The organism is Pseudomonas sp. MF7453, from assembly GCF_016405455.1.
Lineage (GTDB): Bacteria > Pseudomonadota > Gammaproteobacteria > Pseudomonadales > Pseudomonadaceae > Aquipseudomonas > Aquipseudomonas paralactis.
Window position 1 is genome coordinate 170,619 of sequence record NZ_JAEKCN010000001.1, and the last position, 57,671, is coordinate 228,289.

Consider the following 57,671-nt stretch of genomic DNA (forward strand, 5'->3'; position numbering starts at 1 on the left):
AACTTGCCCGGCACGCGCGCCGACAGCTCCACCAGGCGGTAGTCGAGGAACGGCGTACGGGCTTCCAGGCCCCAGGCCATGGTCATGTTGTCGACGCGTTTGACCGGGTCATCCACCAGCATCACGGTGCTGTCCAAACGCAGGGCCTTGTCCACGGCGGCGTCTGCTCCCGGCATGGCAAAGTGTTCGCGTACGAAGTCGCCGGCGGCGTCGTTGGCGGTCAGCCATTTCGGCGCAACGGTGGCGGCATAGTCGTCGTAGCTGCGGTCGAAAAAAGCGTCGCGATACGCGGCATACGGGTCGCTGGCGCCGTCCACCTGCGGGTACCAGTGGTAGCCGGCGAACAATTCATCGGCGCCCTGGCCGCTCTGCACCACTTTGCAATGCTTGGCCACTTCTCGTGACAGCAAGTAGAAAGCGATGCAGTCGTGGCTGACCATCGGCTCGCTCATGGCGCGGAAGGCGGCCGGCAGTTGCTCGATGATCTCGCTTTCAGCGATGCGCAATTGGTGGTGGCGAGTGCCGTAGTGTTTGGCGATCAGATCCGAATACTGGAATTCGTCACCGCGCTCGCCACCGGCATCCTCGAAGCCGATGGAAAAGGTCGACAAATCCTCTACGCCCACTTCGCGCAGCAGGCCGACGAGCATGCTCGAATCGACCCCGCCGGAGAGCAGCACGCCGACATCCACCGCCGCACGTTGGCGAATGGCCACGGCTTCGCGGGTGCTGTCGAGTACGCGGTCGGTCCAGTCTTCCAGGCTTAGATTCTGTTCATCCTCGCGGGGGCCGTAGGGCAGGGTCCACCAGGTTTTCTGCTCGGTCTTGCCGCTGGCGTCGATGCGCATCCAACTGGCGGGCGGCAGCTTTTCAATACCCGCCAACAGCGTGCGCGGCGCAGGCACCACGGCGTGGAAATTCAGGTAGTGGTTGAGCGCAACCGGATCGAGGATCGGGTTGATATCGCCCCCCTTGAGCAAGGCCGGCAACGCCGAGGCGAAACGCAGGCGTTGGTCGGTGCGTGACAGGTACAAGGGCTTCACACCGAGACGGTCACGGGCGATGAACAGACGCTGGGCATCACGCTCCCAGATGGCGAACGCAAACATGCCGTTGAGCTTGGGCAGCAGCGCTTCACCCCAGGCGTGATAGCCCTTGAGCAGCACTTCGGTATCGCCGCCGGAATAGAAGGCGTAGCCCAGGGCTTCCAGCTCTTTTCGCAGTTCCGGGAAATTGTAAATCGCGCCATTGAACGCCAGGGACAACCCCAGTTGGGCGTCGACCATCGGTTGGGCGGAGCCGTCCGACAGGTCCATGATTTTCAGGCGGCGATGGCCCAGGGCAATCGGCCCTTGGGCGTGAAAGCCCCAGGCGTCTGGGCCGCGGGGGGCGAGGTGGTGCGTGATGCGTTCTACGGCTGCCAGGTCGGCAGGTTGATGATCAAAGCGTAACTCGCCAGCTAGTCCACACATAAGTTCCTTACCGGTTTTTCCGTTGGGGAGGGGTCAATACTCAATACGCCCAAAAGGGCGCGTACCCAGAAACTGACCCAGGTAAAACCAGGGAGTTTTAGAACGATAAGTTATAAGCCTTCCAGGCCTAATGGCTCGTTGCCCATTCGCCGGCTGGCTTGGCGTGCCGAGAAAGGGCGGTAAATACGGCAAGAATTGATGGGAATTGCAGGGCGTTAAGCCGCTCAATCCAGCGAGTATTCAAACCCTTCGGCGGCGGCGGTGGGCTTATCTTCGAGCGTTAACCATCAGAGCCATCAAGGACGGTCATCAATGAATGCAGATCAAGGACAGAAACGGTGTGGCGGGCTTTGGCCCAGGGAGGTCGCATGCCGCAGGTAAATGAAGTGGTTGGCCCCCGACTCAGCGCGCAGCTGCCGCGCAAATTGCTGGAAATGACTCAGGATCTGGATATAGCCCAGACGCTTCTCGACAACCTGCCTGGCTGGTTGGTGCAGACCGCTCCCGAAACACGGGCCGACATTTGGCAAGCGCACGAAATCAGCGGGCCGCTGCGAGACACTGTCCATACCCGGTTACAGGCGCTGGAGCCCCTCGATGAGTTTTGCATCGAGCGCCTTGAAGCCTATCTGTTATCCAAGGGGCATACGTTGGATGTGCAGCACGACGTGTTGGAAATGCCGCATCGCGAGATGACGAACCTCAACCCCGACTTGATGGGGCCGTTGACAGTGACGGTCACCGTTGAAAAGCACACCCTGTTGCAGGCTGCCATGCAGAACTTCAGTGCTGCGCGGGCCCAGTCCAGTGGACTGGCAACCGGTGCGCTGATCCGCAGCAAAGCTACCGGCCAGAAAGTCGACACCCTAAGTGCCCTTGAATTTGTGCGCTGTTGTCGTGAACTGGATTTGGGCGGCGCCTACCAACTGCACCTGCGAGAGGTGTTCGATCTGCCGCCCCCGAATGCCCCGCCGACTACGCATACGCATGACCCGGTGGCCCGGGACATTGCCAATCTCAAGATGAGCGATATGCTCCTGGACCTGCACATAGCGTCGGGCAAGGGGCACGTGAGCAAGGACACGGCTGCAACGTTGCTCAAGCAGCTCAAGAGCAATGGCGATACCCCGCCGAGCAAGGTTCTGCAGATGGATGGGGGGCCGTTGACCTGGCACGGATTAAATGTTGATCAGGCGTGCGCGTGGAGTGTGTTGGTGTTTTCCGGCGGTGCGTCGCAGAGCCTGCCCTCGGGGCATTGTGTGGTGTATATGCCCAACGAGCCGGAGCGGCCCTGGTTCGAATACGACACCCTCGCCGCATTCAATAGTTACCTGTCAGGGCAATTGCAGGTGCCTGCCTATCGCGAGTTTTTCAAAGGCTATCTGGACGAGTCCGAGCGCCCGGATTTTTTCCAACGGTTCGATACCCGCAATGCCGTAGAAAGCCTGGAGGCGGTTGCGGTTAACGTCAGCATTGCGCGGTTTTTCTTCGACGTTTACGTCGGCAAGGCGCAACTGGACGCCAGGGTACTGGCGGTGCCCGTGGCGGACGTGGACGAGGAGGCACGCACTGCATTGCTCGAACGCTATGTGGACCTGGGGTTGACCCTGGCCAATGTCGCCGGTTTTTTCGTGCCCGGCCTCGGCCAACTGATGCTGGGCGTGGGGGTAGGGCAGTTGCTGGGTGAAGTCTATGAAGGCGTTGAAGATTGGGAGCATCACCGCAAGACGCAGGCGCTGGAGCATTTGTTCAACGTGGCGGAAGGCATCGGTTCAATGATGGTGTTGGCGGCGGGGGGCAAGGTTGTGGGGTCGATGTTTACGCGTACGCAAAAGGAGGCCGCTGCATTTTTCGACCAGTTTGACGCGGTGCGATTGTCTGGCGGTGGCGCGCGGCTTTGGCGTCGTTCCCTTCGTCCGTATCAGCAAACCATCGGCGATGAGGTACTGGCCACGCCCAGTTACCGAGGGATTTACCAGTATCGGGGGCGCTCTTATGCTGCGATGGACGGCGCGCTTTACCGGGTTAACTTTGATTCCGCCCTTGGGCGCTGGCGAGCAGTGCATCCCGTGCGTGACACAGCTTACCGCCCGCCGTTGGAGCACAATGGCGTCGGTGGTTGGCGCCATCAGTCCGAACAAGTCGATCAGTGGCACACGCCGGCCTATGTGCTCAAGCGGCTGTCGCCGGACCTCAAGTCCCTGTCGCAGAGCCAGTTGGATGAAATTATCACCACGACCAACAGCCAATTACCCTGGTTACGGCAACTGGTGGAGCGCAACCAGGCATTGCCGCAACGCCTGCGCGACAGTGTGGTGCGCTGGCGGCAGGAACAAGTGTTTCATGACCTGATCTGGCAATTGCAATTCCAGAGCCAGACGCATCCGTCTACCGCTCGCCTGCAAATGTTTGCCTTGCCTTTGCTGGACGGCTGGCCCCAGGGGCGCTTTTTCGAGCTGTTGGATGAACACGGTGATTTACTCCAGCGGTTCCCGGACACCGCTCCATTCGATTACGAAGATTTAAGCATTCACGTCAGTGAACAGCAGATCAATAACGGACAGTTGATGCAAACCTTGCTCGACGCGCTCGATAACGAAGAGCGTGAGGCGTTGCTGGGGCCGAACGTCGAGCCTGAGGAGGCGCAGAAGGCATTGTCGGCCCGTCTGTTGTCAGTGGTTAAAGAACATTATGGCGAACTGTTCGAGCAGCTTTACCTGGACTCCGACCCGCTCCCCCAGGGCAATGCCGCCCTGCTCAAGAATCACTTCCCGCACCTGCCGACCGGAATGGCGCAGGAACTGCTGTTGCAGGCCACCTCGCAGGAGCGCCTGTACCTGCATAACACTCGCCGCGTGCCCCTGCGCCTGGCTCAGCGTGCCAGGCTGGCGTTGCACGAGCTACAGGAAGACCGTGCGGTGGCGGGATTTTATTTGCCGCAGTTGGCCAACGAATCGACCGAGCGCCTGGCGATTGCCCTGCTCGGCAAGTTGCGGGGCTGGCCCGCGCAACTGCGCGTGCAGCTGCATGAGCAGACCCTGGAAGGCGCCTTGCTTGGCAAGCAGGAAAACGCGTCGGCGAGTGTTCTGCGCAAAGTGGTCAAGACCGCACGGGGCTATCAGGCGTTCGATGAGCGGGACGTTGCCTTGCACGATCCTGTCCCTGGGTCCTCCGGTTTTTACCAGGCACTGCTCAATACGTTGTCGGCGGCACAGCGCACCCGCCTGGGCATCTACGACACAGGGGAGCCTGGGGCTATGCAGCTGCAACTGAAGTTGCGTTGGCAGGTTGGTGATGAGCGTGCCGATGTGGCGCGCTATCTGCGCGAACCGTCGGCCGAACCGCTGCCTGCCTGGCGCGAGGCATGCGTACAGGCGGCACCACCCGAGGTGCCGCAACAGCCGGCGACGCTGCTGCGCAAGGTCAGAAAGCTCTTCCCCTTGTTTGACGAGGCCCAGGCGTCGACGTTTGTCCAGGCGTTGGGAGCCGATCATCTGGCACGCGCCCGGGCGGTCAAGGCGTTGCAGCGCAACCTGCAAACGCTGTGTGCCGTACTGACGGCCTGGCGCAGCGATAAAGCGGCATTGGCAAAGATCCCCGGGCCGTTGGCGCAAGCACGGCTTAGCCGCAATAACATCGCACAGCGGCTTGAAGCGTGCTGGCGGCGTATGACTGGCCCTGGTGAGGTGCATCGGCTATCACTCGATGGCATGCTCGGTGGCCCGTTGCCTGTGTTGCCGCCCACAGTCGGTTTTGAGCATGTGCGCCAGCTATCGATGCGCAACATGGAGGTGAGTGACGAGCTGGCGTATTTCCTGAAGCATTTTACCGGGCTGAAATCCCTGGACGTGTCGGGGAACCGCTTGACGCGTCTGCCGGAGGTTGTCTCGACCATGCCGCAACTGGAGTCGTTGTACCTGGATAATAATCAACTGACGCTGACCGACTACACGCGCGCCAAGTTGGCAGGCATGCGCAGTCTCAAAAGCCTGAACCTGGCGGGCAACCCACTGATTGATCCGCCCAAACTGCATGGCATGATCGGTTTGCGCGAGCTGTTCCTCGGTAACTGTCGACTCAAAACGTTTCCCGAAGGTCTGGCGCCTTTGGCTTTGCTTGAACATGTCGACCTGCGGGACAACGACATTACCGAGCTGCCGAACTGGTTATTCAACGCCGGTCCGGCGCGCACCCGCCCCATCAATTTGAGCCGTAATCCGTTGACCCTGCCGACGCGGATGCGAGTTCTGGAATATCGTCGCCTGAGAGGGTTTGGCATGGGGGTCTATGAAGATGATATTCCGATCATCAGCGAACAGGCCGCGCGGCAACTCTGGTTGCCGGAGCCACTGGCGGCGGACTACCAGGCCAAGCTCACTACCTGGCAAATGCTCAAGGATGCCAGGGGCAGCGATGGCCTGTTCAAGCATCTGGCCGAGCTGGGCGGCTCGGCGGATCTGGAACGGGTGAAGCAGGACATGACGCGCAGGGTGTGGCGAGTGCTTGATGCGGTCAGAGCGCGCGCCGATCTGGCCGATGAGGTGTTTGAATGGGCGGGCACCCAACTCAATTGTGACGACGATGCCGCGGTGAGCTTCGGCGATCTGGAGATCCTGCTTGAAGTCAGTGAGATGCGCCGGCAGATCGAGGGTGGGAATCTGTCCGTCGGGCCACTGCTGAAGCTGGGGCGTGGCTTGTTTCGGCTGGATCGTCTGGAACAGATTGCCCGTGATTATCACCTCAAAAACCCGGCAACCGAGGGCCTGGAAGTGAGCCTGGCTTTTCGCACCGGCCTGGCGAATCGTTTTTATCTTCCAGGGCAGCCACAGCACATGCGTTTCGGCATTTTAGCCGGGGTGACGCCCCAAGCACTTGATGCTGCTGAACGCGAGGTCAGGGAGGCAGAGGCGACCGAGGCTTTCCCGACATTCATGCACGAGTTGCCCTACTGGCAAAAGTATCTCAAGCGCACACATGCTGACAGCTTTGAAGCCATTGGCACGCCGTTTCATACGCGTTTACAGGCGGTACTCGCCGACCCGGACCTCGATGAGGCGGCCCGAACGGCGAGTGTGGACCACATCAGTCGTGATAAAGCGGCATCCGAAAGTGCCGAGATCCAGCGGCTCACCCAAGAGGCTATTCGCGCCGAGGCACTCAATGTTTGCGCGATTCGTTAAGTGCCGCTGGTGCGTTATTGGCTCATGGTGTCTTGTGCGATTTGCCTCGAATCAACTCACGCAAGGCAAACCGGTTGGGGTGACAGGCCTGGGCCACGCTGATGGGCAAGGGGAGCGGTTCGTTGTCCAGCCATGCCGCCAGCAGTTGTGCGGATAACGGTGCGGTGATCAAACCGCGTGAGCCGTGGCCGCTATTGATATACACCCCCTCCAGCCAGGGGCAGGGCGTATCCGGCACTTGGCGCGCATCCCGCGCCAGTATGCCGAAGGCCTGTGCAAATGCGTCGGCATCGGCCAGCGGGCCGACGATGGGCAGATAGTCCGGGCTGGTGCAGCGGAAGGCGGCGCGGCCTTCCAGGGTGTCCATTGCCTGGTTGTCGGGGTGCAAAGCCTGCAGCAAGGTCGGGGAAATTTCCCGCAGCAGCTCCAGGTTGTCGGCGTGCTCGGCGAGGGTAGGGGTCAGATCATCGCTCTTGAAGTCGAAACTGGCGCCCAGGGTATGTTCGCCTAACCGTGCCGGGGCGACATAGCCCTGGGCGCATACCACGGTGCTCAGTTCCTGGCTTTGAGCGGTGTGCGGCAGGCGCGTAATTTGCCCGCGAATGCGTTTGAGCGGCAGCTCGGCGCTGAAGGGGAAGCGCTTTATCTCGGCGGCGCCGGCAAGTACCACCACGGGCGCATCGGCAATCGGCGTGTCGCCGTCCCGGGCCTGCCACTGGCCATCGACGCGCTGCAAGGTCAGGGCCTCCTGATGCAGCTTCACCTCGATATTCGGATGCCGGGCCTGCCACTCGCACAGCGCCGGCGGATGCACCCAGCCGCCGTCGGGGAAGAACAATCCGCCTTGCTCCAGCGGGATGCCGGCGTGGGCTTGTGCCTGGGTTGCATCCACCCTGTGCAGCAGGTCTGGCGCAAAGGCCTCGGCCAGTTGGGCCTGGCGTTCGGCTTCCTTGGCATTGAAGGCCAATTGCAACACGCCGCACGCGTCCCAATCGACGCCACGCTGCAAATGCTCAAGCAACCGGCGGGTGTAGCCAAAGCCGCTGACGATCAACTGCGACAGCGCGGTGCCGTGGGCCGACAGTTTCAGGTACAGCACACCTTGCGGGTTGCCTGACGCTTCCTGCGCCAGGGCCGCGTGACGTTCCAGCAGGCACACCTGCCAACCGCGTGCCGCGAGGCTGGCGGCGGTGCAGCAGCCGGCCATTCCGCCGCCGATCACCAGCGCTCGGCGCTCGCCAGTGTGAGGCGCAGGGCGTGCGAACCAGGGGGCGGTGACGGCGGGCCTGGGCGTTAGTTCGGGCCAGCCGAGAAACTCGCCGCGCAGGATCTCCCATTTGTGGCCGATACCCGGCGTGCGTTTCATCTTGAACCCGGCGGCGTTGATCAGCCGGCGGACCCAGCCGGTACTGGTAAAGGTGCTGATGGTCGAGCCCGGTGCCGCCAGGCGCGCCAGCTCGGCGAACAGTTCGGCGGTCCACATGTCCGGGTTTTTTGCCGGGGCAAAACCGTCGAGAAACCATGCATCTATTTGTGCATCCAGTTGCGGCAATTGCTCCAGAGCGTCGCCGATCAACAGGGTCAGGGTTACACGGCCATTGTCCAATACCAGGCGCTGGAAGCCTTGATGGATGGCGATGTACTGGGCCAGCAATTGTTCGGCGTAGGGTTGCAGTTCGGGCCAGAGGGCGAGGGCGCGTTGCAGGTCGGCATGGCTGAGCGGGTATTTTTCCACACTGACAAAATGCAGACGCGCACCGGCTACCGCGTGTTGATCGAACAACTGCCAGGCGCACAAAAAATTCAAACCGGTGCCGAAGCCGGTTTCGCCGATCACCAGCCGCCCGCCCATCGGCAAGGCGGCAAAGCGCTCCTGCAAGCGGTTCTGTTCGAGAAATACATAACGGGTTTCTTCAAGGCCCGACTGGTCGGAGAAGTACACGTCGTCGAACACTCGCGAATGCGGGCGACCTTGGTCATCCCAGTCGAGCTGGGCGTGGGTGATGGGGGTCATGGGCGGCTCATAAAAATAACGGCAGGCAAACACAAGGCGGCCATTCTAGCCGATCAAACGGCAGGGGATTGACCCACGGCAAGCCGCGGTGGAATTTCCTTCCACCTGTTGCGGCCCAATCCGCTAGTCTTGAGCCATCTTGAAACGGAGCTGCCCATGTTCGAATCCGCCGAAATCGGTCACGCCATCGATAAAGACACCTATGACGCCGAAGTGCCGGCCCTGCGTGAAGCCTTGTTGGAGGTGCAGTACGAGCTGCAACAGCAGAAGCGCTTCCCGGTGATCATTCTGATCAACGGCATCGAAGGCGCGGGCAAGGGCGAAACCGTCAAGCTGCTCAATGAGTGGATGGACCCGCGCCTGATCGAAGTGCGCACCTTCGACCAGCAGACCGACGAAGAACTGGCCCGCCCGCCCGCCTGGCGCTATTGGCGGCAACTGCCGGCCAAGGGGCGCATGGGGATCTTTTTCGGCAACTGGTACAGCCAGATGCTGCAGGGGCGGGTGCATGGGCAGATCAAGGACGCGCGGCTCGACCAGGCGATTGCCGGTGCCGAGCGCCTGGAAAAGATGCTCTGCGATGAAGGCGCGCTGATCTTCAAGTTCTGGTTCCACCTGTCGAAAAAACAGATGAAGGCGCGCCTCAAGGCCCTGGCCGATGACCCGCTGCACAGCTGGCGCATCAGCCCGCTGGATTGGCAACAGTCCAAGACCTACGACAAGTTCGTGCATTTCGGTGAGCGTGTGTTGCGCCGTACCAGCCGAGATTACGCGCCGTGGCATGTGATCGAAGGCGTCGATCCGCATTACCGTGGGCTGACCGTGGGCAAGATCCTGCTGGAGGGCCTGCAAAGCGCGTTGAAACAGGCCAAGGTCAAGGCCAGCGGCATGAACCCGGCGCCGTTGCTCGCCTCGGTAGACCGCAAGAGTCTGCTCGACAGCCTGGACATGACCCTGCGTCTGGACAAGGACGATTACGAAGAACAACTGATCACCGAGCAGGCGCGCTTCTCTGGGCTGATGCGCGATAAGCGTATGCGCAAGCACGCACTGGTGAGCGTATTCGAAGGCAACGACGCGGCCGGCAAGGGCGGGGCGATTCGGCGCGTGGCGGCGGCGCTGGACCCGCGTCAGTACCACATCGTGCCGATTGCCGCGCCCAGCGAAGACGAACGTGCCCAGCCCTACTTGTGGCGCTTCTGGCAGAAGATCCCGGCGCGCGGCATGTTCACTGTGTTCGACCGCTCGTGGTACGGCCGCGTGCTGGTCGAACGCATCGAAGGCTTCTGCACCCCGGCCGATTGGATGCGCGCCTATGGCGAGATCAATGACTTCGAAGAGCAATTGCGCGATGCCGGTGTGATCGTGGTCAAGTTCTGGCTGGCCATCGACAAGGACACCCAGCTGGAACGCTTCCAGGCCCGCGAGGAGATCCCGTTCAAGCGCTTCAAAATCACCGAAGACGACTGGCGCAACCGCGACAAATGGGACGACTACCGCGCGGCGGTGGGCGACATGGTTGACCGCACCAGCACCGAGGTGGCGCCTTGGACCCTGGTGGAGGCCAACGACAAGCGCTGGGCGCGGGTCAAGGTGCTGCGCACCATCAACCGGGCGCTGGAAGAGGCGTTTGATAAAAGCGATAAGCACGACAAAAAGAAAAAGAAATAGCCATCTAGGGTGGGAGGGTCTGTAGGAGCGAGCTTGCTCGCGAAAAATCTCAACGATAACGCGTGTTTCCTGAATAAACGCGGCGCCTGGGGTTTTTTCGCGAGCAAGCTCGCTCCTACCAAGGCCCCATGCTTTTGCATCCATGGGATGAATGATCATCGCGGTCGGCCAGGCCCGGCTCTATCCTCGATCCACAACCACAAGATCGAGGTAGCCCATGCGTGAAGTAGTGATCGTCGACAGCGTGCGAACCGGCCTGGCCAAGTCCTTTCGCGGCAAGTTCAACCAGACCCGTCCCGATGACATGGCAGCCCATTGTGTCAACGCGCTGCTGGCCCGCAACGGTATCGACCCGGCGACGGTGGAAGACTGCATCGTCGGTGCCGGCTCCAACGAAGGCGCCCAGGGCTATAACATCGGGCGCAACGTGGCGGTGCTCTCGCAACTGGGCACCGGTACGGCGGGCATGACCCTCAACCGTTTCTGTTCGTCGGGCTTGCAGGCGATTGCCATTGCCGCCAACCAGATTGCTTCGGGTTGCAGCGACATCATTGTCGCCGGCGGTGTCGAGTCCATCAGCCTGACCATGAAAAGCGTCAATACCGATAACCTGATCAACCCGCTGCTTAAAGAGCAGGTGCCCGGCCTCTACTTTCCCATGGGCCAGACCGCCGAAATCGTTGCCCGTCGCTATCACGTCAGCCGTGAAGACCAGGACCTTTACGCCCTGCAAAGCCAGCAGCGCACGGCCCAGGCCCAGGCCGATGGCTTGTTCAATGACGAGATCGTGCCAATGGCGGTCAAGTACAAGGTCGAAGACAAAAACACAGGTGAGGTGCAGATCCTCGATGGCGTGGTAGACAGAGACGACTGCAATCGCCCCGACACCACACTGGCCAGTCTTGCCGGTCTCAAGCCTGTGTTTGCCGAGGACGGTTCGGTGACGGCGGGCAATTCCTCGCAGCTCTCCGACGGCGCTTCGATGACCCTGGTGATGAGCCTGGAAAAAGCCCTCGCGTTAGGGCTCAAGCCCAAGGCGTTTTTCCGTGGTTTTACCGTGGCCGGGTGCGAGCCGGACGAGATGGGCATCGGCCCGGTGTTTTCGGTGCCCAGGCTGCTCAAGGCCAAAGGGTTGCAGATAGCGGATATTGACCTGTGGGAACTCAATGAAGCCTTTGCTTCCCAGTGTCTGTATGCGCGCAATCGGCTGGAGATCGACAACGCCAAATACAACGTCAACGGCGGCTCGATCTCCATCGGCCACCCGTTCGGCATGACCGGCTCGCGACAGGTGGGGCATCTGGTGCGCGAGCTGCAACGGCGCAACCTGCGCTACGGGATTGTCACCATGTGCGTGGGTGGCGGGATGGGTGCTACTGGACTCTTCGAAGCCGTACGCTGAGTCAGGTTGGAATACGGCCAATGTGGGAGCTGGCTTGCCTGCGATAGCGGTGGGTCAGCGACAGATTGGGCACAGATAAACCGCCATCGCAGGCAAGCCAGCTCCCACATTCAAGACTGTGACGTATCCGAACTCAGTGACTTGCCCCTAGAATGCCTGCTCCACTTCCTCTGGCATCTGGGGCACTCATGCACATCTCTTCCGGCCGCTGGGTCTACGGTTTTTTCCTGACCCTGCTGACCGCGTTTCTGTGGGGCATTCTGCCGATCAAGCTCAAGCAAGTGTTGCAGGTGATGGACCCGATCACCGTGACCTGGTTTCGCCTGATGGTAGCGGGCACGTGCCTGTTCGTTTACCTGGCAGCCACCAAGCGTCTGCCCAGCCGCAAAGTGCTTGGCCCCAAAGGCGGATGGCTGGTGGGCATGGCGGTGTGCGGCCTGGTCGGCAACTACGTGCTGTATCTGGTTGGGCTGAAAATGCTCAGCCCGGGCACCGCGCAGTTGGTGGTGCAGATGGGCCCGATCTTTCTGATGGTCGCCAGTGTGTTTGTGTTCAAGGAACGCTTCAGCCTGGGGCAGGGGGTGGGGCTGGTGGTGCTGATCGCAGGCTTTGGCTTGTTCTTCAACCAACGCCTGGTGGAGTTGCTGACGTCCCTGGGCACCTACACCGCCGGTGTGCTGACGATCCTGCTCGCCACCACCATCTGGGTGTTCTATGCGCTGGGGCAGAAGCAGTTGCTGACGGTGTGGAATTCGTTGCAGGTGATGATGGTGATCTACCTGTCGTGCGCGGTGTTGCTCACGCCCTGGGCGCACCCGCTGGAGGCGTTGCAGTTGAGCCCGCTGCAAGGCTGGCTGCTGCTGGCGTGCTGCATGAATACACTGGTGGCCTACGGCGCATTTGCCGAAGCCCTGGCGCATTGGGAAGCCTCGCGGGTCAGTGCGACCCTGGCGTTGACGCCGTTGGTGACCTTTGTGGCGGTTGCCTTGGCGGCGTGGCTGTGGCCCGAGTATGTGCAGGCCGAAGAGATCAATGCCTTGGGCTACTTCGGCGCGTTTGTGGTGGTGCTGGGTTCGGCAACCGTCGCACTGGCGCCGTCGCTGCTCGCCGGGCTCAGGGCCCGGCGGCTGCGGATGTCGGTTTAAGCGCCGAGCATGTTTTGTGGGCGCACCCACTGATCAAACTCGGCATCGGTCAGGTAGCCCAGCTCCAGCGCGGCCTCGCGCAGTGTCAGCCCTTCGGCGTAAGCCTTCTTGGCGATTTCGGCTGACTTGTCGTAGCCGATATGCGGGTTGAGCGCGGTGACCAGCATCAGCCCGCGCTCCAGGTGCTCGGCCATCTGCTTGGCGTCTGGCTCAAGACCGGCGATGCAATGCTCCTGGAAGTTGTTGCAGCCATCGGCCAACAGGCGGATCGATTCCAGCAGGTTGTGGATGATCACCGGTTTGTACACGTTCAACTGCAAGTGCCCCTGGCTGGCGGCCATGCCGATGGTCACGTCGTTGCCCAGTACCTGGCAGGCCAGCATCGACAGCGCTTCGCACTGGGTGGGGTTGACCTTGCCGGGCATGATCGAACTGCCCGGCTCGTTGGCCGGCAACTTCACTTCGGCCAGCCCGGTGCGCGGGCCGGAACCCAGCAGGCGCAGGTCGTTGGCGATTTTCATCAGCGCCACAGCCAGGGTTTTCAGCGCTCCGTGCAGGGTTACCAGCGGTTCATGGCCGGAGAGGGCGGCGAATTTGTTCGGCGCGGTCACAAAGGGCAAGCCCGACAACGCCGCCAGTTCGGAGGCAATCGCCTCGCCGAAGCCATGGGGCGCATTGAGCCCGGTGCCCACTGCGGTGCCGCCCTGGGCCAGCTCGCACACGGCGGGCAAGGCGCTGCGGATCGCACGCTCGGCATAGTCGAGCTGAGCGATAAACGCCGAGACTTCCTGGCCGAAGGTGATCGGCGTGGCGTCCATCATGTGGGTGCGGCCGGTCTTGACCAGTTTCATGTGCCGCGCGGCCAGTTCCGCCAGGCCACCGGACAGTGCCGCGATAGCCGGCAGCAGTTGCTGGTTCACCGCTTGCACCGCAGCGATGCTCATGGCGGTTGGGAAGCAGTCGTTGGAGCTTTGGGAGCGGTTCACATGGTCGTTGGGATGCACGGGGCTTTTGCCGCCCCGGTTGTTGCCGGCCAGTTCGTTGGCGCGGCCGGCGATCACTTCGTTGGCGTTCATGTTGCTCTGGGTGCCACTGCCGGTCTGCCAGACTACCAGCGGGAACTGGTCGTCATGCTGGCCGTCGAGGATTTCGTCGGCAGCCTGCTCGATCAGCCGGGCGATATCGGCGGGCAGGTCGCCGTTGCGGTCGTTGACCCGGGCGGCGGCCTTTTTGATCAGGGCCAGGGCGTGCAATACCGCCAGCGGCATACGCTGCTCCCCAATCGCAAAATTGACCAGCGAGCGCTGGGTTTGCGCGCCCCAATAGGCGTCATCAGGGACCTGTACTTCTCCCAGGCTGTCGGTTTCGATACGGCTCATCGGGCACCCTCCTTATCCAGTCGTGATTGGTCAGTTTAGGCCCTGGCGGCCGCTTGGGGTTCCCTAAACCTGTATTTGTACTCTCGCGCCGCGCAAAACCCGGGCCTGCGACAGGGTGGGGTTGAGCCGTGAGGTTTTTTAGGCGCAGAATGGGCGCCCTTGGGGTCTTACCTCGCCTGCTAGAAAAGGAAACTCGATGACTCGTCTTCGTGCCATCTGTACCGCGGTTGCTCTGGTTTGCGCCAGCGGCCAGGTTTTTGCCGATACCGCCAGCCACAACGCCAGTGCCGAAGCCTTCCTTACCCTGGCCCATGCCGACAAGCTGGGGACCCCGGTGTACATGCAAGTGCAGCAGATGTTCGCCCAGCGTTTCGAACAGACCAAGGCGCCTGCCGCCAAGCAGTCCGTACTGGACAGCTACCAGGCCAAGGCCAACGCCGCTCTGGACCAGGCCATCGGCTGGCCGAAGCTCAAGCCCGACATGGTCAAGCTCTACACCACCAACTTCAGCGAGTCCGAGCTCAAGGACCTGGTAGCGTTCTACCAGTCGCCACTGGGCAAGAAAGTCCTGGAAAAAATGCCGCAGCTGACCCAGCAATCGGCCCAGATGACCCAGGCCAAACTGGAAAGCGCCGTACCGGTGGTGAACAAGCTGTTGGAAGACATGACCAACGAGCTGGCACCAAAAGCCGCCGCCCCGGCCAAGAAGAAGTAAGCAGCAATGATCATGCAACAGCGTATCGAAACGGCGCTCGCCGCCCTGGGCCCGCAACACTTGAGTGTGCTGGATGAAAGCCACATGCACAGCCGTGGGTTGCAGACCCACTTCAAGGCCGTGCTGGTCAGCCCGCAGTTCGAGGGGCTCAACCGCGTCAAGCGCCACCAGAAGGTCTACGCCACCCTGGGTGACCTGATGAGCGAGTTCCATGCGCTGGCGCTGCATACCTATACGCCCGAAGAATGGGCGACAATCGACGCAGCCCCGGCCTCGCCGACCTGCGCCGGCGGACATTGACGGGGTAACCCTGATAGAATCCGCAACGCGCCGCTTAGCCGGCGCGTTTTTTTTGCATCCGGTTCACCCCTTACGAGGGTAGCCACCTGGAGAGAACACCCATGACCCACCCGATTGTCGTGGCGGCACTGTACAAGTTCGTCACCCTCGAAGATTACGTCGCCCTGCGTGAGCCCCTGTTGCAGGCGATGGTCGACAACGGCATCAAAGGCACCTTGCTGATCGCCGAAGAAGGCATCAACGGCACCGTTTCCGGCAGCCGCGAAGGTATCGATGGCCTGATGGCCTGGCTGAAAAAAGATCCGCGTATGGTCGACATCGACCACAAGGAATCCTACTGCGACGACCAGCCGTTCTATCGCACCAAGGTCAAACTCAAAAAAGAGATCGTAACCCTGGGCGTCGAAGGCGTTGATCCAAACAAAAAGGTCGGCACCTACGTCGACCCGCAAGACTGGAATGCCCTGATCAGCGACCCTGAAGTACTGCTGATCGACACCCGTAACGATTATGAGGTGTCTATTGGTACATTTGAGGGCGCAATCGACCCGAAAACCACCAGTTTTCGCGAATTTCCCGACTATATCAAAGCCAACTTCGACCCGGCCAAGCACAAGAAGGTCGCCATGTTCTGCACCGGCGGCATACGCTGCGAGAAGGCGTCGAGCTACATGCTCAGCGAAGGCTTTGATGAGGTGTATCACCTCAAGGGCGGCATCCTGAAGTACCTTGAAGAGGTGCCCCAGGAAGAAACCAAATGGCAGGGCGACTGCTTTGTGTTCGACAATCGCGTGACCGTGCGCCACGACTTGAGCGAAGGCGACTACGATCAATGTCATGCCTGCCGCACACCGGTAAGCGTAGAAGATCGCGCCTCCGAGCATTATGTGGCCGGCATCAGTTGCCCCCATTGCTGGGATAAGCTGCCGGAGAAGACCCGTCGCAGCGCGATCGATCGCCAGAAGCAGATCGAGCTGGCCAAGGCCCGTAACATGCCGCACCCGATTGGCTTCAACTATAAGCAAACTCCTTCCGAGGCCTGAGCCATGTCTGCGCGCCTGCTCTATGTAATGGACCCAATGTGTTCCTGGTGCTGGGGCTTTGCCCCGGTCGCGCAGGCGCTGGTAGAGCAGGCCCAGGCGGCCGGTGTGGACGTGCACCTGGTGGTGGGCGGCTTGCGCACCGGCAGCGGTGCAGCCTTGGAGCCGACCACCCGGCGTTACATCCTTGAACACTGGCAGGCGGTCACCGAGGCCACCGGCCAGACGTTCAAGCGTGACGGCGCATTGCCCGACGGCTTCGTCTATGACACCGAGCCTGCTTGCCGCGCCATCGTCACCGCACGCAGCCTGGCGCCGGATTGCGCCTGGACGCTGCTGGGGCTGATCCAGCGCGCGTTCTATGTCGAGGGACGGGACGTGACCCTCGCCCACGTGTTGGTGGAGCTGGCCGAGCAGGCCGGTATTCCGCGTATCGAGTTTGCAGGCGAGTTCGATCGTGCCGAGCAGCATGCCGCCACGGCAGCGGATTTCACCTGGGTGCAGGATCTGGGGATCGCCGGTTTCCCGACGTTGCTCGCAGAACGCAATGGCCAGTTGGCCTTGCTGACCAATGGTTATCAGCCGCTGTCCGAGCTGTCGCCGTTATTGGGTCGATGGCTGGAGCGAGCTGCCTGTGTATGAGCAACCTCAACGCACTGACCGCCTGACCTGGGCAGAGATTCGCCGCCTGGCGCTGCGTCACAAGAAATCCTTGTGGATCGCCAATGGTGTGGCCGTGCTGGCGACGTTGTGCAGTGTGCCTATCCCCTTGCTGTTGCCATTGCTGGTGGACGAAGTGCTGCTGGGCCACGGCGATGCCGCGCTCAAGGTGATGAACCACGCGTTGCCCCTGGGTTGGCAGAAAGCCGCCGGTTACATCGGCCTGATGCTCCTGGTGACCCTGGCCCTGCGCTGTGGTGCGCTGGTGTTCAACGTGGTGCAGGCGCGCCTGTTTGCGCGCCTGGCCAAGGACATCGTCTATCGCATTCGCGTGCGCCTGATCGAACGCCTCAAGCGCATCTCCCTGGGGGAGTACGAAAGCCTGGGCAGCGGCACGGTCACGACTCATCTGGTGACCGACCTGGACACCCTGGACAAATTCGTCGGCGAAACCCTCAGCCGTTTCCTGGTGGCCATGCTTACCCTGGTCGGCACCTCAGCGATCCTGGTATGGATGCATTGGCAGCTGGCGCTGTTGATCCTGTTGTTCAACCCGTTGGTGATCTACGCCACGGTGCAATTGGGCAAGCGCGTCAAACACCTGAAAAAGCTGGAAAACGACAGCACGTCGCGCTTTACCCAGGCGTTGACCGAAACCCTCGATGCCATTCAGGAAGTGCGCGCCGGCAATCGCCAGGGTTTCTTCCTTGGTCGCCTGGGCCAGCGTGCCCAGGAAGTGCGTGACTACGCGATTCATTCCCAATGGAAAACCGACGCTTCCAGCCGCGCCAGTGGTTTGCTGTTCCAGTTTGGTATCGATATTTTCCGCGCTGCAGCCATGCTGACGGTGCTGTTCTCTGACCTGTCCATCGGCCAGATGCTCGCCGTATTCAGCTACCTGTGGTTCATGATCGGCCCGGTTGAACAACTGCTGAACCTGCAATACGCCTACTACGCAGCGGGCGGCGCGCTCACGCGGATCAATGAGCTGTTGGCACGTGCTGATGAGCCGCAATATGCCGGTGGTGCAGACCCATTTGTCGGGCATGACACTGTCGGTATCGAGGTGCGTGGCCTGAACTTTGGCTACGGCGAGGACCTGGTGCTCGACCAATTGAACCTGGCAATCGCGCCGGGGGAGAAGGTGGCGATTGTGGGTGCCAGCGGCGGCGGTAAAAGTACCCTCGTGCAGTTGCTGCTGGGGCTCTACACACCACAGGCCGGCAGCATTCGTTTTGGGGGGGCCACCCAGCAGGAGATCGGCCTGGAAACCATTCGTGAAAACGTCGCCGTGGTGCTGCAACACCCGGCGCTGTTTAACGACACTGTGCGCGCCAACTTGACTATGGGTCGTACCCGCTCCGATCAAGCTTGCTGGCAGGCGCTGGAAATCGCCCAACTGGATGCTACCGTCAGAGCACTGCCTATGGGTCTGGACAGTGTGGTGGGGCGCTCTGGTGTGCGCTTCTCCGGCGGCCAACGGCAACGCCTGGCCATCGCCCGCATGGTACTCGCCGAGCCAAAAGTGGTGATTCTGGACGAAGCCACCTCGGCGCTGGACGCAGCGACCGAGTACAACCTGCACCAGGCATTGGCGCGGTTTCTCAGCGGGCGTACTACACTGATCATCGCCCACCGACTGTCTGCGGTGAAACAGGCTGACCGAGTACTGGTGTTCGATGGCGGGCATATCGCCGAAGATGGTGATCATCAGCAATTGATCGCCGATGGCGGGCTCTACGCCAAACTTTACGGACACCTGCAACAAGTGCGTTGATTTAGCTTAGGCTGTGCTATCGGGAGCGGATTTTCGCGTGCGTATCAAGCTGTGCATGTGTAAGGGACTTCATGAAGCAAAAGCGGACTCTCGGAACGCCACGGCTGTTGGGTATCGTCTGGCCCTTTATTGCCGTTGTCTTGTTCCAGGCATTGTTGGGCTGTGGCAGTCTCTACGTGCTTTCTGCAGTGCGTGGTTATGTGGCAGGCGAAAGCTTATGGTCCAAGGGCCAGAAGGATGCCATCTATTACCTGACGCTTTATGCCGATAGCCGCGACGACGCCACCTATCTCAAATACCAGAACGCCATTGCCGTGCCTCAAGGCGGCCATGAGCTGCGCATCGCCCTGGACAGAGCTGCGCCAAACCTGCCTGCCGCCCGCCTGGGTATCCTCAAGGGGGGCAACCACCCGGACGACGTCCCCAGCCTGATTTGGCTGTACCTCAACTTCCGTCATTTCAGCTACCTGGAAAAGGCCATTGAGCTATGGACGGTGGGCGATGACTACCTTGAGCAACTGGACGAACTGGCCCAGCAGATGCACAGCGCCATCAGCACCGATCAGGTCACCGATCAGGATGTGCTTGCCTGGAAAGCGCGCATTATCGCCATCAATGAGGGCGTAACGCCGGCCGCCAAGGCGTTCAGCGATGCGCTGGGCGAAGGTTCGCGGATGATCCTGCGCCTGTTGTTGATCACCAACCTGGCCACCGCCCTGGGGCTGATCGTCCTGGCGCTGTTGCGTACCCACAAGTTGCTGGCCCAGCGCCACGCCTTCGCTGACGCGCTGCAAGCGGAGAAGGAGCGGGCGCAGATCACGTTGGAGTCGATTGGCGACGGGGTGATCACCACCGGCGTCGACGGCGCCATTGCCTATATGAACCCCGCGGCCGAAGCGCTGACCCACTGGAAGTCGGAACAGGCCCAGGGCTTGCCGTTGGCGGCATTGTTCAAGCTGCTGGATGAAAACGCCGAGCCTGACGGCTTCACCTTGATTGAACACATCATCAAGGGCCAACTCAGTGGCGGCAGCGAGCATTCCAAGCTGATCCAGCGCCTGGACGGCAGCACTGTCTCCGTCACGCTGGTGGGCGCGCCGATCCGCAGTGCCGGCAAGATCAGCGGGGCGGTACTGGTGCTGCACGACATGACCCAGGAGCGCCAGTACATCGCCAATCTTTCTTGGCAGGCGACCCATGATGCCTTGACTGGCCTGGCCAACCGCCGCGAGTTCGAGTTCCGTCTTGAGCAGGTGCTGCAACAGGTGGCACGCCAGCAAAATGGGCGACATGCGTTGATGTTCCTTGATCTTGACCAGTTCAAGCTGGTCAACGACACCTGCGGCCATGCGGCAGGCGACGAACTCCTGCGCCACATCTGCGCGCTGTTGCAATCTGACTTGCGCGAGGGCGATACGTTGGCACGCCTGGGCGGCGACGAGTTCGGCATTCTGCTGGAGAACTGCCCGGCGCCGGTGGCGGAAAAGATCGCCGAGAGCTTGCGCCATACCGTGCAAAGCCTGCACTTTGTGTGGAAAGGCCGACCGTTCATGACAACAGTCAGCATCGGTCTGGTGCATATCTCGCAAACCCCAACCACCCTGGAAACCTCCCTGCGGGCTGCCGACATGGCCTGCTACATGGCCAAGGAAAAAGGGCGCAACCGCATACAGGTCTATCACGCCGATGATTCCGAGTTGTCGCTGCGCTTTGGCGAAATGGCCTGGGTGCAGCGCCTGCACATTGCCCTTGAAGAGGACCGCTTTTGCCTCTACGCCCAGGAAATCTCGCCGTTGGGCCACACCGAAGCCGGCAATGGGCACATCGAAATTCTTCTACGCCTGCATGACGAAGCCGGGCGCATCATTTTGCCCGACAGTTTTATTCCGGCAGCCGAACGATACGGTTTGATGACGTCGCTGGATCGTTGGGTGGTTGAAAACGTATTCAAGATCATTGCTCGATGCATGACTGAGCGTCCGGGCCGTCCTATGGCCATATGTGCGATTAATCTGTCAGGAATAACGATCGGCGATGACGATTTCTTGGGTTTTTTACGTGAGAAATTCGGTACTTACAGCATTCCACCGGAAATGATTTGTTTTGAAATAACTGAAACCAGCGCTATAGCCAATTTGGGTAGCGCCATTCGATTTATTAATGAACTCAAAGCGTTAGGTTGCCAATTTTCACTCGACGACTTTTGCGCCGGAATGTCCTCATTCGCATATTTGAAACATTTACCTGTAGACTTCCTGAAGATCGATGGAAGTTTCGTAAAGGATATGCTGGACGACCCGATTAACCGCGCCATGGTCGAAGTGATCAACCACATCGGCCACGTCATGGGTAAGCGCACAATTGCCGAATTTGTTGAAACACCCCAGATCGAACAAGCGTTGCTTGAGATCGGTGTGGATTACGCTCAGGGCTACCTGATTGAACGCCCGCAATTGTTTACCTTTGATAGCCTGCAGTGTCGACCTGTGCGGCCTCAGCCCCTGGTATTCAAGGCGCCCGGCACATTCCGCTGAAACGTTTGCTGGTCTGTAAAATCACACTTAAAAAGGAGCCCTACAGTGATCGACACATTCAACAGAACCGGGCCGCTTATGGAAGCCTCGAGTTACCCAGCCTGGGCGCAGCAATTGATCCAGGCCTGTAGCGAGAGCAAGCGTCGGGTTGTCGAGCACGAACTGTATCAGCGTATGCGCGACAACGCCCTCAGCGCCAAGACCATGCGCCACTACCTGATTGGTGGTTGGCCGGTGGTGGAGCAGTTTGCGTTGTACATGGCGCAAAACCTGACCAAGACCAAGTTTGCTCGTCACCCGGGCGAGGATATGGCGCGGCGTTGGCTGATGCGCAATATTCGCGTGGAACTCAACCATGCCGATTATTGGGTGAATTGGGCGCGTGCCCATGGTGTCAGCCTTGAAGAGCTGCAAGCCCAGGACGTGCCGCCGGAATTGCATGCACTGAGCCATTGGTGCTGGCACACCAGCTCGGCGGATTCGTTGATTGTCGCGATTGCCGCCACCAACTATGCGATCGAGGGGGCAACGGGGGAGTGGTCCGCGGTGGTCTGTTCTACCGGCGTGTATGCCGATGCCTTCCCCGAGGAAGATCGCAAGCGGGCGATGAAGTGGCTGAAGATGCACGCCCAGTACGACGACGCTCACCCGTGGGAAGCCCTGGAAATCATCTGCACCCTGGCCGGCAACAACCCGAGCAAGGCCCTGCAGGAAGAGTTGCGCCAGGCGGTGTGCAAAAGCTACGACTATATGTACCTGTTCCTGGAAAGCTGCATGCGCCTGGAGAACATAGAGAGAGACAAAGAGAAGGCGCCAGCCGTTCGCGAGCGCCCGGTGCGCATTGCCAGCGAGGCGTGATGTAACTGTTCTGACGGTAACTTGTGGCGAGGGAGCAAGCTCCCTCGCCACAGTGCAACCCTATTGCGGCTTACCCCGCCATCGCCAGGCGGTTACGGCCTTCGCGCTTGGCCACGTACAGCGCATTATCGGCCCGGCGCAACAGGCTTTCAGCCGACTCGGCCGCCAACAGCGTCGAGCAACCCAGGCTCACCGTCAATTCGATCCGCGTGCCTTCCACCCAATAGTCCTGGCTCTGTGCCGCCTGGCGCAAGCGCTCACCGACCATCTTCGCCGCATCGCGCCCGGTGTTGGACAGCAGGATCAGAAACTCTTCCCCGCCAAACCGAAAGACCATGTCGACGTTACGCAGCTGGCGTTTGATCGCCCCTGCCACGGTGCGCAGCACGCTATCGCCGGCGGCGTGACCATGGGTGTCATTGATTCTCTTGAAGTGGTCGATGTCCAGCATCAGTACGGACAAAGGGTGCAGATGCCGCCTGGCCATGTCGATTTCCCGTTGCAACGTCTGATCCATGGCCACGCGGTTGCCGGTTTCGGTCAGCGAATCGCGCAGGGCGCTGCGGGTGGCAGCGCGGTAGAGCAGGGCGTTGCGCATTGGATACAGCAACGTCACCAACAGCGATTCGAGCTGGCTCAGTTCCTCATCGATCAACCGTTGGTTGCGGCGAAACACCAGCTCTCCAAGGTGCTCGCCTTCGTGGCTCAAGGTGTAGCTCACCGAATGGTGGCCACGATGCCCGAACTCAAGGCGCAGGTCGCTGGCGACATGGCGGTACTGCAACGCATCCAGCGGCACCAGGCGTTGTACTTCGCGAAAGAACAGGCCGAGGATGCGCTCCGGCTCCAGGCTGGTTTGCAGCTGCTGGTTCAGTTGCTGGCAAAGCTCGGTCAGGGTTGCGGGGCGACGTGGGCGCAGGGAAGGCTGGCCAAATCCCAGGCGCTGCAATTTGGCACTGTCGAAGTCAATTGCGTTGGTCTGGGTGGGTGTTTTCATAAGTGGGTGGCCTCTAAGCACTTGGCTGTCTTACAGGCGGGATGAGGGCGGCAAGTGCCAGGCGTCTTACTGTTCCTTCAATTCCGTAAAACATGGAGAACAGTTTAAACCGCTTTGCATTGGGTTATAACCCCGAGACACGTGCCGCACGTCTTGTCATCACTTAACCTGTTTGGAAAGTGCGAGAGCGAGATTCGTGCCAATGTCGTTTTATTTTAGAAAGTTCTTATAAATCAAAAGATTGTATTTAAACCAAAAAACGTCTTTTAAATAATGGCGCCAGTTATTTGGCTGGTTTGGGCCGGCGTTGCCGTCGACCCGTTCAACTTTACTATCGCTGTGGCTTGAGTTGTTTGTCGCGAACAAACAACGCCTCCATTAAAGCGCACATAAATTACACTACGGCCATCACGGCTGGACCAGCGTCGTGCGGTCGATCTGTGCGATGGAGGTGACGCCGGTCAGCGTCATGGCCACGCGCATTTCCTTGGCGAAAATATCCAGCACGTTCTCAACCCCGTGTTGGCCTTCGGCGGCCAGCGCATAGGTGGTCGCACGTCCCAGCAGGCACGCCTTGGCCCCCAGGGCGAGCATACGCACGACGTCGAGCCCGGATCGAATGCCGGAGTCCACCAGCACGGTCAGGTCATCGCCCACCGCATCGGCAATCGGCGGCAACGCCTTGGCGGTGGACAGCACGCCGTCGAGCTGGCGGCCGCCATGGTTGGACACCACGATACCGTCGGCGCCAAAACTCACCGCGTCCTTGGCATCCTGCGGGTCGAGGATGCCCTTGATGATCATCGGGCCTTTCCAGAACTCGCGGATCCACTCCAGGTCTTTCCAACTGATCGACGGGTCGAAGTTGTTGGCCAGCCAGCCAATGTAGTCCTCCAGGTGGGTGGGTTTGCCCAGGTATTTGGAGATATTGCCCAGGTCGTGGGGGCGACCCATTAAGCCCACATCGAAAGCCCATTGCGGTTTGGTCACCGCTTGCAATATGCGCCGCTGCGCCGCGTACGGCCCGGACATGCCCGAGTGCGCATCGCGGTAGCGGGCGCCGGGTGTGGGCATATCCACCGTAAACACCAGCGTGGTCACGCCGGCCGCCTGCGCCCGCTCCAGCGCATTGCGCATGAAACCGCGATCCTTGAGTACGTACAGCTGGAACCAGATCGACTGCGGGCTTTGCGAGGCCACTTCCTCGATTGAACACACCGACACCGTCGACAGGCAGAAGGGGATGTTTTTGTTGGCCGCCGCCTTGGCCGCTTGCACTTCACCGCGTCGCGCATACATGCCGGTCAGGCCCACCGGGCTGAGGATGACCGGCATCGCCAGCTCCGTGCCGAACAGGTGGGTGCTCAGGCTCAGCTTGTCGACATTGCGCAAAACACGCTGGCGCAGGCTGATCTCGGCCAGGTCCGAACTGTTGGCGCGCAACGTGTGCTCGGCGTACGCGCCGCCGTCGATATAGTCGAACAGAAAGCGCGGCAACTTGCGCTTGGCCGCAGCGCGGTAGTCGGAAGCGGACGAGATGATCATCGACGGTGTCTCCACAGGGCAAAGTGCTACACCATAAGCAAAGTTGTGACATGATAAAAACAACTTTTATCACTGATCTCCAGTCGCAAAAGGAATGCTGATGAACCTGCGAACATTGCGTGCGTTTGTCGAAGTGGTGCGCCAGGGCGGGTTTTCCCAGGCAGCCGAGGTGGTGGCGTTGACCCAGTCCACCGTCAGCAAGGCGGTCAAGACCCTGGAGGACGAGTTGGGCACACCGCTGCTCAATCGTCTTGGCCAAAGGAACGAACTCACCGCCGCCGGCGAAATTGCCTACCGCCGAGCCTTGGTGATGCTCGCCGAACGCAATGACCTGATGGCTGAAATCAACGACCTGCGCGGTCTCACCCGTGGCGTGCTACGCATCGGCCTGCCGCCGGTGGGGTGCGGTGTGCTGTTTGCGGCCATGTTTGCCACTTACCGCAGCCGTTACCCAGGCATCGACATCGAACTGACCGAGTACGGCAGTAAAAGGCTGCGCGAATGCCTGGAGGCCGGGGAGGTCGATCTGGCCGCACTGCTGCTGCCGGTGGACGAAGGCTTTGACTACCAGCCAGTACGCAACGAACCTCTGATCGCAGTGCTGCCCATCAGCCACCCACTGGCCCGCCGCAAGCGCATCGACTTCACCGACCTGGCGGACTCGCCGTTCATCCTGTTCGAAGCGGGTTTTGCCCTCAACGCCAAGATTCTCAGTGCGTGCGAACGCAAAGGCGTAACCCCCAAAGTCACTGCTCGCAGCGGGCAGATCGACTTTATCGTCGACCTGGTCACCGCCGGCCTGGGCGTCGCCTTCCTGCCGCGAATGCTGGCGCACAAGCACCAACACCCCGGCATCGCCTTGATCCCCCTGGACGAGCCCCACACCGATTGGCACATCGCCCTGGCCTGGCGCGCGAGCGCCCACCTGCCACCGGCAGCGCGGGCCTGGTTGGATCTGGCCAGGGAACCGTCGTATTCAAGCGAGCAGGGGGGCGTTTTGCGGAAAATTTCTGATGGCGCTTGACTTCTTCTTTTTAATCAGTAACATACGGCGCATTCCGCGATAGCTCAGTTGGTAGAGCAAATGACTGTTAATCATTGGGTCCCTGGTTCGAGTCCAGGTCGTGGAGCCAGATAGAGAAAAGCCTGCAGAGATGCAGGCTTTTTTTTGCTTGGAATTTGACCCAGCAATCCAAACGCTTAGCGCGCTTAGCATGACGCCATCTCGATGGACGCTTTCGCCTCCAGAATTTAATACCGGCGTTCGCTCAAGATTTCGACCTGATCCTTGTCGACACCCAGAGCGCACGCTCCATTGTCCTTGAAGTGGCGTTGCTAGGCGCTCAGATGGCTATTTTTCCTATCACTCCCGATATGCTGACTGCGAGGGAGTTTCAGCGCGGAATGCTCCAGCTTTATAGAGATGTGGAGCCTCTGGCAGCGCTGGGCGCTACAGTTATCCTACAGTTCAAAGCGAACAAGGATTAACCAGGTTTACGATGGAGGTCATTGTCATCCCCGCTCTCCCTCGCCCCGTGTCCCTTACATAATCCTTTTCAGTGCCCACCAAGGTTCGCTTTCCTGGTTGGAGCAGGGTTTCCACAATGAGCTTTTTCTTCGCGATATCCGGTTTAAAACTCGGCTCTACTGGCCAAATCTGCACGGCATAGTCTTGGGCGAACAAAAACAGATTGGGAGCGGTATCTACCGGTGTTTGCAGGTGCGCGCACATGATGTCGCTGGCTTGTACTTCAACCATTGTTTTGTAGTGGGGCTTGTCGTAACTGGCCAATATCAATTTTGTCCGAGTCTGAACCCCCAGCGCTTCCTGAGGGTGGCAAGGCGTCACTTCGCCATAGGCGTAGGCGCACCAATTCACCTGGGTCATTGTGACGATTTCCTCAGGTTTTAAAGACAGATCTTTCTGGATGTTCAACTGGTCTTGCGGTTTTTCGTAGGGGATTGTCGTGCAGCCAGTGAGCAATGCGAGTGCGAGCAGAGTGATGAACTTGAAGTACATGGCTTTCATTTCCTATGAATTACATCGACCTGATAGAAACAACTTCCACAAAACGGAATTTTTTCCTGGCCGCCTTGGTAGCGTCTGGCTCAGCTAGGATACCTGGGAGAGACTCTTGCTCGGGAGACGGGCTGCAGAGATGCAGCTTTTTTTTGCCTCGGATTTGGCCCGTTAACCCAAAGCGGGCCAGAAGAAATCAAAAAACTGGGCGTGCATCAGCTAGCAGCGTTCTCACGGGCAGCAGGCTCCCGACGCGGCAACCGCCCATTAAGCACGACGTACGCCGCCAACCCAATCAGCAGCCCCCAAAACGCCCCGCCAATCCCGAACAACGTGATGTTGGCGGCCGCTGCCAAAAAGGTAATCAGCGAAGCCTCACGGGAGCTGGCATCGGCCATGGCGCCGGCCAGGCTGCCGCCGATAGTGCCGAGCAGGGCGAGCCCGGCCAGGGTGGTGATGAAGGTGGCCGGAAAGGCCATGAACAGCGCGGCGAGGGTCACGCCGAAGACCCCGACGAGGATGTAAAAGACGCCTGCCGCAATGCCGGCGATCCAGCGCTTGGAGGGCTCTTCGTGGGCTTGCTTGCCGGTGCAGATGGCGGCAGTGATCGCCGCGATATTGAACGCGTGGGAACCAAAGGGCGCCATGAGCAAGGAGCCCAGCCCGGTAATACTCACGATGGGGTTGGCGCTGGTGCTGAATCCATCGTTGCGCAGAACCAGCATGCCGGGCATGTACTGGCCGGTCAGGGTGATCAGAAACAGCGGCAGCGCGACACTGAGCAGAGCATTGAGCGAGAACTCAGGCCGGGTGAACACGGGCGCCGCCAGTTGCAGTTCCAGGCCCGACAAGTCGACCCGCCCCTGAACCAGCAAGAAGGCTAGCCCCAACGCCAGAATACCCACAACCGCGTAGCGTGCGGTCAGGCGTTTGAGCACGAGGTAGGCGACAATCAGCAAGCCGACCAGCATCGGGTCAAGGCTCATGCCGCCGAAAGCACCGATGCCGAACTGCAACAGAATACCGGCGAGCAACCCGGCGGCCACGCCTGAGGGGATCAGCCGGATGACTTTTTCGAAATAGCCGGATAAGCCCAGCAGCACGAAGGCCGCGGCCGAGATCATGTACGCGCCCACCGCCTCGGCATAGGGCGTGGTGGACAGGGCCACAACCAGAAAGGCAGCAGCCGGTGTGGACCAGGCGGTGATGATAGGTGTGCGGGAAACCCAGCTGAGAAACAGCCCGGTAACCCCCACGCCGATAGACACCGACCACACCCAGGACGCCGTCAACTCAGGGCTTAGCCCAGCGACCTTGGCGGCCTGGAACACCAGAATGAAAGTGCCGCCATAATTGACGATGACCGAGATCAGACCGGCGACAATCGGCGGGATGAGGTCGCTGAGGCGAACCGATGCGTTGGATATTGACGAAGGCATGGCGTTACGTTGCTCCTTGCAAATGGCGAAGCGCAGAGTCTACGGATAAACTGGCCTGCTATTTCAGGCCAATTTATCCATATAAAGCAGACCGCATGGCAAAAACCTTCGAGCTCGAAACACTAAAAATACGGCTCAACGATGCCGAGTTTCAGCGGCTGGATCTGCACCTGCGAATTCAGCGCGCCCTGCGGGCATTGATTCTGGAGGGAGCCCTTGATGGGGGCCTCAAGCTGCCGGCGACCCGAGTGCTGGCCAAGACGCTTGGCGTTGCCCGCGACACGGTCGAGAACGCCTATGTGCATTTGCACCGGGACGGCTTCATTGTGCGGCGCGAGGGCTCGGGCAGCTATGTATCGGAGGCTGTGGGCACCGAGTTACGCGGGGCTGCGCGCCAGCGCATCAACATCCAAAACACCCAGCGCAGCGATGCAGTGCCAGGGGCGGGCTTGAGCCGGCGCGGCCGGATGATGTTCGACACGGGTGGCGTGACTGATCAACAGGCGGTGAAGGCCTTTGCCACCGGGCTGCCGGAAACCCGTACCTTTCCTGTCGATATATGGGAGCGTCTGCAACGCCAGGCCATGAAGGACTACCGGGGTAACGTCCTGCTGCATGGCGACCCGCAAGGCGCCGAGCCCCTGCGCAAGGCGATAGCCACCTATTTGAACCTCGAACGCGGCGCCAAATGCTCACCCAATCAGATTCTGGTATTGAGCAGCACTCGCCAGGCGCTGTACCTGTGTGCCCAATTATTAGTGGATGCCGGCAAGCCCATCCTCCTGGAAAACCCCGGTTACTACGGTGCCAAGAAGGCTTTTGAAGCGGCCGAGACCCAGGTGGTGCCTATTGACGTTGATGCACTGGGTATCCGCACCGACCTGTTGCAGGCAGACCGCAGCGGTGCCAATTGCGTCTATGTGACGCCTTCGCATCAATACCCCACCGGCGCCACGTTAGCGCTGGAGCGCCGGTTGGAGCTGATCAACTGGGCGGCCGAGCAGGGCAAGTGGATCATCGAGGACGACTATGACAGCGAGTTCCACTACGACGGGCCGCCGATTGCCTGCGTCCAGGGCCTGGACCCATATCAGCGCACGATCTACCTCGGTACCTTCAGCAAAACCCTCTATCCCGGATTGCGGATGGGCTACATGGTGCTGCCAGCCGAGCTGGTCAACGCCTTCACCTACGCGCGAAGCATCATGGACGGCCACACGCCACAGATCCTCCAACTGACGCTGGCGCGCTTCATGGAGGACGGCCACTACCACGCCCATGTCCGGGCCATGCGCAAACTGTACGCCGCACGCCGTGCCGTCATGCTCACCGCCATCGGCAAACACCTGAAGGGGATTGCCACAGCCTTGTGCCCCCATGGTGGGCTGCAGATGCCCTGTCTTTTGGCCGATGGCTGGTCGGAGGAAACCACCATCCGCCAAGCTGCCAGCGCAGGCGTGCAGTTGCCCGGCCTCAGTCGGCTGTACGCAGGAGACGAGAAGAAACAAGGTTGGCTGTTGGGGTATTCATCCTTGACCGCCCATGAAATCGAAACAGCCATGCGGCGGCTGGCCAGAGCAATAGGCTCGTAGGAGCGAGCTTGCTCGCGAAAAACTCACAGGCGCCGCGTTCACTCAGGAAGCACGCGTTATCGTTGACGTTTTTCGCGAGCAAGCTCGCTCCTACAGAGGTCACTGAACGGCATTACTTATCTAAGCCTGCTCGGGGTTTGAACCGCAGGCAGGATGTAGTCGAACCACTGCGCCAGGTTCGAGCCTGATAGCCGCTGCACCTCATCGACCTCCATCGACTCATCCTCATCGGCGGTGTAGCACTGGTCACCGCTGCGCCTGTCATCGGGATAGACCATAAAGCCACCGCGGCCGTCAGGGCAGTTAGGCAGATACACCGAGGACAGGTCGCGTTGCTCATCCAGGTGCGCATTCAAGCGCGCGATATAGATGGCCATCGAAACCGCCACGCCAATAACCAGCACCACACAGGCGACCAACTGGCTGGCATAGCTGGCGCCCATCTCATTACGATGTACGGGCGACATGACACGACCCTGTCTGCTCAACATTCTGGCCAACCAGAAACCAGCCATTGCCTCCCATGCGTACCAACTGCGCTTGCTGTGGAAGGATGCCCACCATCAGCGCGAGGAAAATCACGGCTAACAGCACCCCTTTGATCATCGAATACAGGTTCATGACGGTGACGAGCTCTGGATAAGAAGAGCCTTAGCCTAAGCCGCACCGGGTTAACGTCAGGTAAACATCACGGGAAACCGCCCGACTTCCGCTATCCTTCACACCGCTGCGCACTGCCTGCCCGAGGGGTTTTTTCCGTGCATATTCATCTGCTGCTGGTCGAGGACAACCTGGACCTGGCCACCACCGTCATCGAGTACCTGGACATCAGCGGCATCGTCTGCGATCACGTCAGCAATGGTCAGACCGGGCTTAACCTGGCCCTCAATCAGCATTACGACGTCATTCTCCTGGACATCATGCTGCCGCGACTGGACGGCCAGCAGGTATGCGATCGGTTGCGCCAGCAAGGCATCCAGACGCCGATCCTGATGCTGACCTCGCTGGACGCGTTATCCGACAAGCTCGCCAGTTTTGCCGCTGGCGCAGACGACTACCTGGTCAAACCGTTCGAACTGGCCGAGCTGGTCGCCAGGATTCGCGCCTTGAGCCTGCGTCGCAGCGGCCAAACCAGTCGGCTGCAAGTGGACGACCTGGTAATGGAACTGACCACGCGTAAAGTCAGCCGGGCAGGGCAGGAGCTGCATTTGTCGCCCATCTGTTGGACCTTGTTGGAAAACCTGATGCGCGCAAGTCCTCAGCCGGTCTCTCGGCAGCGCCTGGAGGCGAAGATCTGGGGCGATGAGCCGCCCGACAGTAATTCGCTCAAAGTACATATGCATCGGCTGCGCAAGACGGTAGACAAACCCTTTGGCCGGCCGTTGATCCATACCCTGGCGGGTGTCGGCATTCAGGTAAAACCCCATGCGTAACGGTCTGAGCCTGAAGTGGGTAATCAGCGGCAGTTTCCTGTGTCTGATTGCGGTGGTGCTGGTGATCTACAGCAAGCTGCTGCCTGAATTTACCGTGCGCGGCCTGTTCTATACCGCCAGCGCGATGATGGAGGAGGAAGCACAGTATTTTGTCCGGCACTACAAACAAGACCCGACCACGCCGACGCCGCACAATTACTTCTATACCAGCGTCATCGGCAAGGAGGCGTTGCCGCAGGACGTGCGTGAGTTGCTCAGTACGTCGCCGAGCCTGTCCTTCGGCGCGGTGAATATCTTCGGCGATCTCTATTCCGATGACGACGATGAGCCGTTCCAGATCATCCTCGAACAGCCCCTGGGTGACGGCAAAACCCTCTACATGTACGACATCGACCACGATAAGGAAGCAGGTGGAGAGGTGGAGACGCCGTTGTCTGATGCCTATTTCGATCAGGTCATAGAGAGTGTCAAGTTCATCAGCCTGGCGGTATTCGTGCCGGCGCTGATTATCATCGCCTTGCTGGTCTGGTGGCTGGTTCGGCCGCTGGGGCGCCTGGTGCAATGGTCCGGCACACTCAAAGACCCTGAGGCACTGACCGGCGCTCGACCGGGTTTCAGCTTCAAGGAGTTCAATATGCTGGCCGATGCCCTGGCCAAAAGTGTTGAGCAGGTGCAGGCCGCCAGCCAGCGTGAAGGCCGTTTGTTGCGCTACACCAGCCATGAACTGCGCACGCCACTGGCGGTGCTCAAGGCCAATATCGAATTGTTGGCCCTGCAATCAGGCGGTGTGCTGCCACCCTCGTTGCAGCGCATAGAACGCTCTGTGCTGAACATGCAGTTGATCGCCGAGACATTGCTGTGGATGAGCCGCGAACGTCCCGAATCGTTGCCCGAGGAAGACGTTAACCTGAGCGAGGTAGTCGGCGAACTGATTGAAAAGCACCGCTACCTGATCGGTAACCGAGACATCAAGCTGAGCATCGACATCCACAATGAACCTTGCCGGTTACCCCCTACAGCGTGCCGTATCGTGATCGGCAACTTCCTGCGCAATGCGCTGCAATACGCGGAAGAGGGCACGGTGGACATCAGTTTCAAATACCCCAGGCTGGTGATTGCCAATTACATCAACGAGGCCAAGCCGCGGCAGGAATCCGACGACTATGGATATGGTCTAGGGTTGCAGTTGATGCGGCAGTTATGCGCAAAGCTGGGGTGGCAGATTGAGGTGCTCCGCGAGCAGCAACGGTTTACGGTCATTCTTGATTTTACGAGCGTGCGGGACACGCCGCCGGCAGACGGCGCACCTGGAGCATGTTGAATCATTGTGCCTAAGCGAGCTTCACATTCATGGTGATGTGAGCAGTGAAGACCTTGACGCCACCCGCATCGAAGATCTCCACCGGCACGATCTTGTCTCCGGCGGTTTGCCAATCAATAGCGCTGCCATCGGCGACGGCGCGGATATCGGTTTTCGCCTTGGCCAGGTATTCCACCGTCATACCCGTGGGAATCCAGCGTGCGCCGGCAGGAATGGACGCGTCGGTCATCATGCCGCCGGCCAGTTCGGCGGCGTTGCACAGCGCGATGGCATGCACCGAGGCCAGGTGGTTGGTGATTTCCTTGCGAAACGGCACGGTGACCACCGCATGGTTGGGTTTGAGCTCCGCGATCTCGGGAGTGATGGTGCTGAAGTAGGGCGCCATTTGGCACGCCAGGTTGCTGAATGCGGCGGGGCCTACGCTATTGAACATGCTCAGGGCTTGGCTCATCGGAATATCCTCAAGAGTTAGTTGCAGAATAATATTCTGTAACGGAACAATATTCTGTTAGTTCCGCGGCTGTCAACCTGAGCTTTCTCTGCTGGTCGCTCAGCCTATAAACTGTTTTGATTTGGCGTTCTCCCATGCACTCCATCGATCTCATCGAGCGCACCTTCCCCGGCAGGCGCAGCGACCTCAAACGCACCATCCTGCGTGAGGCGCTGGCGTGTTTTAACGAGGTGGGCATCGAGGCGACCAACATCGAGACCATTCGTGCGCGCTGCGACACCAGTGTGGGCGCTATCTATCACCACTTCGGCAACAAGGAAGGGCTGGTCGCCGCGCTGTTCTTCGCTGCGCTGGAAGACCAGGCCGCCCTGCGTGACCACTATTTGCAAGCGGCGGATACGGCCCAGGCCGGTGTGGTCGGCCTGGTGTACAGCTACGTTGAGTGGGTCACCGCCCAGCCGGACTGGGCGCGGTTTGTTTTCCAGAGCCGTTTTGCCGTGTCCAACGGGCCGTTCAAGGACGAGTTGATTGCCCGCAACAAGCAGCGCAACCAGCAGTTGAAGGAGTGGATGGGCGGGGAAGGGCGCAAGGAGCACTTCAGTCATTTGCCCGCAGAACTTATCCCTTCGCTGATCATTGGCGCGGCCGAAAGCTACTCGCGTGCGTGGCTGTCGGCTAAGGTCAAAAAAAGCCCCTTTGAGTACCGTGAGCTGCTGGCCGAAGCGGCGTGGAAGTCGATCAGCCTGGGTTAGTCAGTCCTCCATCCCCTGTGGGAGCTGTCGAGCTTCAGCGAGGCTGCGAAAGCGGTGGTTCAGGCGATGAAAAGGTTGCCTGTGCCGCCGCCATCGCAGCCTCGCTGGAGCTCGACAGCTCCCACATTTGGGCGGTGTTATTGTCGAAAATTGTGTTTGGCGCGATGGCCCTGCAAAGCGGTATTTCACATACACCGCCTATCCCTTGTGGGAGCTGTCGAGCTTCAGCGAGTATGCGAAAGCGGTGGTTCAGGCGATGAAGCGGTTGCCTGTGCCGCCGCCATCGCAGACTCACTAGGGCTCGATAGCTCCCACATTTGGGCGGTGTTGCTGTCGAGAGTTGTGTTTGTGGCGATGGCCCTGCAAAGCGATATTCCACATAGACCGCCGATCCCCTGTGGGAGCTGTCGAGCTTTAGCGAGGCTGCGAAAGCGGTGGTTCAGGCGATGAAGAGGTTGCCTGTGCCGCCGCCATCGCAGCCTCGCTGGGGCTCGACAGCTCCCACATTTGGGCGGTGTTGCTGTCGAGAGTTGTGTTTGGCGCGATGGCCCTGCAAACCGATATTCCACATAGACCGCCGATCCCCTGTGGGAGCTGTCGAGCTTTAGCGAGGCTGCGAAAGCGGTGGTTCAGGCGGTGAAGAGGTTGTCTGTGCCGCCGCCATCGCAGCCTCGTTGGGGCTCGACAGCTCCCACATTTGGGCGGTGTTGCTGTCGAGAGTTGTGTTTGGCGCGATGGCCCTGCAAAGCGTAATTCCACATACACAGCCGATCCCCTGTGGGAGCTGTCGAGCTTCAGCGAGGCTGCGAAAGCGCTGGCTCAGGCGATGAAGAGGTTGCCTGTGCCGCCGCCATCGCAGCCTCGCTGGGGCTCGGGAGCTCCCACATTTGGGCGGTGTTGCTGTCGAGAGTTGTGTTTGTGGCGATGGCCCTGCAAAGCGATATTCCACATAGACCGCCGATCCCCTGTGGGAGCTGTCGAGCTTTAGCGAGGCTGCGAAAGCAGTGGTGCAGGCGATGAAGAGGTTGCCTGTGCCGCCGCCATCGCAGCCTCGCTGGGGCTCGACAGCTCCCACATTTGGGCGGTGTTGCTGTCGAGAGTTGTGCTTGGCGCGATGGCCCTGCAAAGCGTGATTCCACATACACAGCCGGTCCCCTGTGGGAGCTGTCGAGCTTCAGCGAGGCTGCGATAGCGGTGGTTCAAACGATGATCCTTTCGGTAATGCCCCCACCTGATCAAATGCCGTCTGAGGCTATACTTGCCTCCTTCCAAACAATCGAGAACCCCATGAGCACGTCTCTTTCCCTGACGCCCGCGCGCAAGCCCGTCGCGCCACTGATCGCCTTTATCATCCTGGTGGCGGGCGCGCTGTTCCTGCAAAACATGGTCGGCGCACGCCAGGTGTTGCTGCTGGTGGTCGGCGCCGCGCTGGGCCTGACGCTGTATCACGCAGCCTTCGGTTTTACCTCGGCCTGGCGTGTGTTTATCAATGATCGGCGTGGCGCTGGCTTGCGTGCGCAGATGGTGATGCTGGCGTTGGCGGTGCTGCTGTTTTTCCCGGCGCTGGGCGCGGGCACTTTGTTCGGTCAGCCGGTCGTGGGGCTGGTGGCGCCGGCGGGTGTGTCGGTGGTGTTCGGGGCGTTTATCTTCGGGATCGGCATGCAGCTGGGTGGTGGTTGTGCGTCGGGAACCTTGTTCACCGTCGGCGGCGGTAATGCGCGGATGTTGGTGACACTGCTGTTCTTTATTTGTGGCTCGCTGATCGCCACCCATCACGTCGACTGGTGGTTTGCACTGCCATCGTTCCCGGCGGTTTCCATCGTCAAGAGTTTCGGTGTGCTGCCCGCATTGGTCCTGAGCCTGGTGGTGTTCGCGCTGATTGCAATGGTAACCGTGCGCCTGGAAAAGCGCCGTCACGGCCAGCTTGAACAAGGCGTGCAGAGCGAGCACCAAGGGCTACGCCGCTTTCTGCGCGGGCCATGGCCGTTAGTCTGGGGCGCAATTGGCCTGGCGCTGCTCAACTACGCCACCCTGGCCTTGGCTGGGCGGCCGTGGGGCATTACCTCAGCGTTCGCGCTGTGGGGCGCCAAGGTGGCGAGCGGGCTCGGTGTGGACGTTGCCAGTTGGGCATTCTGGCAGATGCCGGGCAATGCCAAGGCCCTGGCTGCACCGGTGTGGGAAGACATCACCAGCGTCATGGACATCGGCATTGTCCTCGGCGCGCTGCTGGCCGCAGGCCTGGCCGGGCGTTTCGCGCCCAGCCTGAACATCCCGCTGCGCTCATTGATCGCGGCTGTGATCGGCGGCCTGATGCTCGGCTACGGTTCGCGCCTGGCCTATGGCTGCAACATCGGCGCGTACTTCAGTGGCATCGCCTCGGGCAGCCTGCATGGCTGGGTGTGGCTGGTGGCGGCCTTTATCGGCAACGGCGTGGGCGTGCGCTTGCGGCCCTTCTTCTTTGCGGGCGAACGGCCCCAGGTGGCATTGAGTGGCTGCTGAGCAGTCCACCCACATTCGCCTGGGGCGCATGCAAGATGCCGGTTTTTTGCCCGCCATCGAGCAGTGCGCGGCCCAGGCGTTTCGCGCAATCGAAGGGCTGGCTTGGCTGGCGGATGCCGCGCCGATCGGCGTCGAGTGCCATCGGCAATGGATCGCGCTATCGACCTGTTGGGTGGTGGTTGATGACCACGATCACCTTCAAGGCTTCCTCAGCGCAGAACGCTTTGGCGACGACCTGCATATCCATGAAGTGTCGGTGGCTCAGCCGCTGCAAGGCCAGGGCTGGGGGCGCAGATTGGTGGAAACGGCGATAGATCATGCCCGCGCCCAACACCTGCGTGCGGTGACGCTGACCACTTTCAAGCATGTACCCTGGAATGCTCCGTTCTACCGGCGCCTGGGCTTTGCGCCTCACGTTGATTCGCGTCTGGAAACGATCCTGGCGGATGAGTACGCCCATGGCTTCGAACCCGGCAGCCGTTGTGCCATGGCGTGCCAGGTGACATGTCCGAATCCGTCCTGAAGTAGTCTGCCTTGCGTCTGTCGCGCACTGTGGGTGGTCCTTACCATGGCGTGCATCGTTTACCCACTGATGCAAGCCACAAGGACTGTCCATGACCCATAAAGCCCTGATCGTGATCGACGCGCAACATTCCTTCCGCCATTCAGCCTACTGGTCCGAAAATGACCTGCCCGACTACCTGGAAAAACAGCAGGCCCTCATTGATGGTTGTATTCAGCGGGGCATCCCGGTGATACAAGTCTTCCATGTTGAAGACCAGGGGCATTTCTCCATGCAGTCGGGCAACGTCAGGGCATTGAGCGAGCTGTCGATCAATCCGCAACTGGTGATCCATAAGCGCTACCACAGTGCATTGGCCGGTACGCCACTGGCCGCTCGGTTGGTGGAAATGGGCGTCACCACGCTGATCATCAGCGGCATCCGCACTGAGCAATGCTGCGAGACCACCACGCGGCAGGCTGCGGACAGCGGCTTCAAGGTGGATTTTGTCAGCGAGGCGACCCTGACCTTCCCGATGACCCATGCGCGCAGTGGCCGGGTCTATACGCCGGCCGAGATTCGCGAACGCACGGAGTTGGTCCTCGATGACCGCTTCGCCCGCATCGTGACGGTCGCCCAGGCACTGGCGGAGTGACGCGGTGAGCGTACCGGTGCTGTTCGTGCTATTGCCAAACGTGCTGATGCTCGACCTGGCTGGGCCTGCGGAAGTGCTGCGCCTGGCCGCGCAGGTCGATGACTCGGCGGCGGTGGATTTCGACTTGCAATACGTCAGCCCGGTGGCAACGCTGCACACCTCCATCGGCTTGCCGCTGACGGGGCTGGCGCCGCTGCCGCCGACCCTGGTCCCCGGTACGCTGGTGGTGTTGGTGGGCTCCACGATGAACGTGTCGAAAATCCACCAAAAGGCCTTCGAATCGGCCAGCCATCAGCTCACCCAGTGGTTGCAAAACGTCTTCGCGCCCTCGGCCGAGCGCCTGGTATGCGTGTGCGCCGGCGCATTGAGTGCCGCCAGGGCCGGGCTGCTCGATGGGCGCCAATGCACCACGCACCATTCTCTGTGCGCCACCTTGCAGGCCCTCGCTCCCAAGGCCCGGGTTCTGGAAAACCGCCTGTACGTCACCGATGGCCCGGTCAGTTGCAGCGCCGGTGTCACAGCGGGTATCGACCTGATGTTGCACCTGGTTGCCGAACTGACCGGGCCACGCTTGGCGTGCGCGGTGGCGCGAGACATGGTGGTGTACCTGCGCCGCAGCGGCAGCGACCCGCAGTTGTCGCCCTGGATAACCGGGCGTAATCACCTGCACCCGGCGGTGCATCGTGTGCAAGACGCCATCGCCGCCGCCCCCTGTGAAACCTGGACGGTCACCCGCATGGCGGCCCTGGCCTGTACCGGCAGCCGCCACCTGGCGCGCCTGTTTCAGGAGCATGTCGGCATCAGCCCGTTGGATTACCTGCACCGCCTGCGCCTGGCGGTGGCGCGGGAACTGCTGGCCGAGTCGGCCCTGGACATAGAAACCATCGCCGAGCGCGCAGGCTTTGGTTCTGCGCGGCATCTGCGGCGTATCTGGGGCAAATATGAAGCGGCAACCCCTTCAGCCATGCGTCTTACTCAGCAGGCGTCTCGACAGCCGTGACCGACTCTTGGCCGGCTTCGGTCGCCAGCTTCAAGCGGTCCGCCTTGCTGATGTATTTGTCTTTGCTTTTGGGCGCCAGCTTGGCACTGGCCTTTTTCGCTTTGGCTTTGAAGAGCTGCTGGAGTTTTTTCTGGCGGTTCATGTTTCGTTGCCTGAAGGGGAAAGGCGCGGATGATACTACCGGTTCAGCGCGCCAGGAACTGGCTGATCAGCGTGGTTATCTGCTGCTGGATCACGGGCCGTGGCCGCGCGCCTTCGCCGTCCTGGCAAATGATGCTGTCGCCGGGCACATCAGCGTCAAGCACCGCTGCCGCCCCCGGTTTGCACTGGGACATAAAACTGAAGTGGTTGGCGTCCTGGATCTCCACGTACTGTGTCGACGTTTTTGGCAGCCGCTTGGCCATGTCGGCGGATTCCAGTTGCGCCGGCAAATCCGCTGACGGCACACCGGCGGCGATCACCAGAGCCGGCACCGGCAATGCCGCCAGGCTCGCATCGGTAAAGCCGCGCGACAGGCCCAGGTCCAGAGACACCACAGCGGTCACGCGCTTGTCACGCAAGTCCGCGGCCACTTGAGCCTTCCCGCTCGGCGTACCTTCAGGGTTCATCTCACGGTAGGCCTTGCACGCCACCAACGTCGGATGGGTCTCGCAGTCCCGGGCAAACAACGCCGGGTCAAAACGCGCCCCCGCGCTCTCCATGACCGTCCAGCCACCCAGGGAATGGCCTATCACTGCGATCCGCCCGCTATCCACCGCACCGAATGGCTCGGGCTGGGCCAACAGCGCATCGATAGCCCGGCTTAAATCCCTGGGCCGTTGCCACAACTGCGCAGCGGCCTCGGCGCTGCGATCCTGGCTGGTAGTGCCCGGGTGGTTCACCGCCGCCACGATATAACCCTGCCGGGCCAGCGCACTGGCCAGCCACGCCTGATTGCCCCAGTTACCACCGTAGCCGTGGGAGAGCACCACCAACGGATGCTTGCCGGGCGTCGGTGCGGCATCAGGTACCACAAGCACACCAATGAATACCCGGTTGTCGGCGATCAGCTTGGGTTGCGCGGTAGTAGTGGCGGGGTACCACACGGCCATTTCCAGCGGGCGGTTGTTGTGGGTGTCCGGCAAGGTGGTGGTTTGGAAGCCGACGGGGTTGTCGGCGGCGAATGCGGGAGCGTTCAGGCACATCAGCAGCAGAGCGGCGAGGGGGGCTTTCATGCTTTTTTCGTCCTTGAAAGAGAGGGCGCAGCATGAACTGAAACGGGCCGTTCAGGTAGAGGGCAACGGTCGCCTTGGCCGCCCAATGACTTTAGGTTTAAAGTCAACTTTAAGGTCAACGGGTTTTTGTGGGTGGGACATGAGAATAGGCGAGTTGGCAAAAATCAGCGGGTTGGCGGCCTCACGCATCCGCTTTTACGAGGCGAGCGGCCTGATCCAATCGGTTGCGCGTAAATCCAACGGCTATCGGGACTATGCGCCCGGCACCGAGGCGGTGTTGGAGATCATCAAGGGTGCCCAGGCGGCAGGTTTTTCTCTGGAGGAAATCCGGCAGTTAATGCCCAGAAGTGCCGGTGGTTGGCAGCATGACGAGCTGCTCATCGGGCTCAAGCACAAGGTCGAGGAAATCGAGATCCTGCAACAACGGCTGGCTCACAACAAGGCTCAGTTGTTGAACGTCATCAAGGGCATCGAAGGTAGGCCCGAGGGCATGGCATGTGCCGAGAATGCGCAGATGCTGATTGATCGTCTGCGCGAGGAAGGCGCGGCTCCAGCGTCTACCAAGAGAAAGAGCGCCGGCCAGGCTCCGAGGGCCTGACCGGCGCAAGGCGCTGTCGAGTCGTCGTGACGTCGATCATGACGACTGATGGCTGCAAGGCTAGCTAACCGTTGAAGCACTTTCCCTCGCCATCAATTTGTCCACCAACAAAACCCCCAGTTCACTCAACTGATGAATCGCCAACGCGACATCGCGCTGTTTACCCGTCAGTTCATCCGACAGATCAAGCAGCAATGCGGTGACCGAGGAAAAGGTTTCGTAGCTGTTGGCGATGAGCATTTCGCTGCTGGCATCGTTGGCAACGCTGAACAGCGGTGAGGGAGGTGGTTCGGCGGGTGTGTTAAGGGATGCGTGATCAAGCTTGAGGTTTGGATCGTTTGGAGGGTTAGGCGTGACTTTATACATATGCGTAATTCCTGAGTGGGGCCGACACCGTTTCGCTACTAAACGAAAGGGTGGCAGCTGTACGCAGGTTAGTAGACCGGGGAATTACACAAAGCCGGCGCACCCGAAGGCGCCCTACGCACAGCCACCATCAGGCACAGACAGGAATGTCTGATAGATGAAGCTCATGCACTAAGTGTAATTGACCCTCGGGCTACTAAACCCGATCACTGAATTGTCAGCGACCGGGCCACCTTAGAGACGCCCATCCAAGCGCACAAGCCGGCGGATTCTGACGCAACTGTAGGCAACGGAGCAAGGTGGTGAAGCTTGCTGTAGGACCGGTCCACATCAACGCCGGCCCACTCACCCACTCCCTGTAGGAGCGAGCTTGCTCGCGAAAAAATCATAGGCGCCGCGTTCACTCTGGATGCACACCTTATCTTTACGTTCTTCGCGAGCAAGCTCGCTCCTACAGTCGCGACGCAACGTTTCGGTCTTGAGGACATAAGCGCTAATAGTATTGCTCGGCTGCCTGCGCGGCGGGAGGTCAATGACATGAGTAAGTCGACATTCAAACCAGAGGACATGCCGATCCTCGAGCTGGATACATCCGGCACCAGCGCCTATGAGGCTTCACGTTTCCTTGATAGCCCGGAAACCATCAGTGCCTATCTTGCGCAAAGCATGGCGTGCCATGACCCGCAAGTCCTTATGAAGGCGCTGGCCGAGGTTGCCAAGGCCCTGGGTGTAAACAAGGTTGCCGAAGCGGCGGGGGTGAATCGGGAGAGCCTGTATAAAACCCTCAAAGGCGGCTCAAAGACGCGTTATGAGACGGTCCAGAAGCTGATGTTGGCATTGGGCGTGGAACTGACGGTGCGACCGATTACCGCGACCACTGCTAAAAAAACGGCTGTCGTCGGCAAAACCTGATGGACTAAACAGAGGACGGTTTATTTGATTGAAAATAGTGACGTCCCTTTTTGTCCACAGAGGCCCATCCCTTACGAACGGGACCAAGCGATTGACAGAGAAGCTGTATTGAAATGCGCCTGGTCTTGTAGGAAATCGACCTCTGGTAGCGTAAGGGTTTCACTATGGCACTGGTTATATATCCAGTGCTTGCAGGTCTACGCGCTCATGAAACGGAAACGAGTGAAAAATGGGCCTGTGGCAAAAAAAAGCTACTCCGTTAGGTTGAGGTCCTCTCCTTCAAGAAAGGAGAGTTCTTAATCAAATCAATGGAGTCATAACATGAACAAACCACAAACCCAGACACCTCTTCGCCATGGTCGTGTCACATCCCCTTCCAGCCGTGGCGCAGTCGCCGTGGATCTTGGCCTGCTGGAGACCTGGCAGGTCAACGAAATGGAAGGCGGCAAGAACTTCCCGGCACTGACGGCCGGTCCGTTCCCGGCGCCTTATCAAACCGACAGTGACAGCGTCACCCCGCCCGCCGACGGCGTCATCCTCAGCGGTGGCAAGACCGATGCCCGTGACTGCGTCAACTTCACCCACGAGGAAATGGCCAAGCAACTCGGCCGCGCCTTCACCTGGCCGTTGCTCAATGTCGAGCCGGGTCAGACCTTCAAGGTCACCTGGGCATACACCGCGCCGCACACCACCCGTGGCTATCGCTGGCTGATCACCAAGGATGGCTGGGATCCGAAACAGCGCATCACCCGCGCACAACTGGAAACCCAGCCGTTCGCTGAAGACTTCTATGCCCAGGTGCCGTACTACAGCCATGCAGGCGAACTGAAGGCCAAGGTCAATCATGAAGTGAAACTGCCGGCCAACAAGAAGGGCCAGCATGTGATCGTATTGATGTGGATTGTCGCCAACACCGGCAACGCCTTCTATCAAGCCTTCGACGTGGACTTCAAATAAGCCCGCGCCGTTAAACCCACACGTTCTGAAGGATTAGAACATGTCAAAGATTGACTTTACCTCGCTGCAATCGCCGCTCAACGATGCCGCTTCGCCGATGCCGAGCATTGCCGGCAAAAAGATCCTCATGGGCTTCTGGCACAATTGGCCAGCCGGCCCGAGCGATGGCTACCAGCGTGGCCAATTCGCCAATATGAGCCTGGTGGATGTGCCAAAGGATTACAACGTGGTGGCCGTGGCTTTCATGAAGGGTAACGGTATCCCAACCTTCACCCCGTACAAGATGTCCGACGCCGAGTTCCGTCGCCAGGTGGGTGTGCTGAACAGCCAGGGCAGGGCGGTGCTGATTTCCCTTGGCGGCGCCGATGCACACATCGAACTGCATAAAGGCAACGAACAGCTACTGGCCAGCGAGATTATCCGCCTGGTGGAAACCTATGGCTTTGATGGCCTGGATATCGATCTTGAACAGAGCGCGATTGATTTCGCCGACAACAAGACTGTCCTGCCCGCCGCGTTGAAGCTGGTCAAGGACCACTACGCGGCTCAAGGCAAACACTTCATCATCAGCATGGCGCCGGAGTTTCCGTACCTCACCACCGCCGGCAAATACGTCGGTTACATCCAGGCGCTGGAAGGCTATTACGACTTCATCGCCCCGCAGTATTACAACCAGGGTGGCGACGGCATCTGGGTGCAGGAGGTCAACAGCGGCAACGGCGCCTGGATTGCCCAGAACAACGACGCAATGAAAGAGGACTTTCTGTTTTACCTGACCGAAAGTCTGGTGAGCGGAACGCGCGGGTTTACCAAAATCCCTGCCGACAAGTTCGTCATTGGCCTGCCCGCTAACGTCGATGCGGCTGCCACCGGTTATGTGATCAACCCAACAGCCGTGACCAATACATTTAAGCGTTTGCACGACAAAGGATTGTCGATCAAGGGCCTGATGACCTGGTCGGTGAATTGGGACAATGGGATCAGCAAAGACCACGTGCCCTACAATTGGGAATTCAGCCGCCGTTATGGGCCGATGATCAATGGCACTGATCTCTCTGGCCTGGAGCAGGATGAGGCGGATCTGGAGGTCGCTAATCGGCAGTAGCGCAAAGAGGCCTCTGGCAGACGTGCCGGATGTCAAACCGCTAAGCTTCTGATCTGACTAAAATCCGATGCCTGTTTGGGCATCGGATTTTTTGCGTCACGCTCAAATTGCGCTGAGCGTTCATAAAGCCGATTTACCGCACCAAACAAGGCCGCTTGTTATCAAAGCCCCAACCCGGGATCAGAAACTGCATCGCCACACTGTCATCCCGCGCTCCAAGGCCCATGCCTTTGTACAATTCATGGGCCTGGGCCACGGCGTCCATATCAATGTCCACACCCAGGCCAGGCTTGGCCGGCACCTTTACGTAACCCCCTTCAATCTTCAACGGTTCGCGCGTCAGGCGCTGGCCGTCCTGCCAGATCCAGTGGGTGTCAATGGCGGTGATCTCGCCCGGTGCGGCCGCGGCCACCTGGGTAAACATCGCCAGGGAAATATCGAAGTGGTTGTTGGAATGCGAGCCCCAGGTCAGGCCCCACTCGTTGCACATTTGCGCGACGCGCACCGAGCCCTGCATGGTCCAGAAGTGCGGGTCGGCGAGGGGAATGTCCACTGATTGCAGCTGGATGGCGTGGCCCATTTCACGCCAGTCGGTGGCGATCATGTTGGTGGCGGTTTTCAGGCCCGTGGCGCGGCGGAATTCGGCCATGACTTCGCGGCCCGAGTAGCCGTTTTCCGCGCCGCACGGGTCTTCGGCGTAGGCCAGCACATGATGCTGGTCGCGGCACAGGCGGATGGCTTCTTTCAACGACCATGCGCCGTTGGGGTCAAGGGTGATGCGCGCATCGGGAAAACGCTCGGCCAGCGCGGTGACGGCTTCGATTTCTGCGTCGCCGCTCAATACGCCGCCCTTGAGCTTGAAATCGTTGAAACCATATTTGGCCTTGGCCGCTTCGGCCAGGCGCACTACCGCGTCGGCGGTCAGGGCTGTTTCATGGCGCAGGCGGAACCAGTCGTCATCGGCGTTTGCCTCGTTGCGGTAGGCCAGGTCGGTGGCGTTGCGATCCCCCACATAGAACAGGTAGCCGAGCATCTTCACTGCGTCGCGTTGCTGGCCTTCGCCAAGCAAGGCGGCCACCGGCACTTCAAGAAACTGGCCCAGCAAATCGAGCAGCGCGGCCTCCATGGCGGTGACGGCGTGAATGGTGATGCGCAGGTCGAAGGTTTGCAGGCCGCGACCCGCGCTGTCTCGAGACGCAAAGGTGCTGCGCATCTGGTTGAGGACGCGCTGGTACTGGCCGATCGGCTGACCGATCACCAGGCTGCGCGCATCTTCCAGGGTTTGGCGAATGCGCTCGCCGCCGGGCACTTCGCCCACGCCGGTGTTGCCGCTGCTGTCCTTGAGGATGACGATATTGCGCGTGAAGTAGGGCCCGTGGGCGCCGCTGAGGTTCAGCAACATGCTGTCGTGGCCGGCGACGGGAATGACTTGGAAGTGAGTAACGACAGGGGTATTCATGGCGCGTTCCTGGCTGAGTTCAAAGAGGTTTGCTGATGGCGGCGCCGCTGGGCACGGCCAACACGGCAGAGGGTGAGGTCTTGGCAAAGAACACCAGGATGGCCGCGAGCACCGAGGTGCAGACCAGGCCATACAGCCCGCCCTGAATCGAGCCGGTGGTTTGTTCCAGAAAGCCGAAGGTAGTCGGTGCCACAAAACCGCCCAGGTTGCCGATGGAGTTGATCAGCGCGATCACGGCGGCAGCGATGCGCGCATCCAGGTAGCCCTGGGGGATCGGCCAGAACAGCGACGACGCAGACTTGAACCCGATGGCCGCAAAACAGATTGCCACGAAAGCGAAGATCGGCCCGCCGGTGGTGGACATGAACATGCCGGCCGCCGCGATCAGCAGGGCCGCGGCGACCCAGGCTTGTTGGAACTTGAACTTGCCCGACAGCGACGCAAAGGCGTACATGGCAATGATCGAGATCAGCCAGGGGATCGAGTTGAAGAAACCGACCTGCACATCACTCAAGTCACCCATCTTCTTGATGATGCTCGGCAGCCAGAAGGTGGCGGCATAGATCGTCAATTGAATGCAGAAGTACAGGGCACAAAACAGCAGGATCTGGCGGTCCTTGAGCAGCTTGCCGAGGGTGGGTTTCACCGTGGTCAGGGCTTCGCGATCACGTTGCTCCTGATCGATGGCGCCCACCAGCGCATCCTGCTCTTCGCGGCTCAGCCACTTGGCGTCATGGGGTTTGGAGTCCAGCCAGAACCACACGAAGAAGCCCAGCGCCACCGAGGCCAGGCCCTCGATGCCGAACATCCATTGCCAGCCATGCAAACCAAAACCTTCGATCTGCAACAACGCGCCCGATAACGGCCCGGAGATCAACGACGCCACCGCCGAACCACTGAGGAAGATCGCGATGGCCTTGCCGCGTTCCACGCCGGGCAACCAGCGCGTGAAGTAATAGATCACGCCGGGGAAGAACCCGGCTTCCGCCACGCCCAGCAGGAAACGCAGGATGTAGAAGTGGGTTTCGTTCTGGATAAACGCCATCAGCGTGGCGACGATGCCCCAGGTGAACATGATGCGGGTCAGCCAGATGCGGGCGCCGACTTTTTGCAGCAGCATATTGGACGGTACTTCGAACAGCGCATAGCCAATGAAGAACAGCCCGGCGCCGAAGCCGTAGGCCGCTGCGCCGATCCCCAGGTCATGCTCCATGTGCGTGCGCACGAAGCCGATATTGACCCGGTCGATGTAGTTGAGGATGAACATGACCACGAACAGTGGGAGCACATGGCCCTTCACTTTGCTCACGGCGCGGGCGAGCACTGAATCACTTTCGGGTACGGCAGGTGCTGGGCTTGAATGCTTCACGAATGAAAACTCCCCCTGATTATTTTTATGCGGGCTTGGTGTTTTGTTGACAGACATCATACAAGTTGTTTTTTGAAGGCCGCAATCCTGTGAGGGCTTTTTTTGTTCTTATAAGCCGGTATTGAGATTGGCTATTTTGGTTATTTGCCAGATTTTATTGGGTTTTGCCCCGCTGGTGACGGCTCGGGGTGTGCGCTTCTCTCAAAGCGAAGAAAGAGTCTGGTGATGTGGGATGAGTGTGTTGTCATACAAGTTGGGTGTTTTTCGCGACCACCCGTCGCCCCGTGCGCTCAGGGTGATAAGCTCCCCCCAGCCCAACCCCGTGGACCCGTCTCGATGCCGATTAAAAGCACACCGCCTGTGCGCAAACGTTCCGCCAACCTGGCCCAGGGTGTGGTCGAGGCACTGAGCCAGCGCATCCAGTTGGGGCAACTCAAGCCGGGTGAAAAACTGCCGTCCGAATCCACCATCGTGCTTGAGCATGGGGTGAGCCGTACCGTGGTGCGTGAAGCCTTGTCCAAGTTGCAGGCGTCGGGGCTGGTGGAGACGCGTCACGGCATCGGTACCTTTGTGCTGGAGCAGCACACGCAGCCGGGCCTGCGCCTGCATGTGGACACGGTCGCCAGCGTGCGCAACATGCTTGAATTACGCCTGGGCCTGGAAGTGCAAGCGGTGGCGTTGGCCGCGCTGCGCAGGAGCGAGGCACAACTGGCCCACATGCGCCAGGCACTGGACGACTACCAAGCCTCCCTGGCCAACAACGACAGCTGTGTGGAGGAGGACAAGCGCTTTCACCAACTGATCGCCGAAGCCACCGGCAATACGTTTTTCACCGACATCATGCAGCACCTGGGCACGGCGATGATTCCGCGCACCCAGGTGAATGCCGTCGAGCGCGGCGGCGCGGACTTTGCTCAGCTGGGGCAGTTGGCGAACCTGGAACACGAGGCCATCTACAATGCTATCAAGCGCCAGGACCCGGACGCCGCACGGGCGGCCATGGTGCTGCACTTGACCAACAGCCGGGATCGATTTTCCGGGCACTCTTAAGGAACCACCGTTGAACCAACACACCTTTTCCCTGCGCCTGGAGCGCGTGGCCGCGCACATACCCGCGGGTGCCCGCCTGGCCGATATCGGCTCGGACCACGCCTACCTGCCGGTGGCCCTGATACACCGTGGCGCTATTGCTTCGGCCGTGGCGGGGGAAGTGGCCGCTACACCGTTTTATGCGGCCAACCGTACCGTGGCCGACAACGGCCTGACGCAGCACATCACCGTGCGTCTGGCCGATGGCTTGGCGGCGATTCAAGCGGGCGATGACATTACCGCTGTCAGCCTGTGCGGCATGGGTGGCGAGACGATCCGCGACATCCTCGACAGCGGCAGGGCGCGGTTGAACGGGCGGGAACGCTTGATCCTGCAACCCAACGGCGGTGAGCAGCCGCTGCGTCAATGGTTGATGGACAACGGCTACCGGATCCTGCACGAGGAGCTGTTGCTGGAAAACCGCTTCTACTACGAAATCATCGTTGCTGAACGTGTTGGAGCGGTGACCTACACCGACGAGCAACTGTACTTCGGTCCGTTGCAAATGCAGGCGCGTAGCCCGGAATTCCTGGCGAAGTGGCAACGTATATTGCGCGAGAAACGCAAGACATTGGCCAGCCTCGAACAAGCGCGGCAGGTGGTGCCCGAGCAGAAAGTGCAGGAGATCGTGCAACAGGTGAAGTGGATCGATCAGTTGCTCGCCTGAGCCACATTCGCGGCACTTCACCGCTACGCTGTAGTCTTCTCTTAAATCCCCCCAAGGTGTTGCCTCGATGATCACTGTTCACCACCTCAACAACTCCCGCTCGCAACGTATCCTGTGGGCGCTTGAAGAACTGGGCCTGCCCTACGACATCAAGCGCTACCAGCGCGATGCCAAGACCAACCTGGCGCCGCCTGAACTGAAGGCCATCCACCCGTTGGGCAAATCCCCGGTGATCGAAGACGGTTCCCGCGTGCTGATCGAATCTGCTGCGATCATTGACTACCTGATCCGCCGCCACGGCAATGGCCAACTGCAACCCGACCCGGCCACCGACGCCTACGACAGCTATGTGCAATGGCTGCATTTTGCTGAAGGCTCGGCGATGTTGCCGTTGATGCTCAACCTTTATGTGGGACGGCTGGGTGAAGCAGGCGCACCGCTGCATCCGCGAATTGAGTCGGAGCTGGCCAACTACCTGGGCTACCTGAATGATGTGCTGGGCCACACGCCGTACCTGGTGGGCGACGCACTCAGCGGCGCGGATATTCAGATGAGCTTTATCGGCGAAGTCGCCCAGGCCCAGGGCAAATTGCAGGCCTACCCGAACCTCGCGGCGTGGCTGCAAAAGCTCCAGGCGCGCCCGGCATACCGCAAGGCGGTGGAGCGGGGCGGGGAATACGCGTTCGCCAAATAGCGGGCCCACCGACACCGCCTCCTGTAGGAGCGAGCTTGCTCGCGAAAAACGTCAACGATAACGCGTGTTTCCTGGATGAACGCGGCGCCTTTGGGTTTTTCGCGAGCAAGCTCGCTCCTACAGGACCCGCTTCGTCAGGTGAACCTTCGAGTCTTCCAGCGCTCACTTAAAAGGTGGCACTGGCTTTTCTCGAAAGGAATCTGCATGCACTCCACCTCGTCAATCGCGCCCGTAGAGCGCGAACTGAGCCTGCGGGCAGTTATCACCGGGATCGTGCTGGGCATCCTGCTGACCCCTTCCAATGTCTACGCAGGCTTGAAGATCGGCTGGTCGTTCAATATGTCGATCATCGCCTTGCTGATCGGCTATGGCATCTGGCAAGGCCTGGCCCGGCGTTCCGCTGAACATCTGCCGTGGACCCTGCACGAGAGCAATATCAACCAGACCGTGGCCTCTGCCGCGGCGTCGATCATTTCCGGCGGGCTGGTCGCGCCCATCCCGGCTTATACCTTGCTCACGGGTAACCAACTGGCGGCGCTGCCGATGATCGCCTGGGTGTTTTCGGTGAGCTTCCTGGGAATCTGGATCGCGTGGTACCTGCGGCCTTCATTGCTCAATGACAAGGCGCTGAAGTTTCCCGAAGGCATGGCCACCCTGGAAACCCTGCTGCACATCTACAACCATGGCCGCGAAGCCGCCACGCGCTTGAAAGTGCTGCTCGGCGCGGCGCTGTTGTCCGGGCTGGTCAAGTGGGTGGATACCTTCATGTGGGCCTTCCCGCGCTGGTCGCCGAACGCCCAGTTGGAGCGCCTGACTTTCACCGCCGACCCTTCGCTGCTGTTGCTGGGGTTCGGCGGCATCATCGGCATTCGCGTGGGCCTGACCCTGCTGCTCGGCGCCTTGCTGGCATGGGGCGGGCTGGGGCCGTGGCTGTTGGCCAATGGCTTGGTGAGCCTGCCCGCCGACAGCAGCGGCCCGCAATTTGCCGCGCTGGTGGAGTGGCTGCTGTGGCCCGGGGTGAGCCTGATGGTGTGTTCCACCCTGGCGTCCCTGGCTATTCGCTTGCGGGCGTTGCATCGCTCAACCCGAGCGGCTGGCGGCACGCCCTGGGCGGTTCCCAAGCCTGGGCCTGCCGTGGGGTTTGTCTTGGCGATTGCTTTGGTGGTGAGCCTGCAAGCGCTGTTGTTCGGTATCCACCTCGGCATGGCGCTGCTGACCATTCCCCTGGCGATCTGCCTGGCCGCCGTGGCGGCGCGGGTAGTGGGGGCAACCGGTATTCCGCCGATTGGCGCCATCGGGCAACTGTCCCAGCTGAGTTTTGGCATCGTTGCGCCGGGCCAGGTGCCGATCAACCTGATGAGCGCCAACACCGCCGGCGGTTCGGCGGGGCAGTGCACAGACCTGATGAATGACTTCAAGGTGGGCAAAGCGATTGGCGCGACGCCGCACAAACAGGTTATCGCCCAGATTCTCGGGATTTTTGTCGGCAGCATCGTCGGCGTATTCGCGTACCTGGCGTTGATCCCCGACCCTCAAACCATGCTGCTCACCGAACAATGGCCAGCCCCGGCCGTCGCCACCTGGAAAGCCGTGGCCCAAACCCTGACCCACGGTTTGGATTCGCTGTCCCCCAGCATCCGCTGGGCCATCGGCATTGCAAGCTTGTTCGGCGTGCTGCTGGGCATACTCGACAGCACATTACCCACACATCGCGCCCGTTACCTGCCGAGTGCGGCAGCCTTGGGGCTGGCTTTTGTCTTGCCTGCGTCGGTGTCGCTGATGATGGCCCTTGGCGCGATCATGACCTGGGCGGTGAGCCGTCGCTGGCCGAGCGTGACGCAGCGCTTTGCAATCACGGCAGCGGCGGGGCTGATCGCCGGCGAGAGCATTACCGGCGTAGGCGCGTCGTTATGGCAGATGCTGGGAAGTGGATGAATGGCCCACGTGGATTTACAACTCTTCACGAATTCAAAAGGCTCATCGTTATAGGCTTGGCACTGCGACCACTGGATCAAACCCATTCAACTGACCGTTGAGCCTACCCCATGAAACTGCCTGCCCTCGCTGCCACGTTTCTCGCCGTTGCGACGCTGCACCCTTTACCCGTACACGGCGCAGGCCCCATCACCCATGTCGCCATCTACCGTGGCCCGGCAGGTTGCCCGGACTGCTCGGAAAATGTGAAAACCGCCCTGCAGCGTCTCAACCCCAATTACCAGATCGACTTCGTCGGCGCCGACGAATCCATCGACATCACTTCCCAAAACCTGGCGCGCTATGACCTCTACGTGCAGCCAGGTGGCGGTCAGGACATTCCGGCCGCCCTCGACAGCCTCGGTGAGGCTCGTGCCGAAGCCATCCGCAACTACGTCGCCAAGGGTGGCCGCTACCTCGGCCTGTGCATGGGCGCTTACCTGGCCGACGACAACAACCTCGGCCTGATCCCCCAGGCGCTTGATACCGAAGCTGGCCGTCCCGGTTTTGAAGTGTCCGGCATTGAAGACGCCGCCGTGCGGGTGACGTGGGACGGGCAACCTGACTCTGTGTTCTATCAGGACGGCCCTTACTTCCCCAAAGCTAGCGCCGCTGCGCCTTACAAGGTCATCGCGACCTACCACAATGGCGACGTGGCGGCGGCGCGCTATACCTACGAACGTGGCGTGGTGGTGCTGAGCGGGCCGCATCCGGAAGCCGGGCGGGAATGGTTTGAAAATGCCGATATCGAGCTGAGCAAGATGCCGCGTGGCGAGCTGTTCGGGTCGTTGATACGTAGCGCGCAAGAGTAGGGCGCGCCGCCCGTTACTTCAGGATGCCACTATTCCCCATGTCGATATCAGGCACGATGGTGGCGTAACCAGGCTACTTGTGCCTGGCCTCGGGCACTTAAGGTGAGGGTCATTGGCCGCCCGAGAACAACAAAAACAATGACTAGCCTCAACTGCAACGATTCCAACGGTCAGCTGGCGCAGGGCTTCAAGCCGCGTCACGTGACCATGTTGTCCATCGCCGGCATCATCGGCGCGGGGTTGTTTGTCGGCTCTGGACATGCCATCGCCGCAGCGGGGCCGGCGGTTTTACTGGCTTATCTGTTTTCCGGCCTGCTGGTGGTGCTGGTCATGCGCATGCTGGGGGAGATGGCGGTGGCGCGCCCGGACACCGGCTCGTTTTCCACCTACGCCGACCAGGCCATCGGCCCTTGGGCGGGGTTCACCATCGGCTGGTTGTATTGGTGGTTCTGGGTGCTGGTTATTCCCATCGAAGCCTTGGCCGCCGGGCATGTGCTCAATCAGTGGTTCCCTCAGGTGGATGCGTGGCTGTTTGCGTTGATCTCGATCGTGTTGCTGGTGATCACCAATCTGTTCAGCGTGGCCAAATACGGCGAGTTCGAATTCTGGTTCGCCATGGCCAAGGTGATTGCCATCGTCGGCTTTATCGGCCTGGGCTTCAGCGTACTCATGGGCTGGATCCCGGATCGCGAAGCCAGCGGCTTGAGCCGCTTGATGGAGGAACACGGCGGGTTTGCCCCCAACGGCCTGTCGGCAGTGGTGGGCGCGTTTATTACCATCATGTTCAGCTTCATCGGCACTGAGGCGGTGACCATCGCCGCAGCGGAATCAAGCAACCCGGCGCAGAACATCGCCAAGGCCACCCGCTCGGTGATCTGGCGCATTGGCGTGTTCTACCTGCTGTCGATCTCCGTCGTGATTTCCGTGGTGCCCTGGAACGATCCGCTACTGGCGTCCGTGGGTTCCTATCAGCGAGCACTGGAAATTATGAACATCCCCAACGCCAAGTTCATGGTCGATGTGGTGGTGTTGATCGCGGTAGCCAGTTGCATGAACTCCTCGATCTACATTTCCTCGCGCATGTTGTTTTCCCTGGGCAAACGCGGCGATGCGCCACCGGCACTAAAAATCACCTCGAAGGCGGGCGTGCCCCGGGCGGCGGTGATCGCCAGCACCATCATCGGTGCAGGCGTTACGTTGCTGAGCTACTTCATGCCGGCCGGTCTGTTCCAGTTCCTGCTCGCCAGCTCCGGCGCCATCGCGTTGTTGGTGTACCTGGTGATCGCTATCTCGCAACTGCGTATGCGTCGGTTGCTGCTTCGGCAAAACGTCGAGCTGACCTTTCGCATGTGGCTGTTTCCCTGGCTGACTTACCTGGTGATCGTGTTCATCTGCCTGGCCCTGGGGGTGATGATGGTGACGCCCGAGCACCGCACCGAAGTGTCCTCGACCATTGGCCTGGCGTTGGTGATTTCCTTTATCGGCCTGGTCACATCGCGCCAGCACAACCGGGCACCCAAGCCGGTGGCGCTGGAACAGTCCTGATCACGCCTGTGGGGTAGCGGTGATGGAAACCGAGGCACCTGTTTGCCAGACCATCGGCTTTTTGCTGCTGGACCAATTCACGCTGATATCGCTGTCGTGTGCGGTCGAGCCGCTGCGCATGGCCAACCAATTGGCGGGCGAAGAACTCTACCGTTGGCAAACCCTGAGCCTGGACGGCCAGCCGGTGTGGGCCAGCGATGGCGTGTCGGTGACCCCGGATGCCTGCGCGCAGGACCAGCGCGGCTTCGATGCGGTGATTGTGTGCGGCGGCGTGGGCATTCAACAGGCTATCAGCCCTGCGCTCATCGCCTGGTTGCGCAGCCAGGCGCGCCTGTACTGCAAACGCCTCGGCGCGGTGTGCACCGGCAGTTGGGCGCTGGCCCAGGCGGGGTTGCTCGATGGCTTCCAGTGCAGCGTGCATTGGGAGCTGATGGCGTCGATGCAGGAGGCGTTTACCCGCGTCAAGGTCAGCTCCAGCGTGTTCACCCTCGATGGCAACCGCTTTACCAGCTCTGGCGGCACTGCCCCGCTGGACATGATGCTGCACCTGATCGGCCGCGATCACGGGCACACGCTGTCGGCGGCGATTTCCCAGATGTTCGTGTACGAGCGCATTCGCAACGAGCGCGACCACCAACGCGTGCCGCTCAAGCACCTGCTCGGCACGCAACAGCCCAAGCTGCAAGAAGTGGTCGCCCTGATGGAAGCCAACCTGGAAGAACCCATCGACCTCGACGAACTGGCCGCCTACGTGCACGTGTCCCGCCGCCAGTTGGAGCGCATGTTCCAGAAGCACCTGTACTGCACACCATCGCGCTATTACCTCAAACTGCGCCTGACCCGTGCCCGCCAGTTGCTGATGCAGACGCCCATTTCGATTGTCGAACTGGCGGTGATTTGCGGCTTTGTGTCTACGCCGCATTTTTCCAAGTGCTACCGGGATTTCTTCGGCGTTGCGCCCAGCGATGAGCGCTCGGACATGCGCCTGCATCCGCCGCCTGAGCTACGGCCCGAGGTGCAAGCCCGGGCCCCGCAAAGGCCCAGAAATGCACTGGAGCAGGCGCGCGACGAGCCGACGTTTGCGACGGTGCAGATTCAACGGCGATAGGGCGATGCTCAGCTTAGCGTCAGAACGTTGTCTGTAGACCCACCCTGAGGGTTCGGCCCGGCGCCGGCATAAAGCTTTGCGCCAGCGGGTCCAGGTAGTAGCGGTCGGTGAGGTTTTGCAGCGAGACGTTCAGTTGGGTGTGGTCCTGCAATTTGTAGTTGAGGAACAGATCCACCAGCGTCACTTCGCGATAGATCAATTGCGGCGTGGTGGCGCCTGTCTGCCAAGGTTTATCGGCGGTCACCGTGGGGCCGGAGGTGTAGGTGATGCGCGTGCCGAGCGTCAGCGACTGGTCGAAAAAGCGCAGGCCGGTGGTCAGGTTGGCGGCAAAGCGTGGCGGGTTCTGGGTGTTGGTGTAGGAGCCCATGAAACTGCCGGGCGTACAGTTGGGCGTCTGGCTGGTGTCGCGATAGCGGTTGCTGCTGGCACGCAGGCGAGCGGCGAACGCCGAGTCGCAGGTTTGGGTCTTGAGGTAGTAGGTGGATGACAGGTCGGCAAACACACGGCCGGCATCGTAATGGGACTGCAGCTCCAGGCCGCTGGTCTTGAAGCTGTCGGTGTTGCTGAATTGCATCAGGCCCATCAGGCCTGGGCTGGGGTCGTAGTAACGGGTGATGTAGTTTTTGATGGTGTTGTTGAAGTACGCCAGTTTGATCGCCGCCTCATCGTCAGCCACAAACAGGCCTTTTTGGAGGGTGCTGGCGCCGATTTCCCAGTTACTCGAACGCTCGGGCTTCAAGCCTTTGCCGGGTAGAGTTTGTAATACGCCCTGGCTGGTCTCGAACAGCGACGGCATCCGCAGGCCCTGAGTGTAAGAGGCGTAGACGAAGGTGTCGGGCGCCACCTCCAGGTTGATGCCGAAGGCAGGCGCAAACGCGCCGCCGCTGTTGCGGTTTTTTCCGGAGTAGTCATAACCGCTGACCACTTCGCCCACCTGGGGCTCATACACCGAGGTCTCCGTGGCCCCGAAATCGTTATAGCGCGAGCCTTCAAATGGGAAGTTGGTATTACTGAAAACGATGCCGTTGTTCAGGCGCGGGTCGGTAGCGTCGGTGTAGTCCCCGTTCATGTCGGGGAACCAGAGCATGTTGCCGTAGGTCCCGGCCTTCGTGGCTGACACGTAGCGCAACGGGCGCTCTTCCCAGCGCGCCGTTGAAAGCGGCACATGGTCTTGTGTGCGGTAATAGGTATAGCGGCCACCGCCCCATAGTGTAAGGCGGTCCACGGGTTGGTATTCGAGCTTGCCGTTGAGGTTGAATTCCTGGCGTGAACCATCGCGCAAACTGCGGTTGGCGTTGATGTCATGCTGGGTGGTGACCACGCCTTTTTGCGGGCGCAGCTCTTCGATCTGGAAGCCACCGCCCAGGTCCAGCTTGAGGTCACCATAGTCGCTGGTGAACCGCGAAGTATTGGCCAGGTCGCCGCCGATGCGACGGTTGGCCTGGCGGCTCCAGTTGCGGTCCGAACGGTAGGCTTGGGACGCGGGCGCGAGCACTGAAGTCAGTTGGCTGGTTTGCGCATCGGTCATCCACAGGCTGGTGGTAAGGTCCACCAGCGGGTTGTTGGTGGGCAGGTAATGGTAGCGCGCGGTATAGGTGTCGATCTGGGTATGGCCCAGTGGGTACTGGTAGATGCCGCCGGTGCCGAACCGAAAAATGTCCGACGGCATGATCTCGCCGATGTGCCCGTTGTAGCGCTGGTAACCCAAGTCAAAGGTGTGTTCGTCGGTGGGGCGGAGGGTGGTCTTGAGCAACCAGGATTCGGTCTCGGCCGACGAATTGAGTACTTCTTCGCCGGCGTTATAAGTGCTGGCCACCGTGCTTTCTTCGTCGCCATAGCGGTCGTAGGTACGGTAGCGATCCTGGCCCTTCTTGCCCGCAAAATAGTTGCCTTGATTGCGGTGAGCGTAGGCTGCGACTACATCGAACAGGTCATGGGTGTAGGCAAACGCGGCGCTGCCGGATTCGGATTGGGAGCCGAACAACCCGCCACGGTTTCGGTGCGGTTCGGCGTACAGGCTGCCCTCTGATGAGTGACCGTCGCGGTAGGCGGGCGCAACGCCGTTGTTCCACGTCTCGCCCTTGAGGCGCAGGCCGATGTTTTGCCCATCGCGCAGAATGTCTTCAACTCCCAGGGTACGCATTTTAACCGTGCCGCCGATGGCGCTGGAGTCAATGCTGGGGCCCTTGTCGATGGTCACGTCGCTGATCAAATCCGGGTCGATGTAACTGCGCTGCTGGGTGCCGGCGTAGCCGCGATACACATCCAGTGCTTGCTGCGCGCCATCCACCGTAACCGCCACGCGGCTCTGGCCCTGGATGCCGCGGATGTTTACATCCAGGCCGCCGCCGTTGCGGCTGTCACCCACCTGTACGCCGGGCTGGCCTTTGAGCAGGTCGCCGGCGGAGATCACGCCAAAGCGCTGCATGTCCTCGCCGGAGATATACACGGAGGAACGCGGCGCCGCATACACTTGCTGTTTTTGCGGGTCTTCGCCGATGACTTTCTGCGTGGGCAGCGCAAGGGCCGTGCCGCCCTGGTACAGCTCGTAGCTGCCATCGGCCAGGCGCTGATAACTCAAGCGCGTGCCTTCCAGCAGCTTTGTCAACGCGGCGTCGGTGGTGAAGTCGCCGGTCAGGCCCTGGCTGTTCTTGCCGGCAGTCAGCGTGGCACGCCCCGCCATGCTGATGCCCGCCTGCACGCCAAAGCGCGAGAGCACCTGATCCAGCGTGCCGGCGTCGATGTTGAAGTGCTGGCGCTCATCGGCTGCCAACGCCGCCGCGCCGCACAGCGGTTGCAAGGCAAGGAACAGCAGGCCGACTGTGCGGCTGCGCAGAACATGGAGGGGGGAGGTCATGCAGGGCTCCTGAGGGTGAAGGCCCACCTGTTTCGATGGGTTATTCCCATAGGCCAAGCGACGTGGAAAAAACTGCGCTGTATTACGAAAATATTTTCAGGCCGGTACCACGGTCACCCAATAGCGCGTGCGCCGCTCAATGCGCACCGGCAGCGCTTGGGCGAGCAGGGCCAGGGCGGCATCGGTATCGTCGAGCTGGAAACTGCCGGTGACGCGCAAGCCCGCAACGGTTTCGCCACAGCGCAAAATCCCTGGGCGATAGCGCGAGAGTTCGGCCAGCAGCGCGTCCAGGCGCATGCGTTCGGCAGGCAGCAAACCTCGCAGCCAGGCCTGAGCAAGGAACCCATCGACAGGGACCGGCGCGGCGACCCCCTGGCTGTTCACCTGGGTGCGCCAACCTGCTTCCAGCCGCAGGGGCAGTGGGTGGCCCCGCGTATGCACCTGCACCAAGCCGCGCAGGACCGTCACCTGAGTGCTCTGGCGGTCATGGCGCACCAGCAGATGAGCTCCCGGGCTGTGCAGCGTCGCGTCGGGTGTCTTCAGTTGCAGTGCTCGCGATTCGACGGGCGCGTCCAGGGCCATCTCGCCCTCG

The 57,671-nt window shown here is 60.5% G+C and carries 47 protein-coding genes, 1 tRNA gene and 1 pseudogene (2 of these 49 cut by a window edge); 33 read left to right on the forward strand and 16 right to left on the reverse strand.

Features of this window, described 5'->3' with window-relative positions:
* On the reverse strand, nt 1-1,472 hold the 5' portion of the coding sequence (locus JFT63_RS00750) for an N-acetylglutaminylglutamine amidotransferase (protein ID WP_198843190.1). Its footprint begins 301 nt before the window's first position; the window shows 1,472 of its 1,773 coding nt (coding positions 1-1,472); its start codon is at nt 1,470-1,472; its stop codon lies beyond the left edge, outside the window.
* A 368-nt stretch (nt 1,473-1,840) separates the two neighbouring features.
* On the opposite strand from JFT63_RS00750, the gene JFT63_RS00755 reads away from it, so the two are divergent.
* Nucleotides 1,841-6,652, forward strand: a complete 4,812-nt coding sequence (locus tag JFT63_RS00755) for an NEL-type E3 ubiquitin ligase domain-containing protein (protein ID WP_198843191.1) — start codon at nt 1,841-1,843, stop codon at nt 6,650-6,652.
* A gap of 22 nt (nt 6,653-6,674) precedes the next feature.
* Here the strand turns inward: JFT63_RS00755 and mnmC are convergent, their stop codons facing one another.
* Nucleotides 6,675-8,666, reverse strand: a complete 1,992-nt coding sequence (gene mnmC / locus JFT63_RS00760) for a bifunctional tRNA (5-methylaminomethyl-2-thiouridine)(34)-methyltransferase MnmD/FAD-dependent 5-carboxymethylaminomethyl-2-thiouridine(34) oxidoreductase MnmC (protein ID WP_198843192.1) — start codon at nt 8,664-8,666, stop codon at nt 6,675-6,677.
* A 156-nt stretch (nt 8,667-8,822) separates the two neighbouring features.
* Here mnmC and pap point away from each other — a divergent pair, with 156 nt between their 5' ends.
* The 3 genes from pap to JFT63_RS00775 all read left to right on the forward strand — a co-directional run bounded on the left by pap (nt 8,823) and on the right by JFT63_RS00775 (nt 12,884).
* Nucleotides 8,823-10,337 (forward strand): polyphosphate:AMP phosphotransferase, encoded by a 1,515-nt coding sequence (gene pap / locus JFT63_RS00765; RefSeq protein ID WP_057700828.1) that lies wholly within the window; start codon nt 8,823-8,825, stop codon nt 10,335-10,337.
* 217 nt (nt 10,338-10,554) lie between these two features.
* Nucleotides 10,555-11,739, forward strand: coding sequence for a thiolase family protein (locus JFT63_RS00770; protein ID WP_198843193.1), 1,185 nt, complete (start codon nt 10,555-10,557; stop codon nt 11,737-11,739).
* Between the two features lie 188 nt (nt 11,740-11,927).
* Nucleotides 11,928-12,884, forward strand: coding sequence for a DMT family transporter (locus tag JFT63_RS00775; protein WP_186558515.1), 957 nt, complete (start codon nt 11,928-11,930; stop codon nt 12,882-12,884).
* Here JFT63_RS00775 and JFT63_RS00780 read toward each other — a convergent pair.
* Nucleotides 12,881-14,263, reverse strand: coding sequence for a class II fumarate hydratase (locus JFT63_RS00780; protein ID WP_198843194.1), 1,383 nt, complete (start codon nt 14,261-14,263; stop codon nt 12,881-12,883). The two genes, JFT63_RS00775 and JFT63_RS00780, sit on opposite strands and share 4 nt — an antisense overlap.
* A 196-nt stretch (nt 14,264-14,459) precedes the next feature.
* On the opposite strand from JFT63_RS00780, the gene JFT63_RS00785 reads away from it, so the two are divergent.
* The 7 genes from JFT63_RS00785 (at nt 14,460) to JFT63_RS00815 (ending at nt 22,147) form a co-directional block, all read left to right on the forward strand.
* Nucleotides 14,460-14,978, forward strand: a complete 519-nt coding sequence (locus tag JFT63_RS00785) for a DUF2059 domain-containing protein (RefSeq protein WP_003175221.1) — start codon at nt 14,460-14,462, stop codon at nt 14,976-14,978.
* Between the two features lie 6 nt (nt 14,979-14,984).
* Nucleotides 14,985-15,278: a BolA family protein gene (locus JFT63_RS00790; protein ID WP_057700823.1), complete on the forward strand. Its 294-nt coding sequence runs from the start codon at nt 14,985-14,987 to the stop codon at nt 15,276-15,278.
* A gap of 101 nt (nt 15,279-15,379) precedes the next feature.
* Nucleotides 15,380-16,321, forward strand: a complete 942-nt coding sequence (gene trhO / locus JFT63_RS00795; protein WP_057700822.1) for an oxygen-dependent tRNA uridine(34) hydroxylase TrhO — start codon at nt 15,380-15,382, stop codon at nt 16,319-16,321.
* A 36-nt stretch (nt 16,322-16,357) separates the two neighbouring features.
* Nucleotides 16,358-16,960, forward strand: coding sequence for a DsbA family protein (locus JFT63_RS00800; protein ID WP_186558540.1), 603 nt, complete (start codon nt 16,358-16,360; stop codon nt 16,958-16,960).
* Nucleotides 16,953-18,755 (forward strand): ABC transporter ATP-binding protein, encoded by a 1,803-nt coding sequence (locus JFT63_RS00805; RefSeq protein ID WP_198843195.1) that lies wholly within the window; start codon nt 16,953-16,955, stop codon nt 18,753-18,755. Before JFT63_RS00800 ends, JFT63_RS00805 begins: the two co-directional genes overlap by 8 nt.
* A gap of 71 nt (nt 18,756-18,826) precedes the next feature.
* Nucleotides 18,827-21,289 carry an EAL domain-containing protein gene (locus tag JFT63_RS00810; RefSeq protein ID WP_186558518.1) on the forward strand — a complete coding sequence of 821 codons (2,463 nt, stop codon included), beginning with the start codon at nt 18,827-18,829 and terminating at the stop codon, nt 21,287-21,289.
* Between the two features lie 78 nt (nt 21,290-21,367).
* Nucleotides 21,368-22,147, forward strand: a complete 780-nt coding sequence (locus tag JFT63_RS00815; protein WP_189663526.1) for a TenA family transcriptional regulator — start codon at nt 21,368-21,370, stop codon at nt 22,145-22,147.
* 70 nt (nt 22,148-22,217) lie between these two features.
* On the opposite strand, the gene JFT63_RS00820 is transcribed toward JFT63_RS00815, so the two are convergent.
* On the reverse strand, nt 22,218-23,144 hold the full coding sequence (locus tag JFT63_RS00820) for a GGDEF domain-containing protein (protein WP_198843196.1): 927 nt from the start codon (nt 23,142-23,144) through the stop codon (nt 22,218-22,220).
* A gap of 408 nt (nt 23,145-23,552) precedes the next feature.
* On the reverse strand, nt 23,553-24,689 hold the full coding sequence (gene lldD, locus JFT63_RS00825) for an FMN-dependent L-lactate dehydrogenase LldD (RefSeq protein WP_198843197.1): 1,137 nt from the start codon (nt 24,687-24,689) through the stop codon (nt 23,553-23,555).
* A gap of 100 nt (nt 24,690-24,789) precedes the next feature.
* On the opposite strand from lldD, the gene JFT63_RS00830 reads away from it, so the two are divergent.
* Complete coding sequence (locus tag JFT63_RS00830) at nt 24,790-25,713, forward strand: LysR family transcriptional regulator (protein ID WP_198843198.1); 924 nt, start codon at nt 24,790-24,792, stop codon at nt 25,711-25,713.
* Nucleotides 25,714-25,746: 33 nt separating this feature from the next.
* A tRNA-Asn gene (locus tag JFT63_RS00835) sits at nt 25,747-25,822 on the forward strand.
* A 335-nt stretch (nt 25,823-26,157) separates the two neighbouring features.
* Here the strand turns inward: JFT63_RS00835 and JFT63_RS00840 are convergent.
* Nucleotides 26,158-26,709, reverse strand: a complete 552-nt coding sequence (locus JFT63_RS00840) for a hypothetical protein (RefSeq protein ID WP_057700814.1) — start codon at nt 26,707-26,709, stop codon at nt 26,158-26,160.
* A 215-nt stretch (nt 26,710-26,924) separates the two neighbouring features.
* Entirely contained in the window at nt 26,925-28,148 is a 1,224-nt protein-coding gene (locus JFT63_RS00845) for a benzoate/H(+) symporter BenE family transporter (protein ID WP_198843199.1), read from the reverse strand.
* Between the two features lie 95 nt (nt 28,149-28,243).
* Here JFT63_RS00845 and pdxR point away from each other — a divergent pair, with 95 nt between their 5' ends.
* Nucleotides 28,244-29,740, forward strand: coding sequence for a MocR-like pyridoxine biosynthesis transcription factor PdxR (gene pdxR, locus JFT63_RS00850; RefSeq protein WP_198843200.1), 1,497 nt, complete (start codon nt 28,244-28,246; stop codon nt 29,738-29,740).
* Between the two features lie 116 nt (nt 29,741-29,856).
* Here pdxR and JFT63_RS00855 read toward each other — a convergent pair whose 3' ends face one another.
* Nucleotides 29,857-30,207, reverse strand: a complete 351-nt coding sequence (locus JFT63_RS00855; RefSeq protein WP_198843201.1) for a hypothetical protein — start codon at nt 30,205-30,207, stop codon at nt 29,857-29,859.
* On the opposite strand from JFT63_RS00855, the gene JFT63_RS29855 reads away from it, so the two are divergent.
* The 3 genes from JFT63_RS29855 (at nt 30,206) to JFT63_RS00865 (ending at nt 32,494) form a co-directional block, all read left to right on the forward strand.
* Nucleotides 30,206-30,328 carry a hypothetical protein gene (locus tag JFT63_RS29855; protein ID WP_269812666.1) on the forward strand — a complete coding sequence of 41 codons (123 nt, stop codon included), beginning with the start codon at nt 30,206-30,208 and terminating at the stop codon, nt 30,326-30,328. The two genes, JFT63_RS00855 and JFT63_RS29855, sit on opposite strands and share 2 nt — an antisense overlap.
* A 170-nt stretch (nt 30,329-30,498) precedes the next feature.
* Nucleotides 30,499-31,173, forward strand: coding sequence for a response regulator transcription factor (locus tag JFT63_RS00860; protein ID WP_198843202.1), 675 nt, complete (start codon nt 30,499-30,501; stop codon nt 31,171-31,173).
* Nucleotides 31,166-32,494 carry a sensor histidine kinase gene (locus JFT63_RS00865; RefSeq protein WP_198843203.1) on the forward strand — a complete coding sequence of 443 codons (1,329 nt, stop codon included), beginning with the start codon at nt 31,166-31,168 and terminating at the stop codon, nt 32,492-32,494. Before JFT63_RS00860 ends, JFT63_RS00865 begins: the two co-directional genes overlap by 8 nt.
* A gap of 10 nt (nt 32,495-32,504) precedes the next feature.
* Here the strand turns inward: JFT63_RS00865 and JFT63_RS00870 are convergent, their stop codons facing one another.
* Entirely contained in the window at nt 32,505-32,945 is a 441-nt protein-coding gene (locus tag JFT63_RS00870; protein WP_198843204.1) for a hotdog fold domain-containing protein, read from the reverse strand.
* A gap of 134 nt (nt 32,946-33,079) precedes the next feature.
* Between JFT63_RS00870 and JFT63_RS00875 the strand changes: the two genes are divergently transcribed.
* From JFT63_RS00875 to JFT63_RS00895, 5 genes are all read left to right on the forward strand, one after another.
* A complete protein-coding gene (locus JFT63_RS00875) occupies nt 33,080-33,697 on the forward strand; it encodes a TetR/AcrR family transcriptional regulator (RefSeq protein WP_198843205.1) in 618 nt (205 codons plus the stop codon).
* Between the two features lie 1,287 nt (nt 33,698-34,984).
* Nucleotides 34,985-36,196, forward strand: coding sequence for a YeeE/YedE family protein (locus JFT63_RS00880; protein WP_198843206.1), 1,212 nt, complete (start codon nt 34,985-34,987; stop codon nt 36,194-36,196).
* Nucleotides 36,186-36,719 (forward strand): GNAT family N-acetyltransferase, encoded by a 534-nt coding sequence (locus JFT63_RS00885; RefSeq protein ID WP_186563150.1) that lies wholly within the window; start codon nt 36,186-36,188, stop codon nt 36,717-36,719. Before JFT63_RS00880 ends, JFT63_RS00885 begins: the two co-directional genes overlap by 11 nt.
* Before the next feature lie 91 nt (nt 36,720-36,810).
* A complete protein-coding gene (locus tag JFT63_RS00890; protein ID WP_186563152.1) occupies nt 36,811-37,353 on the forward strand; it encodes a cysteine hydrolase family protein in 543 nt (180 codons plus the stop codon).
* A gap of 4 nt (nt 37,354-37,357) precedes the next feature.
* Nucleotides 37,358-38,353 carry a GlxA family transcriptional regulator gene (locus JFT63_RS00895; protein ID WP_198843207.1) on the forward strand — a complete coding sequence of 332 codons (996 nt, stop codon included), beginning with the start codon at nt 37,358-37,360 and terminating at the stop codon, nt 38,351-38,353.
* Here the strand turns inward: JFT63_RS00895 and JFT63_RS00900 are convergent.
* Nucleotides 38,325-38,495 carry a DUF2986 domain-containing protein gene (locus JFT63_RS00900; protein WP_082629552.1) on the reverse strand — a complete coding sequence of 57 codons (171 nt, stop codon included), beginning with the start codon at nt 38,493-38,495 and terminating at the stop codon, nt 38,325-38,327. The two genes, JFT63_RS00895 and JFT63_RS00900, sit on opposite strands and share 29 nt — an antisense overlap.
* Before the next feature lie 43 nt (nt 38,496-38,538).
* Complete coding sequence (locus JFT63_RS00905) at nt 38,539-39,567, reverse strand: alpha/beta hydrolase family protein (protein ID WP_198843208.1); 1,029 nt, start codon at nt 39,565-39,567, stop codon at nt 38,539-38,541.
* Nucleotides 39,568-39,706: 139 nt separating this feature from the next.
* Here JFT63_RS00905 and JFT63_RS00910 point away from each other — a divergent pair, with 139 nt between their 5' ends.
* On the forward strand, nt 39,707-40,165 hold the full coding sequence (locus JFT63_RS00910; RefSeq protein WP_198843475.1) for a MerR family transcriptional regulator: 459 nt from the start codon (nt 39,707-39,709) through the stop codon (nt 40,163-40,165).
* Between the two features lie 60 nt (nt 40,166-40,225).
* Here the strand turns inward: JFT63_RS00910 and JFT63_RS00915 are convergent, their stop codons facing one another.
* Nucleotides 40,226-40,531: a DUF6124 family protein gene (locus JFT63_RS00915; RefSeq protein ID WP_198843209.1), complete on the reverse strand. Its 306-nt coding sequence runs from the start codon at nt 40,529-40,531 to the stop codon at nt 40,226-40,228.
* 537 nt (nt 40,532-41,068) lie between these two features.
* Between JFT63_RS00915 and JFT63_RS00920 the strand changes: the two genes are divergently transcribed.
* The 3 genes and pseudogenes from JFT63_RS00920 to JFT63_RS00930 form a co-directional block, all read left to right on the forward strand.
* Entirely contained in the window at nt 41,069-41,443 is a 375-nt protein-coding gene (locus JFT63_RS00920) for an addiction module antidote protein (RefSeq protein WP_198843210.1), read from the forward strand.
* A 321-nt stretch (nt 41,444-41,764) separates the two neighbouring features.
* Nucleotides 41,765-42,400, forward strand: coding sequence for a lytic polysaccharide monooxygenase auxiliary activity family 9 protein (locus tag JFT63_RS00925; protein WP_198843211.1), 636 nt, complete (start codon nt 41,765-41,767; stop codon nt 42,398-42,400).
* A gap of 40 nt (nt 42,401-42,440) precedes the next feature.
* Nucleotides 42,441-43,442, forward strand: a pseudogene (locus JFT63_RS00930) (chitinase); the annotation flags it as partial.
* Nucleotides 43,443-43,638: 196 nt separating this feature from the next.
* Here the strand turns inward: JFT63_RS00930 and gudD are convergent.
* Nucleotides 43,639-44,964, reverse strand: a complete 1,326-nt coding sequence (gene gudD, locus JFT63_RS00935) for a glucarate dehydratase (RefSeq protein ID WP_198843212.1) — start codon at nt 44,962-44,964, stop codon at nt 43,639-43,641.
* Between the two features lie 19 nt (nt 44,965-44,983).
* On the reverse strand, nt 44,984-46,333 hold the full coding sequence (locus JFT63_RS00940) for an MFS transporter (protein ID WP_198843213.1): 1,350 nt from the start codon (nt 46,331-46,333) through the stop codon (nt 44,984-44,986).
* A 336-nt stretch (nt 46,334-46,669) separates the two neighbouring features.
* On the opposite strand from JFT63_RS00940, the gene JFT63_RS00945 reads away from it, so the two are divergent.
* The 7 genes from JFT63_RS00945 (at nt 46,670) to JFT63_RS00975 (ending at nt 54,222) form a co-directional block, all read left to right on the forward strand.
* Complete coding sequence (locus JFT63_RS00945; protein ID WP_198843214.1) at nt 46,670-47,383, forward strand: FadR/GntR family transcriptional regulator; 714 nt, start codon at nt 46,670-46,672, stop codon at nt 47,381-47,383.
* Between the two features lie 10 nt (nt 47,384-47,393).
* Nucleotides 47,394-48,089: a tRNA (adenine(22)-N(1))-methyltransferase gene (locus tag JFT63_RS00950; RefSeq protein ID WP_198843215.1), complete on the forward strand. Its 696-nt coding sequence runs from the start codon at nt 47,394-47,396 to the stop codon at nt 48,087-48,089.
* Between the two features lie 67 nt (nt 48,090-48,156).
* Nucleotides 48,157-48,783: a glutathione S-transferase family protein gene (locus tag JFT63_RS00955; protein WP_034126187.1), complete on the forward strand. Its 627-nt coding sequence runs from the start codon at nt 48,157-48,159 to the stop codon at nt 48,781-48,783.
* A gap of 204 nt (nt 48,784-48,987) precedes the next feature.
* Nucleotides 48,988-50,718: an OPT family oligopeptide transporter gene (locus JFT63_RS00960; protein ID WP_198843216.1), complete on the forward strand. Its 1,731-nt coding sequence runs from the start codon at nt 48,988-48,990 to the stop codon at nt 50,716-50,718.
* Nucleotides 50,719-50,828: 110 nt separating this feature from the next.
* Nucleotides 50,829-51,569, forward strand: coding sequence for a BPL-N domain-containing protein (locus tag JFT63_RS00965; RefSeq protein WP_198843217.1), 741 nt, complete (start codon nt 50,829-50,831; stop codon nt 51,567-51,569).
* A gap of 138 nt (nt 51,570-51,707) precedes the next feature.
* Nucleotides 51,708-53,114: an amino acid permease gene (locus JFT63_RS00970; protein ID WP_198843218.1), complete on the forward strand. Its 1,407-nt coding sequence runs from the start codon at nt 51,708-51,710 to the stop codon at nt 53,112-53,114.
* A 22-nt stretch (nt 53,115-53,136) separates the two neighbouring features.
* Nucleotides 53,137-54,222: a GlxA family transcriptional regulator gene (locus tag JFT63_RS00975; protein WP_198843219.1), complete on the forward strand. Its 1,086-nt coding sequence runs from the start codon at nt 53,137-53,139 to the stop codon at nt 54,220-54,222.
* A gap of 19 nt (nt 54,223-54,241) precedes the next feature.
* Here the strand turns inward: JFT63_RS00975 and JFT63_RS00980 are convergent, their stop codons facing one another.
* Both JFT63_RS00980 and JFT63_RS00985 read right to left on the reverse strand, forming a co-directional pair.
* Nucleotides 54,242-57,106, reverse strand: a complete 2,865-nt coding sequence (locus JFT63_RS00980; protein ID WP_442963700.1) for a TonB-dependent receptor domain-containing protein — start codon at nt 57,104-57,106, stop codon at nt 54,242-54,244.
* A 69-nt stretch (nt 57,107-57,175) separates the two neighbouring features.
* On the reverse strand, nt 57,176-57,671 hold the 3' portion of the coding sequence (locus JFT63_RS00985) for a FecR domain-containing protein (protein WP_198707925.1). 467 nt of this gene lie beyond the right edge of the window; only the last 496 of its 963 coding nucleotides appear in the window; the start codon falls outside the window, past its right edge — the gene reads right to left on this strand; the stop codon is at nt 57,176-57,178.

Excerpts from the sequence above, each read along its gene's own strand:
- JFT63_RS00755 (WP_198843191.1), top strand. The coding sequence starts at position 1,841 with ATGCCGCAGGTAAATGAAGTGGTTGGCCCCCGACTCAGCGCGCAGCTG.
- mnmC (WP_198843192.1), bottom strand. The coding sequence starts at position 8,666 with ATGACCCCCATCACCCACGCCCAGCTCGACTGGGATGACCAAGGTCGC.
- pap (WP_057700828.1), top strand. The coding sequence starts at position 8,823 with ATGTTCGAATCCGCCGAAATCGGTCACGCCATCGATAAAGACACCTAT.
- JFT63_RS00770 (WP_198843193.1), top strand. The coding sequence starts at position 10,555 with ATGCGTGAAGTAGTGATCGTCGACAGCGTGCGAACCGGCCTGGCCAAG.
- JFT63_RS00775 (WP_186558515.1), top strand. The coding sequence starts at position 11,928 with ATGCACATCTCTTCCGGCCGCTGGGTCTACGGTTTTTTCCTGACCCTG.
- JFT63_RS00780 (WP_198843194.1), bottom strand. The coding sequence starts at position 14,263 with ATGAGCCGTATCGAAACCGACAGCCTGGGAGAAGTACAGGTCCCTGAT.
- JFT63_RS00785 (WP_003175221.1), top strand. The coding sequence starts at position 14,460 with ATGACTCGTCTTCGTGCCATCTGTACCGCGGTTGCTCTGGTTTGCGCC.
- JFT63_RS00790 (WP_057700823.1), top strand. The coding sequence starts at position 14,985 with ATGATCATGCAACAGCGTATCGAAACGGCGCTCGCCGCCCTGGGCCCG.
- trhO (WP_057700822.1), top strand. The coding sequence starts at position 15,380 with ATGACCCACCCGATTGTCGTGGCGGCACTGTACAAGTTCGTCACCCTC.
- JFT63_RS00800 (WP_186558540.1), top strand. The coding sequence starts at position 16,358 with ATGTGTTCCTGGTGCTGGGGCTTTGCCCCGGTCGCGCAGGCGCTGGTA.
- JFT63_RS00810 (WP_186558518.1), top strand. The coding sequence starts at position 18,827 with ATGAAGCAAAAGCGGACTCTCGGAACGCCACGGCTGTTGGGTATCGTC.
- JFT63_RS00815 (WP_189663526.1), top strand. The coding sequence starts at position 21,368 with ATGGAAGCCTCGAGTTACCCAGCCTGGGCGCAGCAATTGATCCAGGCC.
- JFT63_RS00820 (WP_198843196.1), bottom strand. The coding sequence starts at position 23,144 with ATGAAAACACCCACCCAGACCAACGCAATTGACTTCGACAGTGCCAAA.
- lldD (WP_198843197.1), bottom strand. The coding sequence starts at position 24,689 with ATGATCATCTCGTCCGCTTCCGACTACCGCGCTGCGGCCAAGCGCAAG.
- JFT63_RS00830 (WP_198843198.1), top strand. The coding sequence starts at position 24,790 with ATGAACCTGCGAACATTGCGTGCGTTTGTCGAAGTGGTGCGCCAGGGC.
- JFT63_RS00840 (WP_057700814.1), bottom strand. The coding sequence starts at position 26,709 with ATGTACTTCAAGTTCATCACTCTGCTCGCACTCGCATTGCTCACTGGC.
- JFT63_RS00845 (WP_198843199.1), bottom strand. The coding sequence starts at position 28,148 with ATGCCTTCGTCAATATCCAACGCATCGGTTCGCCTCAGCGACCTCATC.
- pdxR (WP_198843200.1), top strand. The coding sequence starts at position 28,244 with ATGGCAAAAACCTTCGAGCTCGAAACACTAAAAATACGGCTCAACGAT.
- JFT63_RS29855 (WP_269812666.1), top strand. The coding sequence starts at position 30,206 with ATGACACGACCCTGTCTGCTCAACATTCTGGCCAACCAGAAACCAGCC.
- JFT63_RS00855 (WP_198843201.1), bottom strand. The coding sequence starts at position 30,207 with ATGTCGCCCGTACATCGTAATGAGATGGGCGCCAGCTATGCCAGCCAG.
- JFT63_RS00865 (WP_198843203.1), top strand. The coding sequence starts at position 31,166 with ATGCGTAACGGTCTGAGCCTGAAGTGGGTAATCAGCGGCAGTTTCCTG.
- JFT63_RS00870 (WP_198843204.1), bottom strand. The coding sequence starts at position 32,945 with ATGAGCCAAGCCCTGAGCATGTTCAATAGCGTAGGCCCCGCCGCATTC.
- JFT63_RS00875 (WP_198843205.1), top strand. The coding sequence starts at position 33,080 with ATGCACTCCATCGATCTCATCGAGCGCACCTTCCCCGGCAGGCGCAGC.
- JFT63_RS00880 (WP_198843206.1), top strand. The coding sequence starts at position 34,985 with ATGAGCACGTCTCTTTCCCTGACGCCCGCGCGCAAGCCCGTCGCGCCA.
- JFT63_RS00890 (WP_186563152.1), top strand. The coding sequence starts at position 36,811 with ATGACCCATAAAGCCCTGATCGTGATCGACGCGCAACATTCCTTCCGC.
- JFT63_RS00900 (WP_082629552.1), bottom strand. The coding sequence starts at position 38,495 with ATGAACCGCCAGAAAAAACTCCAGCAGCTCTTCAAAGCCAAAGCGAAA.
- JFT63_RS00905 (WP_198843208.1), bottom strand. The coding sequence starts at position 39,567 with ATGAAAGCCCCCCTCGCCGCTCTGCTGCTGATGTGCCTGAACGCTCCC.
- JFT63_RS00910 (WP_198843475.1), top strand. The coding sequence starts at position 39,707 with ATGAGAATAGGCGAGTTGGCAAAAATCAGCGGGTTGGCGGCCTCACGC.
- JFT63_RS00915 (WP_198843209.1), bottom strand. The coding sequence starts at position 40,531 with ATGTATAAAGTCACGCCTAACCCTCCAAACGATCCAAACCTCAAGCTT.
- JFT63_RS00920 (WP_198843210.1), top strand. The coding sequence starts at position 41,069 with ATGAGTAAGTCGACATTCAAACCAGAGGACATGCCGATCCTCGAGCTG.
- JFT63_RS00925 (WP_198843211.1), top strand. The coding sequence starts at position 41,765 with ATGAACAAACCACAAACCCAGACACCTCTTCGCCATGGTCGTGTCACA.
- gudD (WP_198843212.1), bottom strand. The coding sequence starts at position 44,964 with ATGAATACCCCTGTCGTTACTCACTTCCAAGTCATTCCCGTCGCCGGC.
- JFT63_RS00945 (WP_198843214.1), top strand. The coding sequence starts at position 46,670 with ATGCCGATTAAAAGCACACCGCCTGTGCGCAAACGTTCCGCCAACCTG.
- JFT63_RS00955 (WP_034126187.1), top strand. The coding sequence starts at position 48,157 with ATGATCACTGTTCACCACCTCAACAACTCCCGCTCGCAACGTATCCTG.
- JFT63_RS00960 (WP_198843216.1), top strand. The coding sequence starts at position 48,988 with ATGCACTCCACCTCGTCAATCGCGCCCGTAGAGCGCGAACTGAGCCTG.
- JFT63_RS00965 (WP_198843217.1), top strand. The coding sequence starts at position 50,829 with ATGAAACTGCCTGCCCTCGCTGCCACGTTTCTCGCCGTTGCGACGCTG.
- JFT63_RS00970 (WP_198843218.1), top strand. The coding sequence starts at position 51,708 with ATGACTAGCCTCAACTGCAACGATTCCAACGGTCAGCTGGCGCAGGGC.
- JFT63_RS00975 (WP_198843219.1), top strand. The coding sequence starts at position 53,137 with ATGGAAACCGAGGCACCTGTTTGCCAGACCATCGGCTTTTTGCTGCTG.